This is a genomic window from Flavobacterium sp. (assembly GCF_027482425.1).
Classification (GTDB): Bacteria; Bacteroidota; Bacteroidia; order Flavobacteriales; family Flavobacteriaceae; genus Flavobacterium.
Genome location: NZ_JAIXWA010000073.1, coordinates 1 through 48,638, shown reverse-complemented (window position 1 = coordinate 48,638; position 48,638 = coordinate 1). Strand labels below are relative to the sequence as shown.

At 42.3% G+C, this 48,638-nt stretch carries 39 protein-coding genes; 13 read left to right on the top strand and 26 right to left on the bottom strand.

The window, feature by feature from the left end:
* Nucleotides 1–161 precede the first annotated feature (161 nt).
* The 7 genes from raiA to Q0037_RS10765 form a co-directional block, all read right to left on the bottom strand.
* Nucleotides 162–464 (bottom strand): ribosome-associated translation inhibitor RaiA, encoded by a 303-nt coding sequence (gene raiA, locus Q0037_RS10795; RefSeq protein WP_297518194.1) that lies wholly within the window; start codon nt 462–464, stop codon nt 162–164.
* A 28-nt stretch (nt 465–492) separates the two neighbouring features.
* Nucleotides 493–1,386, bottom strand: coding sequence for a tyrosine-type recombinase/integrase (locus Q0037_RS10790; protein WP_297518191.1), 894 nt, complete (start codon nt 1,384–1,386; stop codon nt 493–495).
* Between the two features lie 69 nt (nt 1,387–1,455).
* A complete protein-coding gene (gene rpsU / locus Q0037_RS10785; protein WP_073364309.1) occupies nt 1,456–1,650 on the bottom strand; it encodes a 30S ribosomal protein S21 in 195 nt (64 codons plus the stop codon).
* 213 nt (nt 1,651–1,863) lie between these two features.
* Nucleotides 1,864–3,033 carry an acyl-CoA dehydrogenase family protein gene (locus Q0037_RS10780; protein WP_297518188.1) on the bottom strand — a complete coding sequence of 390 codons (1,170 nt, stop codon included), beginning with the start codon at nt 3,031–3,033 and terminating at the stop codon, nt 1,864–1,866.
* 23 nt (nt 3,034–3,056) lie between these two features.
* On the bottom strand, nt 3,057–3,926 hold the full coding sequence (locus tag Q0037_RS10775) for a helix-hairpin-helix domain-containing protein (RefSeq protein WP_297518185.1): 870 nt from the start codon (nt 3,924–3,926) through the stop codon (nt 3,057–3,059).
* A 7-nt stretch (nt 3,927–3,933) separates the two neighbouring features.
* The gene (locus Q0037_RS10770; protein WP_073364244.1) at nt 3,934–4,155 is read right to left on the bottom strand and encodes a PspC domain-containing protein; all 222 of its coding nucleotides are present in this window, start codon (nt 4,153–4,155) and stop codon (nt 3,934–3,936) included.
* A 25-nt stretch (nt 4,156–4,180) separates the two neighbouring features.
* Complete coding sequence (locus Q0037_RS10765; protein WP_297518183.1) at nt 4,181–5,452, bottom strand: DUF2851 family protein; 1,272 nt, start codon at nt 5,450–5,452, stop codon at nt 4,181–4,183.
* A gap of 92 nt (nt 5,453–5,544) precedes the next feature.
* Here Q0037_RS10765 and Q0037_RS10760 point away from each other — a divergent pair, with 92 nt between their 5' ends.
* A complete protein-coding gene (locus Q0037_RS10760) occupies nt 5,545–7,197 on the top strand; it encodes a GLPGLI family protein (protein ID WP_297518181.1) in 1,653 nt (550 codons plus the stop codon).
* A gap of 34 nt (nt 7,198–7,231) precedes the next feature.
* On the opposite strand, the gene Q0037_RS10755 is transcribed toward Q0037_RS10760, so the two are convergent.
* The 5 genes from Q0037_RS10755 to Q0037_RS10735 form a co-directional block, all read right to left on the bottom strand.
* Nucleotides 7,232–8,593 (bottom strand): pyridoxal-phosphate dependent enzyme, encoded by a 1,362-nt coding sequence (locus Q0037_RS10755; RefSeq protein WP_297518179.1) that lies wholly within the window; start codon nt 8,591–8,593, stop codon nt 7,232–7,234.
* A 143-nt stretch (nt 8,594–8,736) separates the two neighbouring features.
* A complete protein-coding gene (locus Q0037_RS10750; RefSeq protein WP_297518177.1) occupies nt 8,737–10,674 on the bottom strand; it encodes a putative porin in 1,938 nt (645 codons plus the stop codon).
* A 114-nt stretch (nt 10,675–10,788) separates the two neighbouring features.
* Nucleotides 10,789–12,645: a S8 family serine peptidase gene (locus Q0037_RS10745; RefSeq protein WP_297518175.1), complete on the bottom strand. Its 1,857-nt coding sequence runs from the start codon at nt 12,643–12,645 to the stop codon at nt 10,789–10,791.
* Between the two features lie 109 nt (nt 12,646–12,754).
* The gene (locus Q0037_RS10740) at nt 12,755–14,371 is read right to left on the bottom strand and encodes a RagB/SusD family nutrient uptake outer membrane protein (RefSeq protein WP_297518172.1); all 1,617 of its coding nucleotides are present in this window, start codon (nt 14,369–14,371) and stop codon (nt 12,755–12,757) included.
* Between the two features lie 13 nt (nt 14,372–14,384).
* On the bottom strand, nt 14,385–17,426 hold the full coding sequence (locus Q0037_RS10735; protein ID WP_297518169.1) for a SusC/RagA family TonB-linked outer membrane protein: 3,042 nt from the start codon (nt 17,424–17,426) through the stop codon (nt 14,385–14,387).
* 197 nt (nt 17,427–17,623) lie between these two features.
* Here Q0037_RS10735 and Q0037_RS10730 point away from each other — a divergent pair, with 197 nt between their 5' ends.
* Nucleotides 17,624–18,229, top strand: a complete 606-nt coding sequence (locus Q0037_RS10730) for a ribonuclease HII (RefSeq protein ID WP_297518166.1) — start codon at nt 17,624–17,626, stop codon at nt 18,227–18,229.
* Here the strand turns inward: Q0037_RS10730 and lipB are convergent.
* A complete protein-coding gene (gene lipB / locus Q0037_RS10725) occupies nt 18,226–18,921 on the bottom strand; it encodes a lipoyl(octanoyl) transferase LipB (protein WP_297518164.1) in 696 nt (231 codons plus the stop codon). The genes Q0037_RS10730 and lipB overlap by 4 nt on opposite strands.
* A 139-nt stretch (nt 18,922–19,060) precedes the next feature.
* Here lipB and lysS point away from each other — a divergent pair, with 139 nt between their 5' ends.
* The 3 genes from lysS (at nt 19,061) to Q0037_RS10710 (ending at nt 22,032) form a co-directional block, all read left to right on the top strand.
* Complete coding sequence (gene lysS, locus Q0037_RS10720; protein WP_297518161.1) at nt 19,061–20,749, top strand: lysine--tRNA ligase; 1,689 nt, start codon at nt 19,061–19,063, stop codon at nt 20,747–20,749.
* Between the two features lie 63 nt (nt 20,750–20,812).
* Nucleotides 20,813–21,154, top strand: a complete 342-nt coding sequence (locus Q0037_RS10715) for a hypothetical protein (protein ID WP_297518158.1) — start codon at nt 20,813–20,815, stop codon at nt 21,152–21,154.
* A 539-nt stretch (nt 21,155–21,693) separates the two neighbouring features.
* Nucleotides 21,694–22,032: a hypothetical protein gene (locus Q0037_RS10710; protein ID WP_297518156.1), complete on the top strand. Its 339-nt coding sequence runs from the start codon at nt 21,694–21,696 to the stop codon at nt 22,030–22,032.
* A gap of 28 nt (nt 22,033–22,060) precedes the next feature.
* On the opposite strand, the gene hemL is transcribed toward Q0037_RS10710, so the two are convergent.
* The 4 genes from hemL to Q0037_RS10690 are packed head-to-tail and all read right to left on the bottom strand — an operon-like array spanning nt 22,061 to nt 27,033.
* Complete coding sequence (gene hemL, locus Q0037_RS10705) at nt 22,061–23,350, bottom strand: glutamate-1-semialdehyde 2,1-aminomutase (RefSeq protein ID WP_297518153.1); 1,290 nt, start codon at nt 23,348–23,350, stop codon at nt 22,061–22,063.
* 1 nt (nt 23,351) lies between these two features.
* A complete protein-coding gene (locus Q0037_RS10700) occupies nt 23,352–24,272 on the bottom strand; it encodes a glucosaminidase domain-containing protein (RefSeq protein ID WP_297518150.1) in 921 nt (306 codons plus the stop codon).
* On the bottom strand, nt 24,265–25,158 hold the full coding sequence (locus Q0037_RS10695; protein ID WP_297518145.1) for a 1-aminocyclopropane-1-carboxylate deaminase/D-cysteine desulfhydrase: 894 nt from the start codon (nt 25,156–25,158) through the stop codon (nt 24,265–24,267). Before Q0037_RS10695 ends, Q0037_RS10700 begins: the two co-directional genes overlap by 8 nt.
* Nucleotides 25,159–25,203: 45 nt before the next feature.
* Entirely contained in the window at nt 25,204–27,033 is a 1,830-nt protein-coding gene (locus tag Q0037_RS10690; protein ID WP_297518142.1) for a T9SS type A sorting domain-containing protein, read from the bottom strand.
* 492 nt (nt 27,034–27,525) lie between these two features.
* Between Q0037_RS10690 and Q0037_RS10685 the strand changes: the two genes are divergently transcribed.
* A complete protein-coding gene (locus Q0037_RS10685) occupies nt 27,526–31,890 on the top strand; it encodes a hypothetical protein (protein ID WP_297518139.1) in 4,365 nt (1,454 codons plus the stop codon).
* Here Q0037_RS10685 and Q0037_RS10680 read toward each other — a convergent pair.
* Nucleotides 31,880–32,212: a hypothetical protein gene (locus tag Q0037_RS10680; protein ID WP_297518136.1), complete on the bottom strand. Its 333-nt coding sequence runs from the start codon at nt 32,210–32,212 to the stop codon at nt 31,880–31,882. The genes Q0037_RS10685 and Q0037_RS10680 overlap by 11 nt on opposite strands.
* Before the next feature lie 27 nt (nt 32,213–32,239).
* Between Q0037_RS10680 and Q0037_RS10675 the strand changes: the two genes are divergently transcribed.
* From Q0037_RS10675 to Q0037_RS10645, 7 genes are all read left to right on the top strand, one after another.
* Entirely contained in the window at nt 32,240–32,443 is a 204-nt protein-coding gene (locus tag Q0037_RS10675) for a DUF5522 domain-containing protein (RefSeq protein WP_297518134.1), read from the top strand.
* A 4-nt stretch (nt 32,444–32,447) separates the two neighbouring features.
* Entirely contained in the window at nt 32,448–34,433 is a 1,986-nt protein-coding gene (locus tag Q0037_RS10670; RefSeq protein ID WP_297518132.1) for a urocanate hydratase, read from the top strand.
* A 45-nt stretch (nt 34,434–34,478) separates the two neighbouring features.
* Complete coding sequence (locus Q0037_RS10665; RefSeq protein ID WP_297518129.1) at nt 34,479–35,018, top strand: DUF4136 domain-containing protein; 540 nt, start codon at nt 34,479–34,481, stop codon at nt 35,016–35,018.
* Nucleotides 35,019–35,248: 230 nt separating this feature from the next.
* Nucleotides 35,249–35,545 (top strand): nucleotidyltransferase family protein, encoded by a 297-nt coding sequence (locus Q0037_RS10660; RefSeq protein WP_297518126.1) that lies wholly within the window; start codon nt 35,249–35,251, stop codon nt 35,543–35,545.
* Between the two features lie 112 nt (nt 35,546–35,657).
* Nucleotides 35,658–35,870, top strand: a complete 213-nt coding sequence (locus tag Q0037_RS10655) for a HepT-like ribonuclease domain-containing protein (RefSeq protein WP_297518197.1) — start codon at nt 35,658–35,660, stop codon at nt 35,868–35,870.
* Between the two features lie 328 nt (nt 35,871–36,198).
* Nucleotides 36,199–36,582: a hypothetical protein gene (locus Q0037_RS10650; RefSeq protein ID WP_297518123.1), complete on the top strand. Its 384-nt coding sequence runs from the start codon at nt 36,199–36,201 to the stop codon at nt 36,580–36,582.
* A gap of 741 nt (nt 36,583–37,323) precedes the next feature.
* Nucleotides 37,324–37,467 (top strand): hypothetical protein, encoded by a 144-nt coding sequence (locus tag Q0037_RS10645; protein WP_297518120.1) that lies wholly within the window; start codon nt 37,324–37,326, stop codon nt 37,465–37,467.
* A 504-nt stretch (nt 37,468–37,971) separates the two neighbouring features.
* Here Q0037_RS10645 and Q0037_RS10640 read toward each other — a convergent pair.
* The 8 genes from Q0037_RS10640 to Q0037_RS10605 form a co-directional block, all read right to left on the bottom strand.
* Nucleotides 37,972–40,053, bottom strand: a complete 2,082-nt coding sequence (locus Q0037_RS10640) for a thiamine pyrophosphate-dependent enzyme (RefSeq protein ID WP_297518118.1) — start codon at nt 40,051–40,053, stop codon at nt 37,972–37,974.
* A gap of 19 nt (nt 40,054–40,072) precedes the next feature.
* A complete protein-coding gene (locus tag Q0037_RS10635) occupies nt 40,073–41,128 on the bottom strand; it encodes a branched-chain amino acid aminotransferase (RefSeq protein ID WP_297518115.1) in 1,056 nt (351 codons plus the stop codon).
* Between the two features lie 16 nt (nt 41,129–41,144).
* Nucleotides 41,145–42,437, bottom strand: a complete 1,293-nt coding sequence (locus Q0037_RS10630) for a dihydrolipoamide acetyltransferase family protein (protein ID WP_297518112.1) — start codon at nt 42,435–42,437, stop codon at nt 41,145–41,147.
* A gap of 62 nt (nt 42,438–42,499) precedes the next feature.
* Nucleotides 42,500–43,096 carry a transferase hexapeptide repeat family protein gene (locus Q0037_RS10625; RefSeq protein WP_297518109.1) on the bottom strand — a complete coding sequence of 199 codons (597 nt, stop codon included), beginning with the start codon at nt 43,094–43,096 and terminating at the stop codon, nt 42,500–42,502.
* 119 nt (nt 43,097–43,215) lie between these two features.
* Nucleotides 43,216–43,965 (bottom strand): enoyl-CoA hydratase/isomerase family protein, encoded by a 750-nt coding sequence (locus tag Q0037_RS10620; RefSeq protein WP_297518106.1) that lies wholly within the window; start codon nt 43,963–43,965, stop codon nt 43,216–43,218.
* A gap of 188 nt (nt 43,966–44,153) precedes the next feature.
* Nucleotides 44,154–46,652 (bottom strand): phenylacetic acid degradation bifunctional protein PaaZ, encoded by a 2,499-nt coding sequence (paaZ, locus tag Q0037_RS10615; protein WP_297518103.1) that lies wholly within the window; start codon nt 46,650–46,652, stop codon nt 44,154–44,156.
* Between the two features lie 157 nt (nt 46,653–46,809).
* On the bottom strand, nt 46,810–48,012 hold the full coding sequence (gene pcaF, locus Q0037_RS10610; RefSeq protein WP_297518100.1) for a 3-oxoadipyl-CoA thiolase: 1,203 nt from the start codon (nt 48,010–48,012) through the stop codon (nt 46,810–46,812).
* 143 nt (nt 48,013–48,155) lie between these two features.
* On the bottom strand, nt 48,156–48,557 hold the full coding sequence (locus Q0037_RS10605; protein WP_297518098.1) for a PaaI family thioesterase: 402 nt from the start codon (nt 48,555–48,557) through the stop codon (nt 48,156–48,158).
* Nucleotides 48,558–48,638 lie beyond the last annotated feature (81 nt).

Genomic DNA, 48,638 nt, shown 5'->3' with positions numbered 1-48,638 from the left:
GATGGAGGGACTCGAACCCACGACCTGCTGATTACAAATCAGCTGCTCTAGCCAGCTGAGCTACACCGGCAATATGCAATAAAAAAGTCCGCTATTTCTAACGGACTGCAAATGTAGGCAATTTATTTTTCTATCAAAATATTTTTTTGAAAAAAATTTAATCAAATATGGGCGCGGATTTTCTCTTTGCGTTTTACCAACAAACGCTCCAAAGATTCGGCTGCCAACTCCACCGCTTCCTCAAATGTTTTACATTGTTTTTTAACCAAAAAATCATCGCCCGGAACATGAATTTTTACCTCCACAATCTTGTTCTCTTTTTCACTCGTATTATCGACCTTCAAAAAAACATCCGAACTCACTATTTTATCAAAATACTTTTCCAATTTATCCAAACGAACCTGGATGAAATCAACCAACTTTCGGTCTACTGAAAAATTTACAGCATTAACATTTACCTTCATACTCCAAAATTTTAAATTAAACGTTGCGCTATTTTCGATTCCGTGGATGAGCCGCCCGATGTACGTGCTGTAACTCCGCCAAACTGCTGTGCGTATACACTTGAGTCGACGCCAAACTGGAATGCCCCAACAGCTCTTTTACTGAATTTATGTCTGCTCCCTGATTCAGCAAATGCGTCGCAAACGTATGCCGAAGCACATGTGGACTCTTTTTTACCTTCTCGGAAACATTACTAAAGTACGAATTTATCAACCGATACACAAATGATTCGTTTAATTTAACGCCTTTTAACATCAAAAAAAAGTAGTCCACATCAATACAGTTTTCAATTCCAGCACGTTCCTTCATGTATACCGCCATTTGTTGCACTACCACAGGCAACAATGGTACTATCCGTTCTTTATTACGCTTGCCCAACACCTTCAACATTCCTCCTTCAAGATCCACTTGATGCATGCGCAACCCTATCAATTCCGCCCGACGTATTCCTGTTGTATAAAACAAATCAATAATTAACTTATCACGAACCCCCTCAAAACCTTTCGGAAATTCAAGTGTATTCAATACGTTGTCCAGCTCCACTTCCGAAAAGGGCACCTGAACTTTCTTAGGAGTTTTCAACGCCTTATGTTGCGCCAAAGGACTGCTTTGCAACATACCCACCTTCATCAAAAATTTGTAAAATGCCTTCAAAGAAGAAACTTTACGGTTTACCGAAGTCGTACTCATCCCCTCATCGACCATCGAAACAATCCAACTCCGAATCATCGGGTAATGCGCCGTTTCCAAGGACTCCATTTCATAAACCGATTTTAAAAACTGCTGAAAAAAAAGCAAATCGCTGTGGTAGGCCAAAACCGTATGCGGAGAATACTTTTTCTCCAACGCCAAATACTCCTGAAATGCTTGCAAATGCGCCATAAAAAAACTGCTGTAACAAAGTTATGAAAACTTCCTTACAGCAGTTGTATTTTAATGAGAAACTAAGTTCTATCCTTCCATCGCATCACGCAACCCTTGGATATACTGTGCTTTCTGAATTTGTGCACGACGCACTACAGAAGGCTTCGTAAACGCTTGACGCGCGCGTAACTGACGAACCGTTCCAGTTTTATCAAATTTTCTCTTGTAGCGCTTTAAAGCTCTATCAATGTTTTCTCCGTCTTTAATAGGTATAATTAACATAAGCAGGACACCTCCCTTCATTTAGTGGGCGCAAATATAATCATTATTTTGAATTACAAATTGTAAATTTTAAATTAATTTGGGCGTGCCCCCGAAATTAACGCTCTGCTCCTATCCAACCCGCGTCGGGGTCGGGTTGTCCGCTACAAGTCCGTTGCTCCGCAGCCGGGCTTTCCACTTCCACCCCTCACGCAATCGGTGCGCCTATCGGCATTATTTTACTGCTGGTTGATAGTCTTTTTGATCGATAATCATCTTTGATAAAATCTCGCGCAATATCTCCGAAGTCCCACCGCCAATCGGACCCAAACGACTGTCCCGCAACAAACGAGCCAACGGATATTCTTCCATATAGCCATAACCGCCCAACATTTGCAAGCAACTGTAAATGGTTTCATCGGCCACCTTGGTCGACTTCAATTTGGCCATCGTTGCTTCTTTGACCACATACTCGCCCTGATTCAAACGAGCTGTAGCAACGTAATTAAAAATCTTACAATGCTCCACATCGGTAGCATGATTGACCAGTGTATGACGTAGGGCTTGGAATTTATTAATCGTTGTTCCAAAAGCTTCCCGTTTGGACATATAATCAATGGTATACTCCAAGGCATATTCAGCACGCGCATGGGCATTAATCGCCATAATCAATCGCTCTAATGCAAAATGCTGCATGATATAGGGAAATCCTTTGCCTTCCTCACCCATCAAATTTTCGGCTGGGATTTCAACATTATCAAAAGCAATCTCAGCCGTGTCCGAAGCACGCCAACCCAATTTATCCAATTTGGTGGCTGAAACCCCTGGAATATTCGTATCCATCAAGAAAATACTTATACCTTTATTCCCTTTCTCGGGACTAGTTTTGGCCGCCACCACATAATAGTCGGCATACACTCCGTTAGTTATAAAGGTTTTTGAACCGTTAAGGATATACTTGTCGCCTTGTTTAACGGCAGTCGTTTTCATACCCGCCACATCACTTCCCCCAAAAGGTTCCGTAATACACAATGCTCCAATTTTATCTCCCGCTATACTCGGTGTCAAATAGTCATGTTTAATGCGCTCACTTCCCTCTGCATTCAAATGCGTCATGGCCAAATACGCATGAGCCCACATGGCTGCCGCAAAACCTGAAGAGTGTATTTTTTGTAATTCTTCCAAAAAAACTACGGTGTAGAACAAATCCAAATTCATCCCTCCATATGCCTCAGGATAGGACAACCCGAAAAAGCCCATTTCTCCGAACTTCTTCCAGATAAAACGTTCAATTGTTCCTGTTTTTTCCCATTTTTCAATATGCGGCACTACTTCTTTGTGCAAAAAATCCTTAAAACTCGCACGAAATAATTCATGCTCTTCGGTAAAGTAAATTGAACTCATAGAGGTCTTTTTTAGTCTTTTTTTTAAAAATCCAAATATAGGGCAATAATTTTTATTTTTTCGACACTCATCCCCTTTACATTTGTTAAATCCTCAAAACGAATAGGACCATTCATACTGCGATAGGCTACAATATTGCGCGAAACGGGATACCTAAAATACGGAAACACACCTAACTCCTTGATTGTCGCCTCATTAATTTTAATTTTCTCCAAAACAGGAGACTGCAACACTGCAAAATGTTCAAGCAACGTATCATAAACTTCATCCTTTAAGCCATACACTTCTTGCAATTGCGCCATCACTACAAAAGCACCCAAAGCGGATCGATACTTCAAAATGCGTTCCGACAAAACAGGACCAATGCCTCGTACTAAAATCAAATCTTCAGCCGTAGCCGAATTGATGTCTTTTTTAACTACCTTCTTTGGAACCTGCTGCGAAAAAGCAAAAGAGTGAGGCTTCCCCTTTTTATAGGAATTCACCCACGCTGGAAATTTGAAATATGGAGCCATTTTTTCTAGTACTGTATCGGGAACTTGTGTGACTACTTGAAACTCCCGAACTGAGTTGACGTACTTTCCTTGATTGCGATAGGTTTGTAAACGCTGGTATGATGCGGCACTCATTCCCCACCGAAAAGCTTTGTACTCGGTGATAAAATTGGGATTAAAAGGCTGAATCGGATAGGATTTGTAGGTTTGAACAAGGCGCACACTTGCGGTATCTTCCAGCCAAACGCGAGCCTCTTTAGGAAGGGGTTCAGGAACATACCATAGCGGTTGACACCAAAGGATGGCTTGCAAAACTAAAATAAGACTGATAAGTATGAATAATCCGAGGCGCTGGCTTTTGGTGAAATGAACATACGGGCGTATAAATACTAATTTCATGAATATATTAAAGGTCGAAAACCGAGGATCGTTTGCCCCGAATCAAGTCTTTCAATCGAATAACAAAAGCCATGGTCAGGTACAACCCAAATCCCAATCCTGCTGTGACAAACGATATGTAAATGAAAAACAAACGAACATTAGTGGCTCGCATACCTAACTTATCGGCCAAACGCGAGCAAACATAAAATCCGTGTCGTTCAAAAAAATGACGTAATTCGGTAATCATAACCCTTCATTTTCAGGGTTTAAAGTTACAACTTTCTTTTTAACAACTCCACGCCAATGGCGCAATTCAAACATTGTTTTCGATCACAATACTGCTGTTTCATCTGCAATATCGCTTGCGATTGTAGGGCATCTTGTGCTGAAACTCCCCAATGCTTAAATTTTTGAATAATGGCATTTTGCTCGGGAGGAATCAAGTGGAGCAAACCCATTTGCGCTTCCGCATCGGGCCGCCCCAAGTATCGGGCATAAGCAAAACGAATGGGAATAAGCGCATTGATCATCAAAAGTTGGATAAAGGCTTCCGATACCCGCTTACTGCGTTTGCGTGAAGATTTATCCAATTGATAATGCGTTTCCCAATATGCACTTGTAGAAACTCCAAATAGCATGTAAAAATCATGAATCGTTCGAGCCTCCCAAACCGACTGAAAAAGTTGTTTTCGGCGGTGGTACAGCATGGCCAACTGGACCAATCGTATGGTGGGAAAATTATCCGGTCGTAATTTGAAAAAACGAACCGAAATTTCAGGTGGCTCAAGATGATATTTCACTTTTAAATAATCATACCAGGATTGCAACTCGACTGTATAGGTATCCAAAGGGTGTTCTGGAATCAACCCCGCCTGTCCCAACAAAAGGGCCTCCACCAAATGTACTTCCAAAATTTCCTTTCGGAAAATGGAAAAAGAAATCGATTGTGCCAGGGCAGCAAAGGCATCCCCGTTGGAATTAAGTCCGAAGTTTTTGGCTAACACTACAAATAAAACCGCCTCCCAATCGTTTTGATACACCGCCAGTAAATCAAGAATTATTGCTGCTTTATGTTCAAGCCGCTCGATATATAACTTTTCAAGCCAAAAGGTAATCAGTTGCTGCGGAAGTTGGGGTAAAGAATGAGCACAATACAACCCTTCTTTTCGCGCCATTAATTTTTCATAATTACGGATTAAATCAGGAGCAACAATTCCTTTTAATTCCAAAACCGGAAGTTCACTATTGTCGTTGCGAAATACAGGACTATCATGTTCCCACACTACATGCAATATGACATTATCATACCGGGAATCGCGTTCGTGATGATGGGCATACCAATCGGATGAGCGGAGGTGAATTTCTACATTTCCGACCCACTTTTGGCTCCCTATTTGGAGATGCGCATTAAAAAAATCTGGCCCTTCCAATTGAAGGTAATCACCACTTCGAATGAGAACAATAGGTTCGCCGACAGTGGTTTGTAGTTGGGTGACGTCAAAACAGGTAAAACGCCACACATAGTGGAGAAAATCTTCTTTCATAAGGCATATACAATTCGGTTTGGTGGAGATGATACGAAGATAAAAAAAATTCAATTCAGGGACTAATTTTTATCTTTGTAAAAATAAAATTTATGAAAAATTGGATGCTTATCGGACTACTTGCCGTGCAATGTATTTCCGCTCAATCGTTTCGTATTACCTACCAAAAATCATCCAACGGAACCATTATCCCCAATCAAGATCCTATAGTCGTTCTAGCAGAACCAAATTTGACCTTAGTAAGTTCGGTACAAATGTTACAACAAAAAGCCAGTTACCCCAGAGAAGAAACTTTTGTTGACCGAAAACAAAACGCGCTGATTCAAAAAGCACAATTGAATGCGCAACGTTTTATTGTTAGCCTAGACAGCATCAGTCTTGAAAAACAACAATTTGAATTGAAGCCCGAAACTAAAACCATTCTAGGCTATGTATGCAAAAAGGCAGTGACCAGCATCAACTCCAATACATTAGAACTTTGGTACACCGATGCGTTGGGTGTTAAAGGCGCACCGACAGTATTGGGTCAAAACATAGGAATGGTTCTTGAAATTGTGCGCAACGGCAATTTTGTGACTACGGCGATATCTATTGAAAAGGAAAAACAAAAAAATGCTATTGTACTTCCCGACACTAAAAATGCCGTAGATCTTCTTTCCTACCGCGATTTCGTTTGGAAAAGTCGCTTTATTACCCTGCCTGTTTTTGAGAAAGAAATATTAAACTTCTCCGACCAAGCTAAATCCAACGATAGTATCATCCGTTTTGCCAACGGGACTGTCGCCGTTCGAAAAATAAAGTTTCCTGTGATTAACCCGGGCAGTAAAATTTTTATTGACTTGATTGAGCAATCCAATGGCGATGCCTATGACCGCACGGGCTCTGTCTTTTTGATCCCGACCGATAATGCCAATACCTTCTGGAACGGCTTAACCCAAGGAGCCAATTCATTACCCCTTTACGAAAATGGCAACGGAAAGAAATACCAGGGTGTTGTGGCTACAAATTCCTACAGTCCTTTGCTGGAGTTAATGCGATTTTTCACACCCTTTGGCATTTCCCATTTCAATCACATCAGCCTCAAGGACAAGACATGGTATACGCAAGTGTCCTATCGACAAGATATTAGTGAACTTGCCTCGGCCTTTTCAGGAAAAGAAGTCTACCTCGGTGCTTTTATAGGAAATTATGACAAAGGTGGACATCGCATTTCGATGAACATTACCATTCATCCCGAAGAGCAAAGTAGTGCAGCGTCTCCTTTGGTCATGCCACTTTTCAATACGGTGAATGTGATGGAAATGGCGGGGCAAGAATATGGAACGATGTTTAACCATGAAAAAGGACTTGAAGTTACTTTTACTTTGACACAGGACCTTAGCGGGGCGCGTTTACGTTACCTCACGACAGGACATGGTGGTTGGGAAAACGGTGACGAATTTGTTCCTAAGAAAAATACCATTGAATTAGATGGAAAAGAAGTTTTTACCATTATACCGTGGCGTGAAGATTGTGGGTCATACCGTTTGTTTAATCCTGCTTCAGGGAACTTCCCCAATGGATTATCATCTTCCGACTACAGTCGATCCAATTGGTGTCCCGGTATGGTTACCTATCCCTATTATATCGATTTGGGCGATTTGAAAGCGGGTACTCATACGCTTCAAGTTAAAATCCCACAAGGCGCCCCAGAAGGAACTAGTTTTAGCGCCTGGAACGTTTCGGGGGTGCTATTAGGCCATTAAAAAAGGGCTGTCGATTTTTGGACAGCCCTTTGTTTTATTTGATCGAACCAATAATATCGTATTTGGTGATAATGTGGTATTTTTGATTCCCAAGATCGACCAAAACAGCTTGGTTATCTTTGGTAAACAATTTGGACACCTCTTCAATAGGAGTAGTTGCTTTTACGATCGGATAAGGCTGCCCCATCACTTCACGAACCGGTTTTTGTGCCACCTCTTTATCGGCAACATAGCTTCGGAACAAATCGGTTTCATCCACCGACCCTACAAAGCCGTGAATATCTACAACAGGAATTTGTGAAATTTTGTATTTCCGCATGCGATCTATGGCGTGAGACACCAATTCTTCAGTGCGAACAGTAACCAATGGTTTGTCTAAATGATCCTTAATTACATCTTCGGCTTTGGTTACTTCTTCTTCCAAGAAACCGCGCTCCCGCATCCAATCGTCATTGAACATTTTACCAACATACCGACTGCCTGAATCGTGGAATAATACTACCACCACATCATCGGGTTTGAAATGTTCTTTCAATTGGTGCAATCCTTTGATGCAGGAACCGGCTGAATTCCCTACAAAAATTCCTTCTTCTAATGCAATTTTTCGGGTATACACGGCAGCATCTTTATCGGTGACTTTGGTAAAGCCATCAATCAAACTAAAATCAACATTCTTAGGTAGAATATCTTCACCAATTCCTTCCGTGATGTAGGGATAAATTTCGTTTTCATCAAAAATACCTGTCTCGTGGTATTTTTTAAAAACAGAACCATACGTATCAATACCCCAAACTTTGATGTTGGGATTTTTTTCTTTCAAATATTTGGCCACACCTGAAATCGTTCCCCCTGTCCCTACACCTACTATAAAATGGGTTACTTTTCCTTCGGTTTGGGCCCATATTTCGGGACCTGTTTGCTCGTAATGCGCTTGAGCATTGCTCGGATTATCGTATTGATTCACATACCATGCATTGGGTGTTTCTTCCGCTAAACGACGGGAAACAGAGTAATACGAACGAGGATCATCGGGTTCAACATCGGTAGGACAAACGACTACTTTGGCGCCAACAGCCCGAAGTATATCCATTTTTTCTTTTGATTGTTTATCCGTGATGACACAAATGAGCTTGTACCCTTTAACGATAGCTGCCAAAGCGAGCCCCATACCCGTGTTCCCTGAAGTTCCCTCAATAATGGTGCCGCCAGGTTTCAATCGTCCATCAGCTTCTGCATCCTCAACCATTTTGAGTGCCATTCGATCTTTCACGGAATTTCCGGGATTGAATGTTTCAACTTTGGCCAAAACCAAGGCATCAATTCCTTCCACTACCTTATTCAATTTAACCAGAGGGGTATTTCCGATGGTTCCCAATATATTTTCAGAATAATTCATTATTATGGAAAATTTAGGGCACAAAGATACTTTTTTTACCCTAAATACGGTATTGAATTGCCATTATGATTCTTTTTTTGGCCAATATCTTTTATGTCGAAAACAAAAAAACGACGCGTGAATATGATACGTTGGAGGTTTGGTTACTGGAAAAAGTTCCAAACCAACCCAAATCGGATAATAAAATCGCGATAGGGCATGCTGGGCGAAGCAAAAAAGTCATTATTACGGAGAAGACCGTTAACATGTTCGGCAATCAAGAAAATACGCGTTTGTCGTACGCGAGCATTGAAAAAAACATCAACTACGGGAAAATCTCCTATTTTCTTTTGCGTTTGCACAAAAAACTCTCCAAGCACAGGATTGTAATCGTCGGCAAAATAGGAAGTAAAATAATTGACGCTGGCTCCGGTTTGGATAAACATGGCTTTTTTGAACCAATGGTCTTGGTAATAGAGACTTCCGCGTGCTGTGAATTCAGGAAGGTTAAGAATGGCTTGGCTTTGCGTTACATTTTGATACAAAACGGTAGCCTCGAGTCCGAAACGTTTATAACGAAATTCACGAGCTACTTTTACAGCAAGATAATTGATACTTCCCGAAAATTGTTGTGGTGTTATTAATTGTTGATTGGCTACATTTTGAACATCGGTAAAATATAATTTGTCGGTACTATTTGACCATTGCAATGATGCATTGAGCCAAGGCGTTTGCGCATCGAATTGGAATGCATTGTACTTTTCGTTTCTAAAATTATTCACCCAATTATACGCAACGTAACTACTTTGATGCAATAAGAAGTTGTTGTTGGGCAATTTACTTTGATTCGTGTATTGAAAGTTGACATGCGTACGCTCGTTAAACGTGTAAGCCGCTTTCGCTTCGGCATAGCGTACCGTTTCCGTTCCAAGCGCATTGGCTAAAGTAGCGGCTCCACGCCAATTTCCTTTGCGGTATTCGTAAACACCCCCTAAGGTAGCTACATTTACGTCTCGCTTACGTGGAATAACAAGAGTGTTAACGGTACGTTCTAATTGAAATCCAAAACGGTTGAAGAAATGTTCGATGTAAAAGCGAACCGTTCCCAAGGTTTTATTTTCATAAGCTATTCCAGCGCGATTATAGAATTTGTCGTAATTCGTATGATCATTGATATTAGCATTGACAACCGCATCCCCAAAACGATTAAAGGTTACCGATTCAACAGTGGTGGCTAAAGTTCTTTGATTAAATTCAAAAAACTTATGCTCGTAATTAAATCGATGAAACACAGCGAGGTTGTTTTGACTATCGTTGGGATTGACTCGAAAAGCGTGATCAAAGAAGAAGCGCTTGCTTTTTAAAACCGACTGGGCATCGGTGAGCATCACTTGCAATCGAGCGCGATTGTTAAAAATAGCTTCGCCACTTTCAAATTCGACAGGATTCGCTAATCCCCCATTTTCACCATTCAAAAAATCCTGTCCCGTGTAATGAAAATTTATCGCATAACGCCCTGAGGTAGTTCGATAGGAAGAGGTTAGTCTAAAATTACCGGTACTTGCCAACTGATTGGTATAGCGTCCCAACGACCGTAACCCTTTGAAAGCAATTGAAATATTGAAATTTTTAGAGGTATTTAAGGCTACCAAGGCATCTACATTTTGGCCTTGTTCCATGACCGTTTTAAAATAAATATCAGAATATGGGGTAGGTACGTGGTAATACCGAATATCTTCAGCCTCTAAAAAAGCGTAATGTTTGGCTTGATACCCCATAGCTGGGAATACTGAAGATTTAGCTTGTGTATAATCCAATAAATTGAACACCTGACCTTCATTGGGATATTGCAAGTGACCGAAACGATCTTTACGCAGATAGTTGTATTGGTAATAGCGTTGTAGCGTCAATGAAGTGTCGGCAATTACCGTATCTTTTTCAACCGTATAAATTTTGTACCATGCAATAGGCGCTTTTCGTGCCGCTTCTTTGGCTTTATCTTCGGCGGTTTTAATCATGCTCTTGGGTGGCTTATCTCCAATTTGTTGGGAAAAAGCACCATAAGTCATGCACATAAAAGCAACCAAAAAGAATAATCGCATAGTAAAGGAATTCAAAGAAGTCACAAAAATAGAGAATGTTTGGACGTATACATGAAAATCGATAAAAAAACGCCCTCAAAGGAAGGCGTTCTTTTCAAATAAATTTTATTGGGATTAATTTTTGGTAAACTTCCGCACAAAAGTTGCCCCTAGTGAAGCGATTTTTACCATATAGACTCCACTTTGTAAACGAGATACATCCAACGTGTTGTTGGTAACCCCTTGCGCACTTAACACCATTTTACCTGTGATGTCAAAAATAGACACTTCATCCAAGCTTAATCCTTTAGGGTTATTGAAATGAATTTCATTTTGTGCTGGATTTGGATACACAAAGAAAGTATTATCGTTAGCAAAATTAGCATTGGATAAACTTAAGCCAGAAGTTCCAGATGCCACTAAAGAAAAATCTTGTGGCCCACCTTGTAAAGTACCTTTGTGCGTTACTTGAATGGTATATACACCTGGCGTTGCATTGAAAATTTCTACTTTTTCTAAATTATCAACGTTATTGTCAGAATCATTAGTAGCTCCTGCATAGACATCTTCGGGGTTGAGTTTCCAAGGATAGTAAGTAACTCCGTCTTTAATTACTTTTAAATCTAAATTATTTACCAAACGAGGTGTACGGTTATCTGCCACCGTTGTCGAATTAATGGCTCCTGCTGGATCTGTCCAGCCCACTACAACATTTAAATCTTGCGGTTGCGTGATGGTAAAGGTACGCGTAAATGTTTGTCCATTATTTAACGTCAACTCATCTAAAATAGACGAACTGTTTCGACCCGAAATTACACGAGCCGCATTAAACCCATCAGCTAGCCCCCAACCAAACTCATAATCTGGACCTGGATTCCCACCCGCCTCGCGTACCGATTGACAAAGTAACGCACGAACGGTAGAGGAAAGCATGAAGGTTTCAGGATTTAAATTGTTATAATGTTTTTGCAACAAGGCAATCAATCCTGTAATAGCAGGAGCTGACATTGAGGTTCCGCTTAATGGACCATAAGCTTGGTCAGTAGTAGCTATTGAAGAGTTGACTTGTACCCCAACAGCTGACAAATCGGGTTTCACACGGCCATCGTCGGTAGGACCGAAGTTTGTAAATGAGGAAAATACAACACTCTCAGGTCCATTGTATGACGTAACTTGATTTACAGCAGCAATTGTCAGAACGTTCTTGGAACAAGACATACCAGTCAACAAATCATATCCCGCTTTGTTTTGAACTTGTGATAAAGAGTTGGTAGCACGATCATTCCCCGCAGACTTAACGACTTGATAATACGGATAATTATACATCACTTCATCTACGGCTTGGGATTGTGACGTGTATTGTCCAAAAAAAGCATTGGTTAAATTGGAAGCTACTAAGCCATAAGAATGATTGGACACTAAGAACCCTTCACCTGCAAACCCATTCATTTCACCAATGTCACTACTAAAATCATATGTGCGTCCATTAGCTTGATAAGCAAATCCTCGGCGTGTTGTACTTACACCGCTGGCTAAAATAGTTCCCGCCACGTGAGTGGCATGCGTGTTAGAAACGGTAGCTGCATCAGAACTTACAACTCTACCCGCAAGTTCAACATGTGTTGTTCTCACTTTTTCTGAATCCCAAATACCAACCGTTATGCCATTTCCTGTCACATTCAATCCAAGTGTTCCTCCCGGATACATTGTATTTGCACGCAAGGAAGCGACAGAATCAGCATTAAAATCAACCCCATAGTAGATCGGTTTTCCGTCTAATATGAACTGTATGTTTTGCGGATTGGGTGTTTCAGGGTGTTGTTGTAAGAAAACCGCAACCGCTGCCTTATTAGCGCTCTCTTGTTGGGTCAATTGTTGTGTCAGTGATTCTCGATTCGTTGCATTTGTTTTCTGCAAAATCTTTTCACGTTCATTCACTGACTGAGCGCATACAGAGCCAACTACTAACAAAAAAGGTAATAATCTTTTCATAAAACTTTTTTTTTCAAATATAAAAAAAATGGCTTGTATCCTACGTTAATAAAAACAAAAAAGACCGAAAGAAAACTTTCGGTCTTTATATTGAAATTAACAGAAACGATTAGTAACCAGGATTTTGTGTAATCGCTGTATTCGCATTAGTTTCTGAAATTGGAATTGGGAACGTAAACTTGTAACTGTTCATTGGTAAGTTAGAAGGATTCGCACCAGGATAATTTGTAGTGCTCGAAGAGTAATCTTGAGGATGACGATCTAAAGCGGTAAAATTAGCTAAAGAAGCCAAACGCTTTATGTCGATATAGCGGTACCCTTCAAAACAGAACTCTAGACGACGTTGGTTTAAAATTTCAGCCCAAGCTTGAGTTGCGTTAGCAAATACAGGCGCTGACATATTAACGGCATTACGTGCATCCAAAACAGCTTCTAAAGCTGTAGCAGCCCCTGTAAGGTCGTTTGCATTAGCACGTGCTTCTGCTTTGATGAAATACATTTCAGATAAACGAACTAGTTTATAGTCATTACTATTACCATTAGCAGCAGTAGAAGCAAATGTACTTGTTCCTGTTCCTACCCCACCATATTTGTGAATAATCAACTTATCTGCATTAATATAGTCTGAAGAAGTATCCCAGTTAGCAGCCGCAGTTGATGAAGGAGCTACTAAAGTACGGAAACGTACATCTTTGATAGCACCTGTCAACGGCCAACCTCCATTTGCAGGTGAAGTTGCTGAAGCAATGTTTGTAGGATTCATTACATTGAATAAAGAACGACTTACTTCATAGAAAGGAGAACCAGCAGCGTTAGGACGAACCGAACACCAACCGTTGTGCATGTTTACCCCTTGACCATTTTGAGCAGGAGTTCTTTTCAATCTCCAGATAACCTCTACGTTTGCAGGTTCGTTATCAGTCCAGAAAATTTGAGTATACTGTGTAGTATTTGCCAAAGTAATTCCAGAAGTAGAAATTACATTGTCAGCCCAAGTTTCAGCATTGGTATAATCTCCTTTGTATGCATAAGCACGTGCTTTTAGCGCTTTTGCCAACACATCACTTGCATAATATGTTCTCACAATACCTGTATAAGGGTTTGTTGTTAACGCATTATAAATGGTCAAAGCAGCATCTAAATCACTGTGGATTGACTGATAAAATACACCGTTAGTAGAACGTTGCAAGTTAGTCTCAGTAGAAGGAATGATTCGATCTGACAAAATAGCAGCCAAAGCTCCGTCATTCTTCAAATCAGTTGAAAAATAAGACATCAACTTTAAGTGACAAAATGCACGCACAACAAGAGCCTCAGCTTTAATACGCTGAATTTTTTCAGTATCTGCAGCATCTACTGGAGTAATACGATCAGCAAAAGTAATCACACGGTTTGCACGTGATAAGGCAAAATACATACTATTCCAAATTGCATTTGGAGCAGCAGAAGTCGAGTTCAAAAAGAAAACATACTCCTCAGTAATTCCTTGACCACCATTAGCAAAACCGATACCAGCTTCATCTGTGAATACCGAAGTAAACACAGCGTCTTCACGGTTGTACAAGTTAGCATAGGTAGAGTTCATCAACCCTTGCAAGTCGTTTGAAGTTTGGATCGCAACAGATTCAGTTAAAGCACCAGGTGCAAAAGGCTCGATCAAACTATCATCACAGGATACAAAAAGTGTACCTGCACAAGCGGATAATAATAAAAATACTTTTTTCATCTTCATTTTTTTTTTAGAATCTAACATCTAACGTTAACGTATAAATTCTTGGTGTTGGATACTGGTATACATCCGCATCACGATCACTTTCTGGATCGAAACCTTGCCAACGCGTAATGTTGAATAAGTTTTCCCCTTGAAGTGTAATCGAAGCGTCACGAATAAATGTTTTCTCTAAGAATTTCTTAGGAACGCGGTAACCTACTTGTAAGTTACGCAAACGAATATATGAAGCATCCCATAAGAAACGATCAGACTGATCTACGAAACCGTAGTTAGTAGCTGTCAACGAAGGAACATCTGTATTCGTGTTCGTTGGAGTCCATGCATTCAATAAATCAGCACCTACAGTGAACTGACCTAAGTTAGATGGATCATACAAGTTGTTCAAATCGTAGTCATAACGCCATACTTTGAAAGCATAGGTGAAAGTAGCAGAAGTAAAGAAACCTTTATAGTCAAAGTCAAAACCGAAACCACCTTGAATTTGTGGCAATCTGTTTTTACCTGTAGCTCTACGATCAGCATCAGTTGGCGTTTCAGTCAATGTACCATCAGCAGCCACAAACAACATGTTCCCGTTGTCAGGGTTTACACCTGCATATTGATAAACAAAAGGCTCATCCAACATACCTCCATTTTGAGTGATATAAGCAGGAGCAGAACCGTCAAAAATTGGAGAAGTTAAACCACCAACTTCTTGCTTGTTGATACTTCCGTTACCACGTAGCGTTAATACCATTCCTTTATCTTGGTTGTTGATTAAATCGTACGCCAAGTTCAATTCGATACCAGAGTTTTTAACAAAAGTATCCGTATTCTGTACAATACTTGTTGTTCCTACATAAGGAGATACTGGTTTGGACAAATATTGATCCGATGATTTTTTGGTATAATAATCAAATGTACCACGTAAACGTTTTCCTTTGAACAATTCAAAGTCAAAACCGATGTTTGAAATTGTGGTAGTTTCCCAACGTAAATCAGGATATCCGAAGTTGATTCCAAAACCTAAACCGTTGTTGTAAACGTTGTTAGCTGCAGAATACACATCAAAGAACCCTGGAGGTACTAAACCAGCAAACTCAGTACCAGCAATGATACGCTCGTTACCTACCGTACCGTAAGAACCACGGATTTTCAATGTTTTTACAAACTCTAATTTTTTCATGAAGGCTTCTTCATCGATATTCCAACGTCCACCGATAGAGTAAAATGCTTTAGACGCATTCAAGAAACGGCTTGTTTGGTCGCTACGAAGCGATAAGGCTACCCCGTATTTTTTGTTATAGTCATAGTTCAATGACCCGAAATAAGAAATACGGTTTAAACGTAAATTAGATGCAGAGACTTGCGGAACATAGAAGTCATTGGCGGATGTATCTACCAAATATCCTGCACCAGTACCCGGTACAAAAGTCTGAGGATTCAAACCACGTTGACGGAAATTGTTTGTTTGTGCACGAGCATGGTTGTACTCTAAACTTCCTGCTAAATCAACAGTATGTTTTCCGAACGTTTTTGAATAATCTGCTTGCCATAATTGGTTGAAACGGAATTCACGACGTGCGTTCATATCTTCAAACCCACCAAACTGTTGACCAGCTCCTAAGAATAAGAAAGCATTGAAAGAAATCGGATGCTCAGACTGGGAAAAACGAGTCTGCAACAACTCTCCTGAAGTTCTTCCACGCAAAGTTAAGTCTTTCAATAACTTGTAAGAGTACTCTGTATTCACACTGGCACGAATTTCATCGGTTAAGTTCGTATAGGTTCTTAATTTGTCGATCAAGAACAATGGCGTGTACAACAACGTACCATCTGCTTGATACAAATCAAACAATTGTTGTGGATTTTCGTACGTAGAAGGCGATACGTAAGGTGCAGAAATATAAGCCCCTAATACATAGTTACGGTTTACTGCTCCTCCCCCTAAGTTAGTAGCTTCATTGTTTTTTGAGAAACCTACGAAAGAGTTTACCATATATTTAAACTTCTCATTATCGGATTTCCCGTTAATGTTGTTACGTACAGTAAAACGCTTCAAACCTGTGGTTTTCAACACCCCTTCTTGGTCAAAATAACCAACAGAAGTAAATGAATTTAAGTTTTTAGAACTGTTCTCAATATTGAAGTTGTGGGAAGTAAAAGTACCTTTTCCAAAGAACTCATTTACCCAGTTTGTATTCACATTGAAAGCTGCAATTTCAGCATCAGTAAGGGTAGCTCCCAAACCAGCACCAGCTGCTTTTTCAATCGTTAACAACTGACGAGAATCTGCATAATCATAACGTGGCGTTTGCAACTCGGTAAAACCAACTGCAGACGTGTAACGGAAACTTGTTTTAGCATCTCCAAAAGATCCTTTTTTAGTTTTAATTACAATTACCCCATTCGCCCCACGAGAACCATATTCCGTAATAGCAGAAGCATCTTTCAATACCTCAACAGAAGAAATATCGTTAGGATTCAATGAACGGAAGTTATCCGCATTGGTTGGGAAACCATCGATCACATACAACGGGTCAGTGTTACCTGAAATAGTACCTACCCCACGGATGATAACTGTTGACTTAGCACCAGGCTGCCCTGTACTTGCTGTAATGTTTACCCCAGCTAACTGCCCTTGAAGCGTGTTCATCACGTTGGCATTCGGACGGTTTTCAATAGTTTTGTTAGTCACAGACGCTGTTGCAGCAACTGCTGTCTTTTTGGTAACCAAACGGTACCCTTGGGTGATGACTACTTCATCCAAGATTTTTGCCTCCTCCTTCAACACTACGCCGTAGTTGTTGGCAGCACCTACTTTGACTTCTTTAGAATCATACCCTTGGTACGACACTACAAGAACGTCACCTTGTTTGGCTTTGATGGAGAATTTACCATCCATGTCGGTTTGCACCCCGTTTTTGGTACCTTTAATAGTTACGTTGGCCATAGGTAATGACACCTTACCATCGGTAACTGTACCAGTAACAGTTTTCTCCTGTGCAAATGAAAACTGCATTGTAAACGCTAGTAAAAGCGTAAAAATCCATTTGAACTTCGATCTCATATTAAATTTATTTGAGTTAGTTATTCCGCAAACTTCTTAATAATTTCTTAAATAAACAAATAATACTTCGGAATATTAGCGTTTACATTTGTTAAAGTTCAACGGCTTTGGTATAACTTTGTGGTTGCAACCCACTTGATAGATGCAACCTTCTTTAAAAAGTTGCGTTAACTTTAATTTAATTTTTATTTAACACGATGTTGGCCAACTATTTTTCGAACTATATCTTGGAATGCGGAACCGATGAAGCCGGTAGAGGTTGCTTGGCAGGCCCTGTAACCGCAGCTGCTGTTATTTTGCCTAGAGACTTTGAGAACTCACTTCTGAATGATTCGAAAAAACTTACCGAAAAACAGCGCACTGCTTTGGCGCCAATCATTCAAAAAGAAGCCATCAGTTGCCATGTAGTTCATTTAGAACCCAAAATCATTGATGAAATAAACATACTGAACGCCTCAATCCAGGCCATGCAAGAAAGCATTCTTCAACTTACACCGCAACCCGAGTTTATTATTGTAGACGGGAACCGATTCAAACCCATGGGCGAAATTCCTTTTCAAACTATAATAAAGGGGGATGGAAAATATTTGAGCATCGCTGCAGCTTCCATTTTAGCAAAAACCTACAGAGATGCATATATGAATCGAATTCATGAAGAATACCCTATGTATCAATGGAATAAAAATAAGGGATATCCAACCGAAGAGCACCGCGATGCTATTCGCCAATACGGTATAACGCCTTACCACCGGAAGAGCTTTCGCCTCTTACCCGACCAATTATCGTTAGACTTTGATTTTTAAGTCACTATTTTCGCTTCAAATAATTGCGAAAAATACCGTAGAATATGTTGCTCTATCTCACGTTCATCGACTACTCTTTGCAATTCAACATGCAATGACGTTACGCCTTTGCCTCGAATACCACATGGTATAATGTGGTCAAAAAAACCTAAATCGGTATTTACATTTAAGGCAAAACCATGCATGGTTACCCAACGACTCGCCCGAACACCCATGGCACAAATTTTTCGCGCAAATGGCGTTCCAACATCGAGCCAAACTCCGGTTTCGCCAGGGCTTCGTTCGCCTTTCAATCCATATTCCGCCAAAACGAGAATTATAGTTTCTTCTAGAAGTCGTAAATATTTATGTATATCGGTAAAAAAATTTTCTAAGTCTAAAATAGGATACCCTACTAGTTGCCCTGGCCCATGATACGTGATATCACCCCCTCGATTAATTTTATAAAAGGTAGCCCCTTTTGATTCCAGTTGCTTTTCATTCAATAAAAGATTGGACAAATCACCGCTCTTCCCTAAAGTATATACATGTGGATGCGACACGGTTAAAAAATAATTTTCGGTACGTTGCTCTGGATTTGTTCGTTTTTCCATTTTGTCGGCTACGATATCCGCAAACAATTTTTCCTGATAATCCCATGTATCTTTATAATCGCGTATGCCCAAGTTTTGAAAATGCACTTCTTTATTCATCCCGTGAAGGTTCCTTTTATCTCACAAAGATACAAAGGAGCAAGAAAATGAGGATGAATTTGCAAGGGTTTATTAAATCGACAGGGCAGTTGGTAGTTCTTAAACAATAAATTATCTTTGACCCCTTAATTTTCCAATTATGCAACTGTCCGAACAAGAGCAAATTCGCAGAGAAAAACTCAATCAACTACGCAACTTAGGCATTAACCCCTATCCTGCTCAACTTTTCCCCGTAGATCACACCTCTAAACAGGTCAAGGAATCCTTTGAGGAAGGCAAAAAAGTGGTTGTTGCGGGACGCTTAATGAGTGTTCGTGACCAAGGAAAAGCCGCATTTGCTGAATTACAAGACAGTGAAGGACGAATTCAATTGTACTTTAACCGAGACACCCTTTGTCCAGGCGAAGACAAAACATTATATACTACTGTTTTTCGAAAACTCACCGATTTAGGAGATTTTATTGGTGTAGAAGGCGAATTGTTTTACACTAAAGTAGGGGAAAAATCAATCATGGTGCACCAATTTACTTTTTTAAGTAAAACACTTCGCCCCTTACCCATGCCCAAAACGGATGACCAAGGAAAAACATTCGACGCGTTTACTGACTCTGAACTTCGCTATCGTATGCGTTACGTCGATTTGGTTGTGAATCCTCAGGTGAAAGAGGTTTTTGTCAAACGAACCAAGCTATTTCAAGCCATGCGAACGTTTTTTAACGATGCTGGCTATTTAGAAGTAGAGACTCCGATTTTGCAATCCATTCCAGGAGGTGCTGCCGCGCGACCGTTTATTACGCACCACAATTCGCTGGACATTCCTCTTTACATGCGTATTGCCAATGAATTGTATTTAAAACGATTGATTGTAGGCGGTTTTGATGGTGTTTATGAATTTTCCAAAAATTTCCGAAATGAAGGGATGGATCGCACCCACAATCCTGAATTTACAGCTATGGAAATTTATGTGGCCTACAAAGATTACCATTGGATGATGGAATTCACCGAAAAGTTGCTGGAATACTGCGCATTACAAGTGAATGGAACGACACAAGCCACCTTTGGAGAACACACGGTCGATTTCAAAGCCCCATACGCACGCATTTCAATGACTGAGGCCATTCATAAATTTACGGGCTTTGATATTACGGGAAAATCTGAAGAAGAGTTGCGTGAAGCTGCCCAATCGATGGGTATCGAAGTCAACGAAACGATGGGGAAAGGAAAGCTCATCGATGAAATTTTTGGGGCAAAATGCGAAGGTAATTTTATCCAACCCACCTTCATCACTGATTACCCTAAAGAAATGTCGCCCTTGTGTAAATCGCATCGCGACAATCCTGAATTGACCGAACGTTTTGAATTAATGGTGTGCGGCAAAGAAATCGCCAATGCCTATTCTGAATTAAATGACCCTATCGACCAGCGGGAACGTTTTGAAGCGCAAATGAAATTGGCCGAAAAAGGAGACGATGAAGCCATGTTTATCGATCAAGACTTTTTGCGCGCGCTTGAATTTGGCATGCCACCCACTTCGGGATTGGGCATTGGTATGGACCGCTTAATTATGTTCCTCACCAACAATGCCTCCATTCAAGAAGTATTGTTTTTTCCGCAAATGCGTCCCGAAAAGAAAGCCATTGAGCTCTCGGAAGAAGAAAAAGTAATCCTCTTACTTCTCAAAACAGAAGACGGACAACCCCTAGCTCAGTTAAAAGAAAAATCTCAGTTAAGTGGAAAAAAATGGGATGCCGCCATGAAAGGATTAAGTAAATTAGGCATGGTCAAAGTAATCGTTGAAGGTGAATCAAAAACCGTTCATTTGACTTAATTGCTTGAAACCTATAAATGGTATAAAATATATTGTTATATTCGCTTTTTAAATTCTAACATTATGAAAAAAATTGTCTTTGCATTACTTGCTTTTTTAGCTGTTCAGTTGAGCTCAGCTCAAGATAAACAAAACACGGTTGCATTACAACCTAAAGAGATAGCCGCTACCGAAATGGAGGCTTTATTAAAAGTGGTTAAATTAGACGACAACTTAAAAACGAGTTTTACTCAACTTTTCATTTTGCGCGCGGAACAAGTCCAAAGTGCTGCGGATGAATCGACGAAAAAAGCAATTTACGAGCGCTATGGGACTAAATTACTTTCAGGATTAAACGACGAGCAACGTCAAGCTTTGAAAGCGAATACTGAATTATATCAAAGACTCATATTTTACAAAGGATAAATTAATAATACATTTTCTTTTTGTACTATAAATTTTAAAAGTTCATCTTCATTAATTGTCGTGATAGTTACCCTTTTGTTGGGATATATTTCCATGGTATAACTCCAAAAATCAAGAAGGCTACAAAAATTAACTTTTGAAGAGAAAGTGACGGTATTGTATAAGCGCTTTACGAAAGAGATCGTTTTGGAACCGGGACAAGCGGTAAAAATGAGACTGCATATTGAAAAAGTTGTCCGTAGTCGTGAAGTCCTTGTCGCCGTATTATAAGAAAAAAAAGACGATAGCCGATTGATGATAAATAACAATTACAAGAGCGTCGAGAGAGACAAGCAGAAAAAGATTCTTTTAAAGTAGTGATGAAGAAGATCCTCACAGAAACACAATACCAAAATTTGAAGCTTGATTAAAGCGTAAACGAACTCCTGATCCTCAAAATTCTCTTTAGTTTAAAAACTAAAACATTCATTCTTTTGATTTTTTTTGGATTTTTAGCAAAATAGTTTACCTTTGGTTATCATTTTTAGAAATTTAAAGTCATGAAAAAATTACTCCTTGCTGTTGCTTTCTGTATGGTTGCGACGCTAAGCATGTCGGCTCAAGAGACAGAATTATCGCTACAAGCCAAAGCGAAAAACGATTTGGTTGCTTTAGCTAATGCGGTAAATTTACCCGAAAATCAACACGAAGATTTTTTCAGACTTTTCGAAATGAAATACGAAGTATTAGACAATAAAAATCTTTCTGCTGAGCGAAAGCTTGAAATGAGCCGTGTCATAGAAGCAAAGATACGTGGAACGCTTTCACTCCAGCAAATGGCACAGTTGGAAGCCAATTCAGAACTTTTTAACCGACTCATCGGTAAGAAAATAAAATAAAAAATAAAAGCTCCATTCGGAGCTTTTTTTATTTCAATGCAGCGGTTACTTTAGCCACCGCTTCAATGGTGGTATCTAAATCTTCAAAGGTTAATGCATCTGTGATAAACCACGTTTCATAGGCGGAAGGAGCAATGTAAATGCCTTCATGCAACATGCCGTGAAAAAATGCTTTAAAACGTTCGTTATCTCCTTTTTTAGCCGTTTCAAAATCAATGACTGGAGTTTCGTCAAAATGTAGCGAAATCATAGACCCTAAACGATTAATGGTATGGGGCAGACCCGTTTTCTGTAAAACCGTAGCTATTCCTTCATGTAAATACGCCGTTTTTTGATCTATGCGATTAAAAACAGCTACATCCTCATGTAAGGCGGTCAACATCGCCAAACCCGCTGCCATGGCTAAAGGATTTCCGCTTAATGTTCCCGCTTGATATACAGGACCGACAGGAGCTAAATAATTCATAATTTCTTCTCTTGCCGCAAAAGCCCCCACAGGAAGTCCACCTCCAATTACTTTTCCAAAACAAACGATATCAGCCGCGATGGATAAGCGTTCTTGTACTCCACCAGCAGCAAGTCGAAAGCCGGTCATTACTTCATCAAAAATTAAAAGTGCTCCTTGTTTCGAACATAATTCACGAAGTCCTTCTAGAAATCCAGGTAAAGGCGGCACACACCCCATATTTCCAGCAACAGGTTCCACAATTATCGCAGCAATTTCTTGCGGATTGGCTGCAAATAAATCGGCAACTGCGGATAAGTTATTATACGGCGCCAATAAAGTGTCTTTGGCGGTTCCTTGCGTAACTCCGGGGCTGTTGGGAGTCCCAAATGTACTTGCACCACTACCGGCTTGAATTAAAAATGAATCCGAATGTCCATGGTAACACCCTGCAAATTTGATAATTTTATCGCGTTTTGTAAACCCACGGGCTAAACGAATAGCACTCATACAGGCTTCTGTTCCTGAATTTACAAAACGAATTTTATCAATATTGGGCACCATAGCAATAGCTAGCTGCGCAATTTGAGTTTCCAACTCGGTCGGCATACCAAAAGAGGTTCCTTTTTCAGCACGTTCTTTGATGGCTTTAATTACGGGTTCATAGGCATGCCCTAAAATCATGGGACCCCACGAATTGATGTAATCAATCAAACGATGGCCGTCTTCGTCATACAAATAGGCTCCTTTAGCCGATTTAACAAAAATTGGAGTACCTCCTACCCCTTTGAAAGCGCGTACTGGGGAGTTTACACCTCCAGGAATTACTTTTTCAGCGGCTGCAAACAGCGCACTACTTCTTTGGTATATCATTTTAATCTATGCGTAAAATTTGACCGATGGCTAATGCAGTATCTTTTAAGTTATTTTTTGATTTCAACACTTCAACAGGGATACTGTATTTTTTGGAAATGGAATATAAGGTGTCACCTTTCACCACAACATGCTGTTTTTCAATCGTGTATTCACTTTTAATTGGGGGTGTTGCGCTTGAACTGATTGTATTTGTTGTTGAACTTGTTCCGAGAACTTCGACATCAAAACGCTGCAATTGGTAGCGTTCAATCAATCCAATTAACTTGGTAGGATATGCTGGATCAGTGGCATACCCTGCTGCTTTGAGACCTTTGGCCCAGCCTTTGTAGTCGGCAACATCCAAGCGAAATAAATTAGCATAGCGTTCCCGTGTCACCAAAAAAATCGAATGATCTTTGAACGACTCAAAGGGGTCGCTGTATTTTCGGAAGCACTCCCCTACCGCATCATCGTCATAACTTACACTAGCTCCTTTCCATTCCTTATGGCATTTGATTCCAAAATGATTGTTGGCTTGAACGCTAAGAGGTCCCGTTCCAGCCCCCGATTCTAAAATTCCTTGTCCTAAAGTGATACTTGCAGGGATACCGTAATCGACCATTTCTTTTTTGGCAATCTCCTTATACTTTTCAATATATTCAAGCACCATTGCCGTCGATACTTTTACCGCTGTGGTGGCTTCTAAAACTTCAATTGTAGGTTTATCCGCTTGCGAAGTTGGAGCAGAAGTAGGATCGACTTGAACCGGTTTTGAAGGTGAATGAGTTGTCGGTGAAGTGGTTGCAACGGGTCTCTTGGTTTTTCGCGGATCAGTTTTTGTGGATTGTGCTGTCGGCTTGGTCGTACGAACTACAGGACGCGAAGAACCACAAGCGGTTAAAACTAAAAACACGACAAAGGTACAGATGAATTTATACATGAATTTGAAGCGTAATTTGATTTTTTTGTTTGAGCCTTTCATTCATAGCGGGAATACCTTGTAACCCTCCCGTGTGAATGACTAGTATTTTTGATGTCTTTGGGAAATAATCGTTTGCCAATAAATCAACTAAACCATACATCATTTTACCCGTGTAAATTGGATCCAAAGGCACTTGATGTTTCAGATAAAATTGATTGATAAAACATATCAATTCAGGACTTGTTTTGGCGTAACCTCCAAACGTATAGGCTTGAATTAAATCCCAATTATCCTTTTTTGCAAAATTACGAATATCTTCTCTTAAAAAATCCCCAATTAATGCCGAAAATCCTAAAATTTTTTGATGGGGAAAAGCCCCCTGACTCAATCCAGAAAGTGTTCCTCCCGTTCCCACTGCACACACAATATGAGTGTACTGTTCGTCTTCGGGTAAAATAATTTCTGCGCAACCCTGAATGGCTAAATCACCGGTTCCTCCCTCGGGTAAAATGAAATAATTGGGATAACGATCGCTCCAGTAAGTTAGGTTTGATTTTACAACACGAAAAGCTTCCCGCGATAAAAACTTCAACTCCATGCCCCATTGCTGTGCCGATTGTAGGGTGGGACTCCACTTACTGGTTTGTTGGAGTTCTTCACCTCGGATTATTCCTATCGCTTTAAAACCGTACTTTTTTGCAGCATAGGCAGTTGCAGCAATATGATTGGAATGAGCGCCACCGAAAGTTAGCACGCCTTCAAAACCCGCTTGAAGAATGTGTTGGATATTGTATTTTAGTTTTCTCCATTTATTTCCCGAAATCTCTGGATACAGAAGGTCTTCACGACGAAGGGTCACGGAGATTGTTTCATGTAAATCGAGTTTTTGAGAAATCGCTTGCATCCTACAAAAGTACATAAAAAAAGGAGCCTTAAGGCCCCTTTGGTATTAGCGAACACGTTCGATAACGACTTTTTTACTGAGCGAATGCCCTTCTATGGTTTTTATACGAGCAATGTAGATTCCTTCCGAAAGCGAACCTGTAGCAAATTCATATTGATTTTGACTACCCAATCCTTTTTTGGTGAACACATTTTTTCCAAGCATATCATAGAGGCTAACTTCGGAAAGATCGTATTGTGTTGGATTACTGATCACCAAAAGTTGTTCTTGATTATTTTGAAGAATATCCAATCGGCCTCCGTTAAATTCACCATTGGAAAGGGCTTGATCGGTAAACGTAATTTGATAACGATTATTGATTACCCCTGACGGAAGTGTAAACGCAAAAGGTTGATTCTTGATATCATGATATAATCCTGTTTCTGCATCGTAGAGAAAAATATCTTCCGCCATATCAAAGTTCACTACATCTTTAACCATCATGGTAAAGGTTGTCGAAGCATTGCATTTGAATCCAACATCAATTCGCTTGCTAATATCAAAAGATGTAGTCGCATGAACGTAAGGTTCATTTTCCAAAACTAGGTACATATCCATCGGTAAGTTGGCTGTTGCGTCTGGAGATTTAGAATCAGCACGATCAATTCCATCAATCGCATTAGGTAAAAAGCACAAGGCGACTTGTCGAACAGCACTTCCTCCCAAGGAAGTATTCACGGTAAAATGAGGTGTCGGTTGGGCACTCAACTGTGTATAATCAATACCGGCAACATTGGGAATATTTCCAAAATTGGAAACTCCTACTGAATTAGATTCATTGCTCAAGCGTTCAAACTGTGAGAAATTGGCGGCACCTTCTTTAACAAATACTCGGTGTGCATTACGCATGATGACCGAACCATTTGTTACACCACGCACCATGAAACCTTGTCCTATAGGAGAAAAGCGACGCTGATAAACATTGTTGGGAGAACTGAAAACAGAGCCTTGGTTACCTCCTAAATCATAGGTATAAAATGTAGCTGGGGTATACACACTTGTGGTACCATTGTACACGCCATAACCTCCACGGTAGTCAACGATATTATGAGAATTGACCGTTTTATCATGTTCCCAAAACAAAGCAGTTCCATCTATTGAAGAATTGGCAGGATCGTTCAAAAATAAATTGAGGTCAATCGTAGACGGATAGGGGTTCCCCATAAGTGTTGAGGCTCCATTTCCAACATTGATTACTATAGTTCCATCATTGGGTTTACCCCTAAAATCATAACGCTGGGCATTCCCTGGATTATTTACAACGGATTCTCCTGGGTTGGTAGTATCGGTCCCTGAAACCCCTTTCATGGTAAAGCCTTCTCCAGGGGCAATATTGGTTGTAGCGGCAGATTGTACCCATTGCGAATAGTTTGTTGACGACAAAAAACGCCAAATCCAATAGGTTGCAATGGTGAGAGAACCCGCAGATGATGCCCCATTGTATGTTGCAGAAGACAAAGTAGCAGGGGTAGTAGTTGTTAATGAAATTGGAGTACCTAACATACTTACACCAAAATTTTCATTACCCGAACCAGCTGAAGCATTACCTACAGGAGCACACCAATAATTATAGGCAAAGGCATTACTCGTACCTTCTTGAAACACCGATAATCGACCCAAACCTCTGTTGGTTGAAGATCCGGAAGTTCCTTGGAGAAATTGGGCTTCATTTCGTAAATATAATAAGCTATTGGCTCCATTAAGCTCCAAATTACCACGCGCAAACAACAAAGCACCTTTGTTGAAAACATAGCTATTATTAGACACATACAACTGTGCGCTAACATAGGTCGCAGACGACACTAAAAAAACAAATAATAGTACTATTTTTTTCATATTCAAAAAGTTTATGTTGTAAATGTAAGAATATACTCCTTATAATCGATGTAAATATCAAAAAAATCGACGAAATGCATCTTTTTAGGCAAAATACCCTATTTTTCTCAGCATCCCTTATGTTACTTCGATTTCAAAAATACCCAATTAAGGAGTGAAAATTAAGGTTTTATTAGTTTAAACTAATCTTATGATAAAGATAAAGAAAAAATAGAGATGCCGTTGAAAAGTAACTCCGTTTAGTTGCTTTTAAATATAGTACTAATAACATTTTTTTTTAAATGACAAACTTTAAAACACTTAAAAAAAGACTTATTTATTATTTGTTTATCAACATTTTTCAAAAAGAGTAAGTATGTAAAAAAGTAATATTTGTGCGAAAATACACAGTTATAGCATTTCAACAGAAAATCTAACAGTTAGTCGATTTTATCATAGAAACCAATTTTTTTGAAGAAAATTTGTAATCGTTTAAGCACAAAACACAATTATATGAAACAAATTTACAATTGCTTTTTTTTCACTTGGCTTTTCCTGTGTTCGTTTAATGCAAATGCACAAGGTACTACATGCGCAACTGCTACAAATGTAAGTGTAAATGGTACTTGTATTACTAATCATTCTATTTCAGATTCTACTATTGATAGTGGAACACTTGGATATAACTGTGGAGGAACAATTGTAAGAGAGGGCTGGTATCAATTTACAATTACATCAGGCCCACAGATCGTAAGCATAGTTGCTCAAGGCAACAATAGAAATATTGCTATTCAATTGCTTACCGGGGCTTGCGGGAGCTTAACTCAATTACGATGTGCCAATACTACTACTACAAATGGTACTCAAACAGAGACTTTGATTCATCCTACTCCTTTGAATAACGGAACCTACTTTATTCGTGTTCTCAACGTTGGTGGAAGCAGTAACGACATGACTTTAACTAGCTTGTGCGTAAATGCTTCTCCGCCAAACAGCATTTGTAGTAATGCAACATCACTTCCTTGTGGTACAACAAATTTAGCAGGTTCTACAGCGCTAACCACGAACTTGAATAATCATGGAACAGGTTGTAGTATGAGTAATAATGGGGTTTGGTATACATTTGTTGGAGACGGTTTAAACACTACTATATCATCAACTGCCAATAGTGGATTTGATCATGAAATGGCGATTGCTAGTGGCTCCTGTGGAAGTTTGACTAATATTACTTGCCAAGATTCAGGTTTAAGTGGCGGGACAGAAACGTTTACATTTAATACCACACTCGGAACAGTTTATTATGTATATATTGCCCATTGGAATACTGGAACTACAACTGGCGGATTTACAATTTCAAGAACTTGTTTGACACCTCCCGCCAATGATAATTGTAGTGGAGCCATAACACTTACCCCTACAACGAATTGTACTTACTCAACTTACTCAACCCTTGGCGCTTCTAATTCCGTAGGCCCACCAGCACCAGGCTGTGCAAGTTATGCAGGCGGTGATGTGTGGTTTCTTGTGACTGTTCCTGCCTCAGGAATTTTAACAATAGATACACAAACGGGAGGCATTACAGATAGTGGAATGGCAGTATATTCGGGAACTTGTGGCGCTTTGACCCTTGTAACTTGTGATGACGATTCTAGCGCCAACGGATTAATGTCAAGCATCAATCTGACTGGACAAACCCCGGGTGCAACACTTTATATTCGCTTATGGGCTTTTGGAAACTTTAACTCAGGTACTTTTGGGATTTGCGTGACCACCCCAGGCCCACCAGTTAATGATAGTTGTTCTACGGCCATAGCTTTAAATACAAATCCTACATCTGTATGTACACTATCCACAAATGGTACTACAACCTTAGCAACACTTTCTTCTACTGGCTGTGCAGGGAATGCCGATGATGATGTTTGGTATACCTTTGAAGCTTATGAACCTTCCCACACGATAACGGTAACCCCCGGAACTTTAGCCAATGCCGTTCTTCAAGTATATAGTGGATCATGTTTAGGGTTAACCTCTTTAGCTTGTATAAACGCCACTACGGGAAGCTTAACTGAAACAACAACACTTACAGGTCTTACTGTAGGGGCAATCTATTACATTCGAGTTTATAGTTTTGCCAATGGGGTTGGACAAGGTACTTTTAGCATTTGTGTGACTACAGCCTGCACTCCCGGAACAGGAACTGGAACAGTCTCTACGGGCTGTCCCACCAATGTGGCTGGAGGTTTAGGGTTAAGCGGATTAGATCCAGCACCTATCACATCCTGCGGAACTTCTACTTGCACCACTTTGGAGGCTACCTATAAAAATTTAGGCGATACCTCATCGTATACCGTTCAATCTATTCCTTATGCCCCCCCCTATCAGTTTGGTTGTTTAGCCAATTCGGTGAGTATTAACGTGGATGATGTTTGGTCTGGTTTGGTATCTATACCTTTCAACTTCTGCTACTATGGAAACACCTATAACCAAATGTTGATTGGATCCAATGGGGTTGTTTCGTTTAACACTACCAATAATACACCTGGAGGGTATAATAACTTTGCTTTTAGCACTAATTTACCCAGTCCTTCCCTTTTCTTGAATACGATATTTGGAGCTTATCACGATATCGACCCAAGTATAGGTGGTGAAGTAGGTTGGGAATTAGTAACCATGCCTTCCGGATGTCGTGCTATGATTATCGGATGGAGCGAAGTACCTATGTATTGGCCAACTTGTAATAACTTATTATATACCGGAATGATTGTTTTGTATGAAAACACCAATATTATTGAAGTATATATTAAAGAAAAACGGGTTTGTGCTTCTTGGAATAGCGGTAATGCAGTTATTGGTATTCAAAATAATACTGGAACTGTGGGAACTGTTGCCCCCAATCGTAACTCCTTGGATCCTGATTGGACCACTACCAATGAAGCGTGGCGTTTTATGCCTGCTGGACCATCTATCACTACCATAACTTGGTTTGAAGGCGCAGGTACTTCCGGGTCTGTAGTAGGAACCTCCCCAACGCTCAATGTTTGTCCAAACCAAACAACAACCTATACCGCTCGTATTCGCTATACGTTTTGTAATGGGGTCATCATGGATGTCACCGACGATGCTACCATTACAGTCAGTAATCGTAAAATATGGAATGGTTCGGTCGATACCGATTGGAATAAAGCCAATAATTGGACCCCAAACACAAGTATTCCTAACAATACGGATTGTGTGATTATTCCCATTACTGCTAACAATCCTATTATTTCGGGCAGTTCATACCATGCTTTTGCTGGAAATCTAATTATTCAAACGGGGGCTACATTAACTGTAAATGCATCCAATACAATCACAGTAACTGACTGGGTTAATGTTGAAACGGGGGGGCAATTTAACCTTCATAACAATTCAAGTTTGGTTCAAATAAATAATGTTGCCAATACAGGATCTATCAACTATACCCGCAATGCCAACATTCGCCGACAAGACTATGTGTATTGGTCATCACCCGTAGCTGGTTTTAACACCAGTAACATTGGAGCGCCTACCACCTCTGGATTAATTTGGCGTTGGAATCCAACCATTACCAATACTAACGGGGGACAAGGCAACTGGGAAATGGCAGTGGGCAACACCATGACTGCCGGTAGAGGATACATTGTTCGCGGCCCTGATTCGTTTGGCAATGTGACACCACAGACTTTAGTGAACACTTTTACAGGTGTCCCTAATAATGGAAGTATTACCACCGTTATTTCGCGTGGATCTAATACGAATACCGCTTATCAAACGGGATTAAATGGCACTGAAATAACCAATTATAGCGACAACTGGAATTTGGTTGGAAACCCCTACCCTTCAGCGATTCGCGCAAGTCAGTTTTTATTCAATAACCGATTAAAAATCATGGGGAACATCAAAATTTGGACGCATGGCACCTTACCATCACAAATTGCGAGTCCATTTTATAATACTTATACCTACAATTATAATCCAGGAGATTATTTGACCTATAACTTCACAGGTACGTCTTGCTGCCCAGCAGCTTCTGACGATTATTTTGTAGGCGCGGGTCAGGGATTCTTTGTTCAAATGATTGATGGGCCTGCAACAACCGATACGGTAGCTTTCAACAATGGGTTACGAAGCAATACTTTTGACAACAGCAATTTTTATCGCGTTAATCCATTTATTGAACCACCCGTAAATGTTGAACTCGAACGCCATCGCTACTGGCTAGATATCGTAAATAGTAGCCAACAATCGGAACGTACTTTGGTGGGCTATGTGCAAAGTGCCAGCAACGGAAAAGATAACTTCTTTGACAGCAACACAACGATTTTGGGTTCATTGAGTATTTTTTCACTCATCGATACTGAAAAGTATCAAATCCAAGGACGTGCTTTGCCTTTCAACCCTATGGATGAAGTACCCGTTGGTTTCCATGCTCCCGCTTCAGGGCGATACAATATTGCCTTGGCCGCAGTCGATGGAATGTTTAACGATCAAGATATTTTTATCCGCGATAAAGATTTGAACATTGTACACAATTTAAAAGTAAGTCCATACCGCTTCACTACGACGGCTGGAACGCGTTTGAATCGCTTTATTATCATTTACAACAATGGTTTGAAACAATCCGTTGAGGCTGAAGATGAAGTGACTGTCGTTACACAAGAAACCATACAAGTAAGTTCTGCCCGCGAAGTGATCGCCTCCGTCACTGTTTTGGATATGTTGGGTCGTGTTATTGGTCAATATGATCAAATCAATGCTTCACAATTTGAAGTCCCCAATTTGACGCGCAACCAAACCCCGTTGTTAGTACAAACGCGATTGGCCAACGGAATCATTACCGCTACAAAAATTATATTTTAAAATAAGAAACAAATGAAAATAACGACCTTCGCTCGAGATAGTGAGGGTCGTTTTCGTTTGCATAAGCCTCGCGTTCAAAGGAAATGGCACGATACGCCGCCATACGATCGCGCAATAGCATCCAACGAACCAAAAACTCGAGACCATACCAGACAAAGAAAAATACAAAAAGTAATTCGCGTTGTTGTTGTATATGTATGCGCTCATGATGGATCAGATGCGGATCCACAAGGGCTTCTTTTGAACGTATGATGACAAAAGGAAAAATAGTAAGAGCCCGAAATCCAACAGGCGTTAAATATTTGGCAACGATGACTTTCATTCCTGCAAAGTTGTTAATTTTGTAGGTATGAATGACGCTCTCCACCCGAATAATCTTAAAGAAGGCGAAGATTTTTATCTCAGTCCCGAAGGATTTCGTGTTTTTACCGAACGCTACCACTTAAAGCGAGGGTACTGTTGCAAATCGGGGTGCCGCCATTGCCCCTATGGTTTTGATAAAAGCACGGGCGACATTCGACAAAACAAACAAACCAACAAACCAAGACATTAAATTAATGACCTTTCACGAACAAATACTCGAGGGAATCCCAAAGGTTTTACCCCAACCGAAACCGTATGATGCGGCTATCAATCACGCGCCCAAACGCAAAGAAATCTTAAACGACGAAGAGAAAAAGTTGGCGCTCCAAAATGCCTTGCGCTATTTTGAACCGCAGCAACATGCCGAACTTATTCCTGAATTCAAACAGGAGCTTGAGACCTACGGCCGCATTTACATGTACCGCCTGCGTCCCGACTACCGCATGTATGCCCGACCCCTTTCGGAATACCCTGGCAAAAGCGAGCAGGCCAAAGCCATCATGCTCATGATCCAAAACAACCTGGATTATGCTGTAGCGCAACACCCGCATGAATTAATTACCTACGGAGGTAACGGTGCCGTGTTCCAAAACTGGGCGCAATACCGCCTTACTCTAAAATATTTGGCCGAAATGACCGACGAGCAAACGCTTGTCATGTATTCGGGGCACCCTATGGGTCTCTTCCCATCGCACAAAGATGCTCCGCGCGTGGTGGTGACCAACGGCATGATGATCCCCAACTACTCCAAACCCGATGACTGGGAAAAATTCAACGCACTGGGGGTTACCCAATACGGACAAATGACCGCGGGGAGTTATATGTACATCGGACCCCAAGGAATCGTGCATGGCACCACCATTACCGTACTCAACGGCTTCCGTAAAATCAAAAAGAGTCCGAGTGGCAACCTTTTTGTCACCTCGGGGCTAGGCGGCATGAGCGGTGCGCAACCCAAAGCAGGCACCATTGCCGGTTGTATTACGGTTTGTGCTGAAGTCAACCCCAAAATCACCCGCATCCGCCACGAACAAGGTTGGATTCATGAGATTATTGAAGATATCAACGCACTCGTCTCTCGCGTGCGTACAGCCCAAGAAACCAAAGAAGTAGTATCTATCGCTTACCTAGGCAACATCGTCGATGTATGGGAACGTTTTGATGCCGAAAACATTCACATCGATTTGGGTTCTGACCAAACCTCGCTGCACAATCCGTGGGCGGGCGGTTATTACCCGATGGGATACAGCTTTGAGGAATCCAATGCGTTGATGGCTAACCAACCCGAGAAATTCCGCGAGGAAGTCCAAAAAACACTCCGTCGCCATGCCGCAGCCATTAACAAGCACACGACCAAAGGCACTTATTTCTTTGACTATGGCAACGCCTTCCTACTCGAAGCATCCCGTGCTGGGGCAGATGTAATGAACGACCATCCGACGTTGGGTCGCGAATTCAAATTCCCGAGCTACGTGCAAGACATTATGGGTCCGATGTGTTTTGACTATGGGTTCGGCCCCTTTCGTTGGGTTTGTGCCTCGGGCGATCCCGAAGACTTAAAGAAAACCGATGCGATTGCTTGTGCGGTGTTAGAAAAAATCATGGAAACCGCTCCCGAAGAAATTCGTCAGCAGATGGCCGACAACATCCAATGGATTAAAGGGGCACAAGAGAATAAATTAGTGGTCGGTTCACAAGCCCGCATTTTGTATGCTGATGCCGAAGGGCGTATGAAAATAGCCGAAGCCTTTAATCAAGCGATTGCCCGTGGCGAAATTGGCTACATCATTCTTGGCCGCGACCACCATGATGTTTCGGGAACGGATTCGCCGTATCGCGAAACGTCCAACATTTATGACGGTTCCCGTTTTACCTCCGACATGGCGATTCACAATGTGATTGGCGACAGTTTCCGAGGTGCGACTTGGGTATCGATTCACAACGGTGGCGGTGTCGGTTGGGGCGAAGTAATGAACGGGGGCTTTGGTATGGTTCTTGATGGGACTGCCGATAGCGATAGACGCCTGAAATCCATGCTGTTCTGGGACGTGAACAACGGAATTTCCCGCCGCAGTTGGGCCCGCAATGAAGGCGCTATTTTTGCGATTAAACGCGCCATGGAAGTGGAACCGCTTTTGAGAGTGACGCTTCCCCATTTGGTAGACGAAACCTTGTTGTAGCCTATTTCCACTTGGAAAGAAGCTGCACTTTAAATACCAATTGTTATGAAAAAAATATTTTTACTCACCGCAGTTTTGGCGTTATGCTTAACGTCCTGTAGTACCATTCGGGTGAATGCTGACTATGATAAGAATGTCAAGTTTAGTCAGTACAAGACCTATGCTTATCAAAAAGCGACTATTGACAAAGCGGCCATTTCGGACTTGGACAAGCGGCGTATTTTACGTTCGATTGACGAAGTGATGGCTACGAAAGGCTTCACCAAAAGTGAGACTCCCGATTTAATTGTGTCCATTTTCACCCAAGAGAAAGAGCAAGTCGATGTTATCCAATCGCCCATGTGGGGTTGGGGCTGGGGCTGGGGCTGGGGCGCTTGGGGTTGGGGCGGTGGCTTCAACAATGTGTACCAGTATGTCGAGGGAAAACTGACCATTGACTTCAGAGATGCCAAAACGAAAGAACTGATTTGGCAAGGCGTGGGCGAAGGCGAGTTGACTCAACGTACGGAGAAAAAGGACGAGAACATTAAGGAGTTTGTGACTCAAATCTTAGCGGAATATCCTCCGCAGTTAAAAAACAAATAAGTACAACACATACCATCAACCGAAGCACACCAACTGCTTCGGTTTTTTTGTACTTTTAAGTACCCATCCCACACCATGAACAAACGCCTGATTTCGCCTGTAGCCCTACCCCGCTCAGAAGCATAGAAGCTCAGTAGCTCAGCCCCTTTTCCCTTATGCAACGCTCTTGGTAATTTTCAACCACCTTCTTATTCAGAAAACAATCTTTTGTATATTTGACAAAGTTACTCATGACAACAAAAGAGCACATATTAAAAACGTTGAAATCCAACAAATTAAAACTTACGAAGTTTGGTATTCGTAGCGTTGGTCTTTTTGGTTCATACCTCCATGGAGAACAATCAATAGAAAGTGATATCGACTTGTTGATTGATTTTGAACCAGAGAAAGAAAACTTCGACAACTATATGGCAGCCTGTGATTTGTTTGAAAAAATTTTCAAGAATAAAAAAATTGAAGTGGTAACTAAAAATGGATTGAGTCCCTATATTGGTCCGAAAATCTTAAATGAAGTTCTATATGTCTAAAGAACCAAAAGAATACCTAAGACATATTCTTGATGAATGTACCTACATCATTTCTGTTAGTAGCGATTTGGAATACGATGTTTTTTTAAATGATGAAACCCTTTAAAGAGCTATTGTTAGAAGCTTGGAAATTATTGGTGAAGCAACTAAAAAAATCCCTGCCGATTTTAAAGTTAAATGGAATACTATCCCATGGAAAAATATGGCGGGAATGAGAGACCGCTTAATTCATGATTACATGGGTGTTAATTATACTATTGTTTGGGATGTTATAAAAAATAAAATACCCAACATGAAGCAACAAATTTCTGAAGTCCTTACCTAATACCACCACGCCCCCTCTTTTGTATTTACTTCATCTAGCACTGAAGGCTCAGCATCTCAGCAACTCAGCAACTTTTTCCTTACCCCCGCTCTGCGAAGTCTCCTGACTTAGTAGCAACAACTACTAGATCACTACCCCACTCTACGAAGTCTCCTGACTTCGAAGCACCATCCACTCCACTTCTTTATTTTTACGTAATAGGAAAAGCCCAAGTGGAAATTCTGGGATTATTTTTAATTTGCAATTAGATTACAAATAAATTAGACTTGGTCAACTGACAGCGGCAATGAGAACGCAAATCCGAAAAATCAAATATAACTTCAACAGGATGAATAGAATTTATACGTTCATATCACTTCTTTTTTTTTCAGTTGGCTTTTCACAGAATTTGAAATATAAAAGCGCAGCAGACGAAATACTATCACAAATTGAACAGATTGAAAAAGGAGCTGGTTACAATATTAAATTGCCAAATTCCATTGCTTGCTTAACTGGAATTTATCCAAAAAATGTCGATGGAACTTATGTTGGAATAGTGTATTACCCAACCCTTGAAGAACTTAAATTGTGGAGGCGTTTTGTAAATGAAAACCATTCAAAAATAAAATATAAAAATATTCCCCAGTCGGATTTAGATTCAGATATTTTTGATTTTAGAGAAATTTTATACGAATACGAACCCGGAAAGTTTAAATCTAACTTTTGTAAATAATAGTGCACCGTCGACCCACTCTACGAATCCTCCGTACTTCGTGGCTACAAAACTACCCCGTTCAGTAACTACTGAGCCACTAATCCCCTAATTGTTCCTTTAAAAACGCACCTGTTTCAACATCTATATAAACTTTTACCCTCCTCCACCAATCCACAGGCATTCACATAGCACAACAACCTTAAAATTTAAAAAAAACAAAAATCCAAATTCCAAATTCCAAATTTCAACCGTTGCGTGAAGAATGGAATGGGATTTCCTGCCTTTGCCGGCAGGCAGGCTCCCTTCGCGCGAAAAATTTGCGCAGAAAGGTTTTTAGCTAGCTAAAAAAATACCCCGTCTTGTTGTCATTTCGACGAAGGAGAAATCCCATACAGTTGGCAACATACTTGATTCAAAAACAATACGTCAATCCAAACCCCGCTCTCCAGCCTCCCGACTTCGGAGCCATGATAATCCCTCATGCTATGCTTCTTTCCATGGGCATAATAGTTAGTTACGGCTATGGATGGAGCGTATAAAGTTGATGTTTTTTTTCGAAAAACGTATATTAGGAAGAAATACTTGTTTTACTTTGTTCACCACTGTCAGGTAGTGGCGGAACCTTAGCGGTATTTTTTTAGAACTCTAAAAAAAATTGTTTTTATAAAAATAGTTTTATTTTTGCTACATATTAACGCCACCTCATAATCTCAGTATTATGAACCTGCTCCTACTGGGAGCTTTTTTTTATATGCACTTATGACTGAAGAAATAAAACAAGCTGAAGAAATCCAACAAATACCTCCCAAAAAAGTGGTTTTTTATTTTGATGGATTTAATTTTTACCATGGGTTTCAATCGTTGCGTGAAGAATCGAATGGGATTTCTCCTTCGTCGAAATGACAAACAGGACGTTGTAGAGCTCCTTAGTAATCGAAACGACAATTTACTCCATTACACTTTTTTAAACTTTTCCTCCCGCAATCCCACATACGTCCTCATAACACCCCAACCTGAAACTTGAAACTTGAAACTTCAAACCTGAAACTTACCAAAAGCGCAGCGCCTTCCTCCCCTTTAAAAACTTCGCGAACTTTGCGAATTCTTTGCCACTTTGCGGTTAAAAAAAGTCGCTATATACTAAATGAACCATTAAGAGAATTAAGCTTTTACACCACAACTTGAAACTTCAAACCTGAAACTCAAAAAAGCGCAGCGCCTTCCTCCCCTTAAAAACTTCGCGAACTTTGCGAATTCTTTGCCACTTTGCGGTTAAAAAAAAGTCGCTATATACTAAATGAACCATTAAGAGAATTAAGCTCTTAAGCCACTTAAAACAACTCTTATTTCTTAATGTTTAAAAAAAATCCAACTTGAAACCTGAAACTTGAAACTTGAAACCTGAAACTAATACTGCAACAGCTCCTCTATCTTCACCCGCACCTTCTCCGCATTCGGAATCATTGTTTGTTCCAGCGTGCTGTTCAACGGGATCGCGGGTAAGTTTTCAGAACCAATGACCATTACTGGCGCATCCAAGTCGCGGAAACACTCCTCTTGAATACGACCCGCCAAACTCCGGGCAAACGAATTGTTCACCGGCTCTTCCGTCACCACCAAACATTTCTTCGCCTTACGTACTGATTTGAAAATCGTTTCTTCATCCAGAGGATACAGCGTACGCAAGTCCACAATCTCCACCTGGTTCGTCATACCCGCTGAAGCGTTCAATGCCCAATGCACCCCCATCCCGTAGGTAATCACCGTAACGGTCTCTTGGGTTTCTTGGGGCCATATTTCTTGTACAATATTTGCTTTTCCAAATGGTAACACATAGTCTTCCGAAGGTTCGTTCACCCGCGCCATATCCGTGCCTTTTACCTTACTCCAGTACAAGCCTTTGTGTTCCAAAATCACGACGGGATTCGGGTCATAATAGGCCGCTTTCAGCAAGCCCTTCAAGTCCGCCCCGTTACTTGGGTAGGCAATCTTAATCCCCCGAATATTGGTCAACACACTCTCCACCGACGACGAGTGATAGGGTCCGCCACTGCCATACGCTCCAATCGGAACGCGCAAGATCATACTCACCGGCCACTTTCCATTCGTTAAGTAATTGGAACGACTCACCTCCGTAAACAACTGGTTCAAGCCCGGCCAAATGTAATCGGCAAACTGTACCTCAACGATGGGCTTTAAACCAACGGCCGACATTCCCACCGTAGATCCTACAATAAAGGCTTCTTGAATGGGCGTATTAAATACCCGGTTGTCGCCAAACTTCTGCGCCAAGGTCGCCGCTTCACGGAATACACCGCCCAAGCGTCCACCTACGTCTTGACCGTACAACAAACATTCGGGATGCTGTTTCATCAGTTCTTCTACGGCAAACAAAGCACAATCCACCATCACGACTTTATCTTCGCGCTCTGGACAACGCTCGCCCACTTCCTCTGTAATCGGTGTAGGGGCAAAATCATGCGTAAACAAATCCTCCGGGCGAGGGTCTTCTGCCGCCAACGCCTTTTCGTAATCGGCTTCCACTTGTTGGAGTACCGCTGCTTCGATCGCTTTTAAATCGCTTTCCGTGAAACCCGCTTCCCGCATTTGTTGCCATAACACGGGATAGGGATCCCGCGAACGCGCTTCGTCCAAATCGTCGCGGTACCATTCCATCCGCACACCCGAAGTGTGGTGGTTGAGCAACGGTACTTTGGCGTGTACCAAAAACGGACGGCGTTCGGTACGTATCGTTTGGATTACTTGTTCCAGTGCGGTATAACTTTCTATAAAATTCGCGCCATCAATGCTAATCGCCTCCAAACCATGGAAGCCCTTTGCATACTCAAACGCATTTTGGGCTCGGGTTTCTTTGGCATTCGCCGAAATATCCCAGCCGTTATCTTGTACCAAATACAGTATCGGCAACTGCTTCAACGCCGCCATTTGAAATGCTTCCGCAATCTCACCCTCCGTCACCGAAGCATCACCAAGCGAACAAACCACCAGCCCCCTTGCCCCCAATGCGGGAATCTCGCCCTCAAATCCTCCCCCTTCGGGGGTCGGGGGGCAATTTTCTTTGTACCAAAATCCCATCGCTGCGCCCGTCGCCGGAATCGCTTGCATCCCCGTCGCAGAGGACTGGTGCGGAATCTTGGGTTTATCGGCATCGCGCAAACTCGGGTGGCAGTAATACGTCCGACCCCCAGAAAACGGATCGTCACGCTTTGCTAGCAATTGCAACATCAAATCATAGGGTTGCATTCCGATTCCCAACAACATCGCGTCATCACGGTAATACGGAAAGGCATAATCTTGGGGACCTAGTTGCATCGCTACCGCAATCTGAATCGCTTCATGACCGCGTGAGGTGGCGTGTACGTATTTGGAAACGGTTTTAAAATTCGCTTCGTACCATTCGGCCATTGTTTTAGCCGTCACTAAGGTCGTAAACGCTTTTTCAAGTATTTTTTTATCTAACATATCCATGGGGTGCGTCAAGCGCAAATTATTGAGCGGGCACAATCCATCCAAACGGATCGGCTTCTTGTTGTACTTTCATCGCATTTAAGGTATCGTTGACCATGTGCGAAACGGGATTGGCTTCGGGTAAGGTCAACGTGAAATCATTATTCCCGATTTCCTCCACCATGGCAATACCTACAGCGGTTCCGGTACCAAAGGCTTCTTCGAGGAGTCCAGCCGCATGGGCCGCTTTGATTTCGTCCATGGTTATCGGACGCTCGGTGACTTCATAGCCTTTATGACGCAATAAGTCAATCACACTCATGCGGGTAATCCCATTCAAAATGGAACCGCTCAAGTTCGGCGTGATGAATTTCCCATCCACTTTAAAGAAGATGTTCATCGTTCCAACTTCTTGGATGTAATTGAAATCGTGGGCGTCCAACCACAAGACTTGGTCGTAGCCTTTCGCTTTGGCATATTCGGTGGGACGAATCGCTGCCGCATAATTTCCGGCTGCTTTGGCTTCTCCGGTTCCACCGTTGACTGCGCGCACGTATTTCTTCTCGGCATAGAGTTTTATCTTCCGACTAAAGAAAGGACCTGCCGGTGAAGCCATGATAATAAACTTATAGGTTGTGGCCGCACGCATCCCAATAAATGGTTCATCGGCATACATAAACGGACGTAAATACAGGGCGCTTCCCTCTTGCGTTGGAATCCATGCTTTCTCAATGGCCACAAATTGTTTCAACGCTTCCACAAACAAATCTTCGGGAAAGGCAGGCATTCCCATTCGATCGGCACTGTGGTTTAAGCGCTTGGCATTTTCTTCGGGGCGAAACAACAACGGCGTTCCGTCTTGACCGAGGGTGGCTTTCATCCCTTCAAATATCGCCTGACCGTAATGCAACGCCATGGCGGCTGGATGTGTTGGAATCAAGGCTAAGGGTTCGACACGCGGGTTGTGCCACGCGCCATTTTCATAGTCACAGATAAACATGTGGTCGCTAAATCGCGTTCCCATGACAATGTTGTGAAAATCCACGCCGGCCGCTTGCGACTGCGCTACTTTCGTGATTTTTATTTCTTGCGTCATTGGTCTCATTCTTTATTTAGTAGGTTGTATTGGTGTCAAATTGTTCGAGGTAATCGCCCACCTTACGCAGGAAAGAGCCACCTAGAAAGCCATCCACCACGCGGTGGTCAAACGATAGAGAGAGGAACATCATACTGCGAATGGCAATCTCATCCCCTTTTGCGGTGGTAATCACCTCGGGACGTTTTTTGATGATGCCAAAAGCTAAGATTGCCACTTCGGGTTGGTTGATAATGGGTGTTCCCATCAAACTCCCGAAGGTACCCACATTGGAAATGGTGAAGGTACTCCCTTGAATTTGTTCGGGTTTTAAGGTATTGGTGCGCGCACTTTCGGCGAGTTGATTCACATCAGAAGCTAAGGCAGCTAAATCTTTGGTATCGGCATTACGCACTACGGGGACAATCAAATTCCCCGTTGGTAAAGCGGTCGCCATCCCGATGTTGATGTCTTTGCGGACATAAATTTTGGTATCTTCTACGGCCACATTAATCAACGGATAGGCTTGAATTGCTTTAGCAACGGCCTCTACGAAAAGCGGTGTGAAGGTTAACTTCTGCCCGGTTTTGGCCTGAAACGCCTCTTTGTGGGTAGTACGCCACGCCACCAAGTTGGTCACGTCAATCTCCAAATACGAAGTTACGTGCGGTGAGGTTTGCTTCGAATACACCATATGATCGGCAATCATCTTGCGCATACGGTCCATTTCGATGATATAATCTTTCCCCTCGGTATAATTGATTTTCGGTTTAGGGTAAGAAGACGTCGGTGGACTTTGAACCATGGGTTTGCTTTGCACCGGATATTTTCGGATTTTCAAATACTGGTACACATCGCTTTTTTGCAAACGACCGTCAGCTCCTGAACCCGGAATCAACTGCAATTCTTCTATCGATAGGTTTTCTTTTTGTGCGATGCTAATGATGAGCGGCGACAAAAAGGTGGTGCCACCCTGACGCAATTGCGCCACGGATGAAGGTGCGGTGGAGGTATAGGGCGAACTCGGTTCGGCCACTTGTGCCGACTGCTGCGACTGAGACTGAGACTGCGACTGCGACTGAGCTTGCTCACCCGTTGCTTCAATCAACGCCATCACGGTTCCCACGGCAACCAAATCGTTCTTTTGAAAACGAATTTCCTTGATCACGCCCGAAACGGGTGACGGCACCTCGCTGTCTACTTTGTCGGTGGCGACTTCCAAAAGGGTCTCTTCGGCCGCGATATAATCCCCGACATTTTTCAACCAACTGATAACGGTGGCTTCTGCAATACTTTCACCCAGCTTGGGCATTTTGAATTCTATAATCATTCTTGTTCTATTCAGTTACAGGTACAACCGCAATATTCACTGAACACTGCGACTGCGACTGCTTACTTTTTTTTAAATTCTTCTAAAGTGGTATAAAACGCTTCTTGCGTGGGTCGGTCTTTAGGGATTTCTCGCAAAGGTTCGACCGCCTGTAGCGTTTCATAACATTCTTGGGGCAACTGTTGGTACAACTGTGTTCCTTTGGTTTTCCAAGCAATCATTTCATCCGAAACGTCTTTAATGATTTCTGCTGGATTCCCAACCACCATCTTCCGATTCGGAATCTGCATCCCCGCTTTGACAAACGCCAACGCCCCGATGATACATTCATCGCCCACGTTTACATCATCCATCAACACGGCATTCATCCCAATCAAGCAATTGGCGCCCACATTAGCACCGTGAATAATGACGCCATGACCAATATGCGCACCCGCTTTCAAGACCATCGTCTTTCCTGGAAACATGTGTAGCGTACAATTCTCTTGCACATTACACCCGTCTTCAATGATGATTTCGCCCCAATCCCCACGGATAGCAGCCCCGGGTCCAACATACACGTTTTTCCCAATAATCACATTCCCCGTCACCGAAGCCTGCGGGTGAATAAAACTACTCTCGTGAATAACGGGGATGAACCCTTTGAATGAATAAATCATAGTTTTTAGATTAAAGAATAAAGACCATTGCATTGCAAGAAAAAAGAAATCTTAGTATCGCAACCACCTTGTTCTTTCAGCGAAGCGGTCTTTGCTCTTGCAGCGAAGCGGTCTTGCTTCTATTTAAACTTCTCCAATTTTTGCTTCGTAAACTCACTCAATACCAAACGGCCGCTGATGGCTGCGCGTTCGGCGAGTAGGGTATCCCAATCGTCGGTGCCGCGCCAGAAGACTTTCTTCATCTCCAGCATGGCTTCAGGATTGTAGGTACAAAGGTGTTGTGCAAAAGCCCAAACGGCGGTATCCAATTCTTCCAATGAAGGAAAAACTTGTGCAAACAATCCTTTCTCACGCGCCCATGACGCTTCATAAAACGTATTGGCATCAATCGCGATTTGCGAGGTAGCCGAAACACCCATTTTGCGTTCAATGGCGGGCGACACCACAAAGGGTCCGATTCCCACATTGAGTTCGCTCAACTTAATCGCTGCAAACTGGGTGGCCATACAATAGTCGGTTGCTGCAGCAATCCCTACGCCACCGCCTACGGTTTTTCCTTGAATCCGTCCGATGATAAACTTCGGACATTTGCGCATCGCATTGATGACATTCGCAAAACCCGAGAAAAATACTTTTCCGGTGGCGGCATCATTAATAGCGATGAGTTCCTTGAAACTCGCCCCCGCACAAAATGTACGGTCGCCACCACTTTGTAAAATAATGACTTTCACGTCTTCGCGGTTGCCCACTTCGGTAATCGTTTGTGCCAATTCGGCTAACACCACTCCTGGCAGGGAATTTTGCTCCGGATGAAAAAACTCAATCGTAGCAATGTTTTCTTGTATGTTATGTTTTACGTAAGGTTCCATTTCTTTCCGTTTTCAGTGATCAGTGTTCAGTGTTCAGTATACAGTGATCAGTATTCAGTATTCAGTATTCAGTATTCAGTTAATAGCATCTATCTTCTTGCTTCGCTAAAGCATTAGCCCCGATAGAGCCGATATCCTCGCAGCGGAGCGGAGAGATAAAGGCGAAAGCGGGAAATAGCTCCCAATTCTTACAGTAGATCAAACTGTTCAAAATGGTGGTTCAAATGTTTGCGTTCGAGCAAATAACTCTCGTAGCGGTTCAAATGACCAAAGACCATATTCTTCATCACGGCTTCGGGGTTTTGCTTGAAGAACGTTACATAAGCCTCGCGCGCTTCCCAGAATTTGGCTTTGGCGGTAGCGAGATCCGGGTGGATCAAGTCTTCCAACTCGCCTTTCTTCATCGTTGGGAACGCGGTTCCTTTAGGGAAGGGTTCGTAATTGTATAACGAGTGGTGCACTTTATCCAAAATCTTCTCCGGCGTCACAATCTCGAAATCTTGCTTTTCACCCGACATAATGCGGTAGCCTTCTTCCAAATGTTCGATCAAATGTTGGGCGGTAAGAATCCCCCATTTCGGTTGCGAAGCTTCCGTCAATCGATCCAAACATTCTTGAATTTTAGCGGTAGTCATTTCGGTAAATACGGTTTGTTTCTTCTGCACCATGGTCAGAATCGTAGCCACCGCTACCAATTCGTCTTCACTGTCAAAGACTTCAACAAACCATTTTACAATCCCACTTGGATGTTCGGCTGAAGCCACATCACGCTCGATTTTCTGCTTGCACGTGAGTCGCACATACACCGTATCATTATGGTACAACGGACGTAAGAAACGGCATTCTTCCAAACCGTAATTGGCCGCCACTGGTCCTTTGTTGGGATACACGAACAAGCCTGCTGCCGCCGACAAAATAAAGTAGCCGTGGGCCGTACGCTTTTCGAAAATACTTCCGTCCAACGACGTGATATCGGTATGGGCATAGAAATGATCCCAGGTTAAATTCGCAAAGTTGATGATATCGGTATCGGTAATCGTACGCTTGTGCGTTTTCAACGACATTCCGGGTTGGATATCCTCCCAATGGTATTGGAACGGATGTTGGTCGGCTTCTTTGTACTTCGCATTCGCTTGGTAGATTCCGGTGATTTCGGTTAATGTGGTGGGCGAACCTTGAATCGCACAGCGTTGCATATAATGCTTGATACCGCGCACACCACCCATTTCTTCCCCGCCACCCGCACGACCGGGACCGCCATGCACTAATAACGGAAGGGGCGAACCGTGACCCGTGCTTTGTTTGGCGTTTTCACGGTTAAGCACTAAAATACGTCCGTGGTGTGACGCAGCATTGACCACATAGTCTTTCGCAATTTCATCGGAATTGGTCACAATAGAAGATACTAACGAGCCTTTCCCCATTTGGGCCAATTCGATGGCTTCGTCCAAATTCTTGTACGGCATGATTGTCGACACCGGTCCGAAAGCCTCGATTTCGTGGACTGCGGTATGTTCGAAAGGACGGTCTTGACGCAACAGAACGGGTGCCACGAAAGCCCCTTGTAAATCGGCACCTTGAAGGGCAATGTTATCCCAATCGCCACCATACACCAACTGACTGTGTTGTGCCAGTTCATTGACACGACTTTTGAGTACTTCAACTTGGTGTTTGCTTACCAAAGCCCCCATGCGCACTTCTTTGAGGCGTGGGTCACCAATCGTGACTTTATCTAAAGATTTGGCCAAGGCATTTTGTACGTCGTCCATCAAATTTTCAGGAACAATCATACGGCGAATAGCGGTACATTTCTGTCCGGCCTTCACCGTTATTTCGCTACGCGCTTGGTTGATGAATAAATCAAATTCGGGGGTACCCGGCACGGCATCTGCGCCTAAGATAGAGGCATTCAACGAATCCGCTTCCATCGTAAACGGAACGGCTTCTTCAATGATACGAGGATGGGCTTTCAACTTACGTCCGGTAGCTGCCGAACCCGTGAAGGTAATCACGTCCTGACTTTCAACCGTATCAAAAATGTTCGTGGCGGTACCGCAAATGAGTTGCAACGCGCCTTCTGGAAGGATGTTCGACGCAATGATTTCACGCACAACCGCTTCTGTCAAATACGACGTGGAAGGTGCGGGTAAAACCACAGCAGGCATGCCCGCCATCCAGTTGACCGCGCATTTCTCCAACATTCCCCAAATCGGGAAGTTGAACGCATTGATGTGAATCGCCACCCCTTTTTTGGGCACCATGATGTGATGCGCCATAAAACGACCGCCGCGCGACAAGTCGATGGGATCGCCCTCTACGTGGTAGGGTTGATTAGGGAATAATTTACGAAGGGAAGCATTGGCAAATAGGTTTCCAAAACCGCCTTCAATATCAATCCAGCTATCGACGCGGGTTGCCCCGGTGCGGTAACTCAAGTCATAAAATTGTTCTTTGCGTTTGTTCAAGTAGAGCGCCAAACTTTTGAGCCTATTCCCGCGCTCTTGAAACGTCATTTTACGCAATTGCGCGCCGCCTTTGGTGCGACCATAGTGCAAAATAGCCGGAATATCCAAGCCTTCTACAGAGGTTTCTGCGATAAACTCGCCTGTCACCGCATCATAGGTAGGCATACCCGAACCAGTGGCGCTGGTCCACTGACCTAAAACGTAATGTTGAATTGTATTCATACGATATCTTTTGACGACTTACGTCTTTTGTTTTTTATTTTTTTGGAGCACAACGTTTGGTGCTTTTTACTCCATATGTCCCGCTATCCGCTGTATCCCTCCACTGCGTTACGGGGATGCCGCTCCTATCGGGGCTAAACCGCATCGGCGGAGTTCTTTACGCACGCTCGATAATTACTGCATACCCCTGTCCTACGCCAATACACATGGTAATTAAGGCATATTGTTTACCCGTTTGCTGCAATTCCAAGGCGGCAGAATAGGCAATTCGCGCACCCGTTACCCCTAGTGGGTGACCGATCGCTATAGCCCCACCATTCGGGTTGATGCGTGGATCGTTATCGGCTAATCCCAACGCACGGATGCACGCAATACTTTGTGCGGCAAAGGCTTCGTTCAATTCGATAATATCCATTTGTTCTAATGTTAAACCCGCTTTCGCTAAGGCTTGCTTACTCGCCTCTACGGGTCCGATACCCATAATACGCGGTTCAACCCCTACTACGGCCGAACTCACGATTCGGGCTAAGGGTTTTAATCCGTATTCCGCAACGGCCTCGCTCGAAGCGACAATCAAGGCTGCCGCACCATCATTCAATCCAGAAGCATTTCCAGCAGTTACGCTACCATCTTTGCGGAAGGCAGGACGGAGTTTGGCCAATCCTTCTAGGGACGAACTGGGTTTGATGAACTCATCCTTGGCAAACACGATGGGATCGCCTTTGCGTTGGGGAATCGTTACCGGAGCAATTTCTTGCGCCAAGCGACCGCTTTGTTGTGCTGCGGTGGCTTTCTGCTGACTATGTAAGGCGAAGGCATCTTGGTCTTCGCGTGAAATTTGATACAAATCCACTAAGTTTTCAGCGGTTTCTCCCATGGCATCGGTGCCGTACATTTCGTGCATTTTGGGATTGATGAAACGCCATCCGAAGCTGGAATCATACATTTTGCTGTCGGTGCCATAGGCGGCTGAAGGCTTGGACACCACTAAGGGTCCGCGGGTCATGTTTTCCACACCCCCGGCAATAAACACTTTTCCGTCGCCGGCTTGAATGGCGCGGTGTGCGTGAATGACTGCTGAGAGTCCAGAGCTACACAAACGGTTGACGGTTTCTCCCGGAACAGTATAGGGTAAGCCCGCCAACAATAACGCCATACGCGCTACGTTGCGGTTGTCTTCCCCGGCTTGGTTGGCACAGCCTAAAATCACATCGGCATAAGCGTCTGTGGGGATTTGTGCATTGCGTTCCACCAAGGCTTTGATGACGTGAGCCGCTAGATCGTCCGGGCGAACCGCTGCGAGGGTTCCTTGGTAATTTCCGATGGGCGTTCGAAGGCCGTCGATGATATAGGTTTCCATAGGTTTATGTTCCTGGATTGCTCAAGGCAATCGATTTTAATATTCAACTTCATTTGAGCAGGAGCCCCTAGCCCCGATTGAGCCGATATCCTCGTAGTGCAACGGAGAGATAAAGGCGAAAGCGGGAATAGCTCCTAAAAAAACTACCATTCTCGTTCGCTTCGGAACACGGTTCCTTTAAACAGCGCGACGGTGGTTTCGTTTTTGGTTAGGGCTACGGCATAGAATCCGAAGCGGTTTTTGAGGGCTTCCTCGGTCGCGGTGGCAATAATGGTGTCACCAACTTTGAGGGGTTCCACATGATTAATTGACGTGTCTATACTTACCGATTGGCGTCCGTGGGAGTTGGCGGCAAACGCTAGAGCGCTATCGGCCAACGCATAGGTGATGCCTCCGTGTGCGATGCCAAAACCGTTGAGCATTTCTTCGCGAACGGTGAGTGACAGTGTACAGGTCCCGTGGTCAATGTGCACCAATTTGATCCCAAGCCATTGGCTAAAGGCGTCTTTGGAGAGCATGGTATGAACGATTTCGGTAGGAGACATTTGTTATTTTGAATTATGAATTTTAAATTATAAATGAGTGGTTAGTGACTAGTGATTAGTGATTAGTGATTAGTGATTAGT

Excerpts from the sequence above, each read along its gene's own strand:
- raiA (WP_297518194.1), bottom strand. The coding sequence starts at position 464 with ATGAAGGTAAATGTTAATGCTGTAAATTTTTCAGTAGACCGAAAGTTG.
- Q0037_RS10790 (WP_297518191.1), bottom strand. The coding sequence starts at position 1,386 with ATGGCGCATTTGCAAGCATTTCAGGAGTATTTGGCGTTGGAGAAAAAG.
- rpsU (WP_073364309.1), bottom strand. The coding sequence starts at position 1,650 with ATGTTAATTATACCTATTAAAGACGGAGAAAACATTGATAGAGCTTTA.
- Q0037_RS10780 (WP_297518188.1), bottom strand. The coding sequence starts at position 3,033 with ATGAGTTCAATTTACTTTACCGAAGAGCATGAATTATTTCGTGCGAGT.
- Q0037_RS10775 (WP_297518185.1), bottom strand. The coding sequence starts at position 3,926 with ATGAAATTAGTATTTATACGCCCGTATGTTCATTTCACCAAAAGCCAG.
- Q0037_RS10770 (WP_073364244.1), bottom strand. The coding sequence starts at position 4,155 with ATGATTACCGAATTACGTCATTTTTTTGAACGACACGGATTTTATGTT.
- Q0037_RS10765 (WP_297518183.1), bottom strand. The coding sequence starts at position 5,452 with ATGAAAGAAGATTTTCTCCACTATGTGTGGCGTTTTACCTGTTTTGAC.
- Q0037_RS10760 (WP_297518181.1), top strand. The coding sequence starts at position 5,545 with ATGAAAAATTGGATGCTTATCGGACTACTTGCCGTGCAATGTATTTCC.
- Q0037_RS10755 (WP_297518179.1), bottom strand. The coding sequence starts at position 8,593 with ATGAATTATTCTGAAAATATATTGGGAACCATCGGAAATACCCCTCTG.
- Q0037_RS10750 (WP_297518177.1), bottom strand. The coding sequence starts at position 10,674 with ATGCGATTATTCTTTTTGGTTGCTTTTATGTGCATGACTTATGGTGCT.
- Q0037_RS10745 (WP_297518175.1), bottom strand. The coding sequence starts at position 12,645 with ATGAAAAGATTATTACCTTTTTTGTTAGTAGTTGGCTCTGTATGCGCT.
- Q0037_RS10740 (WP_297518172.1), bottom strand. The coding sequence starts at position 14,371 with ATGAAAAAAGTATTTTTATTATTATCCGCTTGTGCAGGTACACTTTTT.
- Q0037_RS10735 (WP_297518169.1), bottom strand. The coding sequence starts at position 17,426 with ATGAGATCGAAGTTCAAATGGATTTTTACGCTTTTACTAGCGTTTACA.
- Q0037_RS10730 (WP_297518166.1), top strand. The coding sequence starts at position 17,624 with ATGTTGGCCAACTATTTTTCGAACTATATCTTGGAATGCGGAACCGAT.
- lipB (WP_297518164.1), bottom strand. The coding sequence starts at position 18,921 with ATGAATAAAGAAGTGCATTTTCAAAACTTGGGCATACGCGATTATAAA.
- lysS (WP_297518161.1), top strand. The coding sequence starts at position 19,061 with ATGCAACTGTCCGAACAAGAGCAAATTCGCAGAGAAAAACTCAATCAA.
- Q0037_RS10715 (WP_297518158.1), top strand. The coding sequence starts at position 20,813 with ATGAAAAAAATTGTCTTTGCATTACTTGCTTTTTTAGCTGTTCAGTTG.
- Q0037_RS10710 (WP_297518156.1), top strand. The coding sequence starts at position 21,694 with ATGAAAAAATTACTCCTTGCTGTTGCTTTCTGTATGGTTGCGACGCTA.
- hemL (WP_297518153.1), bottom strand. The coding sequence starts at position 23,350 with ATGATATACCAAAGAAGTAGTGCGCTGTTTGCAGCCGCTGAAAAAGTA.
- Q0037_RS10700 (WP_297518150.1), bottom strand. The coding sequence starts at position 24,272 with ATGTATAAATTCATCTGTACCTTTGTCGTGTTTTTAGTTTTAACCGCT.
- Q0037_RS10695 (WP_297518145.1), bottom strand. The coding sequence starts at position 25,158 with ATGCAAGCGATTTCTCAAAAACTCGATTTACATGAAACAATCTCCGTG.
- Q0037_RS10690 (WP_297518142.1), bottom strand. The coding sequence starts at position 27,033 with ATGAAAAAAATAGTACTATTATTTGTTTTTTTAGTGTCGTCTGCGACC.
- Q0037_RS10685 (WP_297518139.1), top strand. The coding sequence starts at position 27,526 with ATGAAACAAATTTACAATTGCTTTTTTTTCACTTGGCTTTTCCTGTGT.
- Q0037_RS10680 (WP_297518136.1), bottom strand. The coding sequence starts at position 32,212 with ATGAAAGTCATCGTTGCCAAATATTTAACGCCTGTTGGATTTCGGGCT.
- Q0037_RS10675 (WP_297518134.1), top strand. The coding sequence starts at position 32,240 with ATGAATGACGCTCTCCACCCGAATAATCTTAAAGAAGGCGAAGATTTT.
- Q0037_RS10670 (WP_297518132.1), top strand. The coding sequence starts at position 32,448 with ATGACCTTTCACGAACAAATACTCGAGGGAATCCCAAAGGTTTTACCC.
- Q0037_RS10665 (WP_297518129.1), top strand. The coding sequence starts at position 34,479 with ATGAAAAAAATATTTTTACTCACCGCAGTTTTGGCGTTATGCTTAACG.
- Q0037_RS10660 (WP_297518126.1), top strand. The coding sequence starts at position 35,249 with ATGACAACAAAAGAGCACATATTAAAAACGTTGAAATCCAACAAATTA.
- Q0037_RS10650 (WP_297518123.1), top strand. The coding sequence starts at position 36,199 with ATGAATAGAATTTATACGTTCATATCACTTCTTTTTTTTTCAGTTGGC.
- Q0037_RS10645 (WP_297518120.1), top strand. The coding sequence starts at position 37,324 with ATGACTGAAGAAATAAAACAAGCTGAAGAAATCCAACAAATACCTCCC.
- Q0037_RS10640 (WP_297518118.1), bottom strand. The coding sequence starts at position 40,053 with ATGGATATGTTAGATAAAAAAATACTTGAAAAAGCGTTTACGACCTTA.
- Q0037_RS10635 (WP_297518115.1), bottom strand. The coding sequence starts at position 41,128 with ATGACGCAAGAAATAAAAATCACGAAAGTAGCGCAGTCGCAAGCGGCC.
- Q0037_RS10630 (WP_297518112.1), bottom strand. The coding sequence starts at position 42,437 with ATGATTATAGAATTCAAAATGCCCAAGCTGGGTGAAAGTATTGCAGAA.
- Q0037_RS10625 (WP_297518109.1), bottom strand. The coding sequence starts at position 43,096 with ATGATTTATTCATTCAAAGGGTTCATCCCCGTTATTCACGAGAGTAGT.
- Q0037_RS10620 (WP_297518106.1), bottom strand. The coding sequence starts at position 43,965 with ATGGAACCTTACGTAAAACATAACATACAAGAAAACATTGCTACGATT.
- paaZ (WP_297518103.1), bottom strand. The coding sequence starts at position 46,652 with ATGAATACAATTCAACATTACGTTTTAGGTCAGTGGACCAGCGCCACT.
- pcaF (WP_297518100.1), bottom strand. The coding sequence starts at position 48,012 with ATGGAAACCTATATCATCGACGGCCTTCGAACGCCCATCGGAAATTAC.
- Q0037_RS10605 (WP_297518098.1), bottom strand. The coding sequence starts at position 48,557 with ATGTCTCCTACCGAAATCGTTCATACCATGCTCTCCAAAGACGCCTTT.